Origin of the sequence: Yersinia pekkanenii, assembly GCF_001152565.1 — a bacterium.
GTDB lineage: Bacteria > Pseudomonadota > Gammaproteobacteria > Enterobacterales > Enterobacteriaceae > Yersinia > Yersinia pekkanenii.
Window position 1 is genome coordinate 1 of record NZ_CQAZ01000020.1, and the last position, 57,671, is coordinate 57,671.

Sequence of the window (57,671 nt, forward strand, 5' to 3'; positions counted from 1 at the left end):
CGATTGCGGCCATATTTTCAGTTTTCATATTTCCAGCCTTAGTTATGCTGTTTGAGTTTGACGAACGGAGGCAAGATAAGCGTCGAGGTCTGATTTGTGATAAATGACCTTCTTTTTTCCTACCTTGTAGAACGGGATCGACACACTTCCAGAGCATGCCCAATTAGCTAGGGTTTGGGGACTAACACCAAGCTCCGCAGCAGCCTCTTTGCGAGTTAGTTTGATTTCTTTTGTTTCAATTAATTGCATAAGTATCACCGTGTAGTTTTTGTTATCAACGGGGATAATTATAAATGCAGAGGTAACCACTGGATAGATTCACAGCACGTTATGATATAACCAAAACGCGCTATGACTGGTTCAAAGCGCGTTATGACCTGATGACGAGAGAAAAATCAATAGGTGAGCTAGCCTGTATTGATGGCCCTAAATTATTTGTTTTTATCCAGCGTTTAATTGATGAACTACTTACCTTATTCTTACCAGACACGTCCTTACCAAAATATTCTATTAATTTCTCTCCCATACGATTCTTACTGGCTGATGGAATTTTTTCCCACGTATTTTTCATTATTTCTATAGCAGTACTCTTGTGAGGATTTATATTCCCCTTACCTGCTCTTCTTCTATCCTCACTTATTATCTCTTTCTGTTTAATAGCTTGCAGTGGCTTATCTAAGAATAATTTAATAGTCATTTTATCAATAAGTCCATCTAATTCCGATGATATATAGTCACAACCTGCTGACTTAAGAATTATATTGGCTTTCATTATTAAATTTAACTCTTCATTGAAGATAGCGCTAATATATTGATTCGCTGATTCTTTATCATTTATACTTTCGTCTAATGCTCTTAATTCAGAAATTGAACCAACTTGATTAATATGCTTTTCCCTTGAAAATCCACCATTTTCCTTTATTTTTATAGCAGCATTAGAAAGAGAGTCCATAAATAAAGGTATAAACACGTCTTCTTTCCCTCCAAATAAATCACCCATCATTTCATCCGAGATGATATTTGAAATTGGAGTAACGTACATATAGCCATATTTTTTTGAAATTGAGTTAATTCCAATGACGTCCTGTTCATTAATATAAGTCATATATTTATTAGCATCTTCCTCATTCATTTGAGAAAGTAAATCATTAATGATTTCTATTTGTGTTGGTTTTTTATTACTCATGATAGATTCCTTTTTTCTTTTACCAATGAGAAAAGTAATTTACGTTTTTCGTCATCGCTCATATTGGAAAGAGCCACTAGTAAATTAGCGTTAATACCATCAGCTTTTTCCACCAGCCCTGCATGTTCCAAAATAGCTCGCTCTACCTTTCTGGCTGGCTCCTGCAATTCATCAGCCCCAAAATGTAAGTAGCCTTGGGTCACATCAGCACTTCGCAATGTGCGGTGGTTCATCAACCGTTTAAGAATATATGACCCAACACCCACCAGCTCCGCTACAGTGCCAAACGTACGCCGCGCATCATGCCACTTGAAAGGTATGGGCAATAATCCGTCAGGATTAGGAGAGGGGATTGTGGTTTCCGTTATTCTGGCTATTATTCGGCGCGGTTCAGTGATAATTCCTTTCTGGCCGGGAAATACATAATGTTGCTCGCCTAATTTGAGCTTGAGCCGCCTACGGAAAAGGTTTAGCAACGTGTCAGTAATTGGTAGTTCAAGCGGATCGCCATTTTTGGTCGTATCTATCCAGAAGAAGCGCCCACCAACATTTACCCGATCCCATGTCAGATTAAATACTTCTGATTTTCTTAGACCCGTAAAAAGCGCCATTTCAATAGCATCACAGACCGACAAAGCCACATCATCCCTCTCGTCTGCTGATATATTTCTTACTTGGTCAACAGCACTTAGCCAACGGCCAAGATCATAAGTTCTGATTCGCTCTGTTTTTCTTACTGTTCCATGCCACTGGCGTTTAGTGCTGAGAACCATCGTCGGCGGGTCTGGTAAGAGGGTTTTACCTTCCTCATCACGATAGTGGTCATGGGAGAAGCGATAAACAGCCCTTAGCGCCCTAGCCCATAGATCCGCTTGTGCCATACTCCCTGAACCCACTCCGGCCCGGAGAAGCGACTTATCTTTGCCGAACCACACTGAGCCTTGAGTAACCGCTTTGTGCCTAGCCTCAACCCGTTCACGGCTAATATTAGCCATAGGCTGCTTCATCCAATCACCAGAGAAGTTGCCAAGAATAGAACGGTATTGTTTTGCCGTGACAGGTTTCAGGCGGTGGCCGCGGTTATCAATGTAGGTTTGTATAGCATCTTCCAGTGTGACCTGGCTCATTGCATGGACACGACGCACATCATTAGGGTTCTTGCCAGTAGTCGCAACATCACCCAAAAGCTCAAGAGCTTTAGCTCTGGCATTATCTATTGTCAGATCGGGAAATCGCCCAAGAGTTGCCCGGATGAACTTCCCCCCTCTTTTGCGAGAGATACAGAAGCTTTTAACTCCAGAAGAACCAACACGTAACCTGAGTCCGTTAACCACGGTATCACCATACTCAATCTGGCTACCCTTTGGTGCTGGCGGGATACTTTCGATCTTGCTCTTGATGAATTTGAAAGTTTCCACATAAACCCCAATTAGCAAGCGATTATAGGTATCCTAGATATCGCTTGGTCAGTCTAGGATACCTATAGGATACCTCAGAGCGGTATTTTGAGGTATATGTGAGTATTTATACAGTGGAGTAAAACATATTAATATATTGATTTATATCTAAAAGTATTTTTAGGTAACATTCCAGCCTGACACTCATAATCGCTTGGTCACTGGTTCAAGTCCAGTAGGGGCCACCAAATTTTAGCTGTTAAATCAGCACATTAAGCCAACTTTCGAGTTGGCTTTTTTGTTGGCTAAAATGGCAATGGCGATAAAATGGCGATGCAGCTAACAGTAAAACTGCTTTTAAATGAAAAGCTGAAGAACCTGAAACAGGGGGATAGCGCTAAGAAGGAAGCATAATATTAGAGCATCGTTAACCTACCTGACGTAAATTATTGTCTATATTCAGGGTTCCCGGCATCATCCCCATAACCGCAGCACCGACAGGCGATGAACCGACCATCCAGCGTCCGGCCGTCATCAGGCTCCCGCCAACAAATCGCATCCCCTGAATACCCGCTTGCTCTAAAGCTGCCAGACCTGCTCCAGTGGATACCGGTACAGCTACAGCGGCGGGGGTGGCACTGGTACTTCTCAATAATCGTTTATACCAAGGCGTCTTAGCCTCTGGCTCGGCTTGAACCTGTTTAGCATTCAGTCCAGCAACAAAGCCATTATCAATAGATTAAATGAGTTGGGGTCAAGCCAGCGCGGGGAGGTATTTGGACCACCAACGCCGTTGATAGCATTAAACGCAGAATGAAACGTAGATAAGCAGGCCATTAAAAAATAAATAGCTTTATTTCTCACCTATCCAATAGGCAAAGAGCCACTGCTATCAACAGTGGCTTTTGTATGTAGGCAAAAACATTGCTCGCTACAGTCATCAGGACTTAAAGAAAGGCCTTTATTTCATCAACTACCAACGGAGTTCTGATGTCGGTAAAAAGGTGACATCTTTCACCATTTCTTTTATGTCGTATGCTATACGCATCGTGATTGGAATATGAAAGTCTTCAATGGTAAATCTTTCGACCCAACCAAATGTCAATTTGGCGATAACCTTAGGTGGGACAACGTTATCTGGTTGCCCAAACGTTTCATGTACCCATTCACGAGACATTATTTTTTGGAGCGGTGGTGGAAGATCATTAGGGAACTCCCAGTTTTTTACCTTATCATTCCCGATACTTAACGATATTTCCTTAAGAATCCTCCCATCACGTTTAAATGATAAGAAAATCCCCTCTTTAGCCATATCTAAACTGAGTTTTTGAGAGCCAGGTGCGCCCTTTGGCTCTGTTTTATAGGGGATTAGACCGGCATCAAAAATTTCCTGATAACTATTACCTAAGCTTCGAATTAACGCTTCTACATTCACGGTCATTTGTATAGTCCCATGCTATCATTCAGTTTATGCATTTTCGCTCTAGCAGCTTCAATTTGCCCTTCGGTTGCTCCGTATTCTTTTAACGCAGGCTTAATTGCATCTAGGTTACGATCAAGAGCTGCGCGCAAATTTCGTGCATCAACCCCTATCTGCTCAGATTTATTACGTCCACCATAAGTTTCGCTGACTTTTTGGTGTATTTCTTTAGGAATTACAATTGAAGCAACATTGTCCGAAAGAGCTTTAATGTCTTTTTCACTTAGCTCTGGGTATTCAGTTTCGTAATAAAGCTCTACAGAAGCCCTTGAAGGCATATGGTCTGCCTCATATTTCCCCTGCCGTGACCGACGTTTAAAGTCGCTGTATAACTCCACGTCCAAGAATTCCACTGGCGGCTTACTGAGATAAATATACAGCGGTGGCAAATCAGGCAACGGATGGATCAGAATATAATCACGGAAGTCCTTTTCCTCTGGCATCGGTAACGTAGTGGAACGTTCACCAGTTTCATCCGCCTCCGGCATAGGTAGTACGGTAATCGTAGTGTGAATGATTAGGCCATCGTTATTACCGGTATTCGGCGGGGCTTTAAATCCGGGGTCATTCGGTGTCCATAGAATGCTTGGCCCTTTCGCGCCATCTTCCCAGAATTCATAATTGCCAGTGGCAGTATTGAGCGTCATCTTACGCACTGGCACCTTGTCTAACCCACCCTCGGCACTGACATGATAGCCCTCGGCTTTTAACCGACCATTTCCGGCATCAACCCACCTAAAACGCACGCGTGTTGGTGCTGTTCCACCATTTCTGGCAATATTTTCTAGTTTGAGCTTATCGAGTAAGTCGGCTTCGCCTTCATTCAGGGTTCCCGGCATCATCCCCATGACAGCAGTACCAACAGGCGATGAACCGACCATCCAGCGTCCGGCCGTCATCAGGCTCCCGCCAACAAATCGCATCCCCTGAATACCCGCTTGCTCTAAAGCTGCCAGACCTGCTCCAGTGGATACCGGTACAGCTACAGCGGCGGGGGTGGCACTGGTACTTCCCAATAATCGTTTATACCAAGGCGTCTTAGTCTCTGGCTCGGCTTGAACCTGTTTACGCTTAGCAGACTGAGCACGTTGTTCCACGGCATTATTATTGGCAGGATTGTTATTGTCAGAGGATATTGCTGAGGGCGGAATAGCCTGATAAAAGCCCATCTGACCAAAATTATTATGCGGCTCACCACCTGTCCCGGCATCGGTACAACCGTCACCACGCAGGCAGGACTTTGCAAATACAGGAATTGGGGGTGCAGGAGTGGTCTTTACGATTGGAGCGGCAGGTATCGCAGACTGAGCAGCAGCAACCATTTGTGGCTGTCGCTCTACTATCGGGTCAACCACCTGCCTTGCCATACCGATAACGACATGATTTGGACACCGACACATCACACGATCACCCGTTGCTACAAACGGTTGGTTTTCCGACCAGTCTGACACCGTGCCTATAATTTGAAACGTACCCTTACACACCTCACACCACGCAAGATCTCCCGACTGCGCAACCGCTTTCAGACCTTCGAACCACGTTGACGACGCCGACCGAATTTCTCCGTGAGTCGTCTTATCACCCAAACAAGCTAGCGAACGAGCCATATCATCCCTTACATTCCATTTGCCAATATCAGTTTGGCAATGTGTCCAAAAATGTAAGGGAAAATGATGAATTCGGCAATTAAAAGCTGAAACCATGTTCTGTTATTAAGTAAGGGTATCCACCGGCCCGAGAAAAGCCTCAACATTAACGAGTTAACTTTCGAATAGCTATTTAACAGTTGATTATGGATTTGAGTGGGTAGTTTTTTTTGTATATATAAGCAAAAGTATGTTGGTGCAAAAGGTGATTATTAGCCAAGCAGTAAAGAGGCTTGAACGTTAACGTTAACATTTGCATACATTCTGTTGACCCGAAACCGGTGAACGTATTAGAAGCCCTGATTTCAATTCAGGGCGGTTACTCAATGTTCAACCAGAAACCGCAACCGTTGCGCCAATTCTCCGGCGGTCAATTCTCCTGTCGCAGCCCTAACAGTGAGTTCCTCCAGCTCATTACCCACATCACGGATAAAGACGCCGTTACGGTTCAAGAAGGCCATCGTGGTAAAGAACGCCGTGCGCTTGTTGCCGTCATTGAAGATATGTCCACGGGCAATGGCAACCCAATACGTGGCGGCTAACTCAAACAAATCCGTCACACCTTCGCAGTGGGTGAGAGGCTGAACACGGTGAATAATAGCTTCGGCTCTCCCCGCGTCCGGCATACCCAGCACTCCCGGATAAAGCTGCAATATCTTGTCGTGAAATATCAGTATTTCACTGGCGCTAATCCACCTCATCGGTCAGTCAGTGCCTCAACGGTTCGCCCGTGGCGCTGCATGATGAAATCAAATTCAGCATCCAGTTTTGATTTTTGATAAGCCTCAAAGTCAGCCTTGCTTATGACTACAGCGGCTGAACCGTCACGCCGGATGATTTCCATCGGTTCGCCACTTGTAGCAGCATCCAGCACAGCGGATATATTGGCGCGGGCCTGTGTTGACGTATAGGTAATCATAATACCCCCTTTTTAAATGTACATCTTAAACGTACATCTCAATTGATCATCATGCAAACATTGTCGCTGAGATTGATGATTTGCCGGGTAGCACCACGGGCGAAAGTTGACTTGACGTTATAATTTACTGATTTTCGTTGTTACATCTATTCTGAATGACTGCCAAACCTAAGTAATGCTTATATTCGGACGAACCTGAGTAACGTTATCCGCACTGGCTACGGCGTTTTGCGCATCCATGACTGGCATAGCGGCAAGCTCTTCCAGTGAAGGTAATCCGACATGGTGAAAGGTGACGACCTCTGGACGGCGGAAATAAGCATTCACCAGTTCTTCCTGAATCAGCCAGGAAAGGTCATCTTGAAAAGGCTTAACCAGTAGCAAATAGCCCATTTCAGTAATCACAATGGCTTTACTGGTTCGTGCTGGAAACAGGTCAATAAACAACCAGGTACGTAATACGTACTCCGTCAGTACAAAAAAGTGTCTCCCTTCAACAAACCGTGAGCGATGGCGACTAAATGCCGCTTTCGCTGTCCCTTTCGGGCGCTGATGAGCTTCGTCGATCATGGTAAACGTCACTACACGTTGGTCATGAAGTTCGACTGTCGGAAGCTGTTTAAGCTGGATAAGAATTTCTTTCTGGCGGGTTTTAGGCTGAGTTTGGGTACTGTCAGATAAGGCAGTTATTTTCTTAGATACCATTTTTATTGCTCCAATAAGTTCATTATTTAGAGCCGCCGCGACAGCACTTAAAATACTGCAATTGACTTTGTGCAAATGCTCGCAAGTTAATTTCTTTTCGCTGATCAGGCGATCTTGCGTGAATTTGCATTGACATTCTGTTAGGCCAATTTGCGACCACATGGAGTATTAACGTTATTTACAGCCGGGGGATTACGAACCCAGCAAAGTAAGTCGCTGAGTAACCATGCGCAGGAATTGCGGCCAAGAGGCTTACGGGCAGATAGCGCCCGGCGTAGGTTATGAAATGACCATGACTCGGAGTGACTAAACGTTCTGTGAAGTGTTCGCCCTATTTGGCTAACGGCGCTTTCAGACTTCAACTCACCCATGAATAAATCAGATATCTTCTGCTCATGTCGCGTTTGAATCCAATCACGCAACGGTTCAGGAATGGGACGCAATATCTTTTCGCGGGTTTTGCTATTCTCTTGAGGCACAGTCCAGACCCATGAATCCAGATCCCACTCTTTCCATATGGATAACCGGGCCTCTTTGGTTCTACCCCCAAAGACAAGAAGCACACGAGTCAGGACACGATAGTAAGGCATGATGTCTTTTCTATCGAGGCTACTCCATACATCCGCCACCTCTCTATCAGTAAGCACCCTATCCCGCCTGTCAGCGTTCTTTCCAACATCCTGTACCCTGAGCATACTTAAGGCATCACAAGCCCCGTAGCGGTGCACATAGCAATATTTGTGGGCTTGCATATCTGCAATAACCTACCAGCATTTTGCTTACAGCATCCAGTGCTTTTAGCCAGTGCCGTGTATCAGTATCGGCTAACGCTAGATTGCCTATGTGGGGATAAATATAAGTGGCGAACTGAGAACGGAGTGAATCAACGTCACTACGATTTGTTTGGGCGTAATTATCGACCCAGTACAGGAGGGCGTCTTTTACAGTGACCGGCTTCAATCTTCCAGCAATTGACGGCGGAGATCACAACCACCAGCTAACCATGTTCAACATTGGTCACGCCTGTCTCTTGCCGATTTCAGTGTCATATCTGGATAGCGCGCAAGAGCTAACCGCTCCAATTTAGACTCTCGCCCACCAAGCCGATAAGTGAACACCCAGCTAATGCTACCTTGCGCGGAAACCTTAGCGCTTAACCCAGCACCATCAGCGAATATTTTGACAGAATCACTATTGATACAATGGAGAGACTTTAATTTTTTATCGCTGAGTTTGTTAGTTCCCGCCATAAATGCCTTCAAAAAGTGATACACCGTTCATTGTATGAACCCGTAAACAGTAAGAAGCATCAGGCGACATTGTCATTCTTACTGATTGATAGTAAAGGAATTAAATAGAAACGCGAGGATGTACCCAACAGTTTGAAAAGCTTAATTAATTTACTTTCTCCGTAAATCATTCACCAGGCTGCTACTTTTGTGGAGCAACCCGACTTATTTCTGTCCGACGTGGCCACCAACGATGCCCAATTGCGGAAAACATGGCACCTGCCACCACCACGAATGCGCCTGCATATCCCACAAGGTTGAGGGATGGTGCGGTAAACATCTCTGGCCAAACCCGCGCCAATAAAATTGAAAAAAACAAGGTAAACAACGGCGTCAATGTGACGAGTGCGCTTACCTGCGCTGCCTGCCAGCGCGCCATGGCTTCTGCCAAAGCACCGTAACCTACCAGGGTATTAACCCCACAAAACAGTAAGCAGGCAAACTGCCACCCATTTAGCTGAAAAATAACAGCGGGCTTCGCCAGTGGGAACAATGCAACTGCACATAACGTGTACAACAATAATAAGATTTGTTGCGATGCCATACGCCTTAATAGCACCTTCTGGGCAACACCATAGCTGACCCAGACCACCGCCGCACAGACACCCAATGCTACGCCAAGCGTATAATCCGTCAGACGAGTAAAGATTTCATGCAGACTGGTATTAAAAAATAACAGCAGCCCACAAATCAGCATACCCGCACCAATAACTTGGGTGATGCGCATCCGCTCCTTTAAAATCAGTACGCTGGCAGCCATCATCCCTACAGGTGAAAGTTGCCCAATGACCTGAGATGCCGTCGGACTTAGATATTGTAATGATGAGCTGAAGAAGATGAAGTTCCCCAGCAGGCCACAGGTCGCAATGATCAGTAATACCAGCCAGCGACGTTGGCGAAAAAGTTTAAGAGAGGGTAACTGACGACGTGAAGCCAGAATAATCCCCAAGCCGATAGCCGCCATCGTGAAGCGATACCAGACAATGGTAAACGGCTCCATAACTTCGAGCACTTGCTTCATTGCAATTGGCAAGGCCCCCCAGAATACGGCAGTGGTCAATGCCAAAAAAATACCTAAACCAGCCTGCTGCTTCGTATCCATTTTTTACCAGATGGGGTTAACCCATAAATATAAAAAGCCCCGCAACAAAATTGCGGGGCTTACATCTATTTACAGGATGCGAAAAACTTATTCAGCTTCGATGCTGATAAACTTACGGTTTTTCGGGCCTTTAACTTCGAACTTGACTTTACCGTCAGCCAAAGCAAACAGAGTATGGTCTTTGCCGCAACCTACGTTGATGCCTGCATGGAACTTAGTGCCACGCTGACGAACGATGATGCTGCCTGCCAGAACTGCTTCGCCGCCAAAACGTTTTACGCCAAGACGTTTACTTTCGGAGTCACGACCGTTACGGGTCGAGCCACCAGCCTTTTTATGTGCCATTTATCCGCTCTCCTAAATCTTAAGCGCTGATGCCGGTGATTTTAACATCAGTGAACCACTGACGATGACCTTGCTGTTTACGGTAATGCTTACGACGACGGAATTTAACAATCTTAATCTTCTCGCCACGACCGTGAGCAACTACTTCAGCCTTGATCTTGCCACCATCGACTAAAGGAGCGCCGATATTGATTTCTTCACCGTTAGCAATCATCAGAACTTGGTCAAACTCAACAGTTTCACCAGTTGCGATGTCCAGCTTTTCCAAGCGAATGGTTTGACCTTCGCTTACTCGGTGTTGTTTACCACCACTTTGGAAAACCGCGTACATATAAAACTCCGCTTTCCGTGCACTCCACTTTTGTAGTCCAGAGGCACTATAAATATTCACAATAGGGCGCGAATTCTACGCAAAAATACAGTGAATGACAAGTATATAATCAGCACCAGAGAAGAAAAAAAGCACAGTTTCTTACATCGCGTTTATTTGATGGATTTTTCAAGTACAATCATAGTCTCAGGGAACGCCATGTAATAATGTAGGCGGTAATCTCATCGCAGTTAAAGAGAAAAACAGCTGAATATAATAATGAACCTAGAAAAGATTATCGAGTTAACCGCGCCGGATATGGCGGCAGTAAACACAACAATTCTTGAGCAATTGAACTCCGATGTTGTCCTTATCAATCAATTGGGCCATTACATTATCAGTGGCGGTGGAAAACGAATTCGCCCAATGATCGCCATTTTGGTGGCCCGTGCGCTGCGCTATCAGGGTACTAAACATATCACCGTCGCGGCATTGATTGAATTTATCCACACCGCTACCTTGCTCCATGATGATGTGGTAGATGAATCCGATATGCGCCGTGGTAAGGCTACCGCTAATGCGGCATTTGGCAATGCCGCCAGTGTATTGGTGGGCGATTATATTTATACGCGCTCATTCCAGATGATGACCGGCCTTGAATCACTGCGCGTTCTGACCTTAATGTCGGAAGCCACAAATGTTATCGCTGAAGGTGAAGTTTTGCAGTTAATGAACTGCAATAACCCTGATATCACCGAAGAAAACTATATGCAGGTCATTTACAGTAAAACAGCTCGCTTGTTCGAAGCCGCTTCACAATCGGCGGCAGTATTGGCGGATGCCAGTGAAGAGCAGGAACTCGCATTGCAGAGATATGGCCGTTATCTGGGAACGGCTTTTCAGCTTATTGATGATCTGCTGGATTACAGCTCTGATGGCACCACTTTGGGTAAAAATACCGGAGATGACCTGAATGAAGGCAAGCCGACACTGCCATTACTGCATGCCATGCGTAATGGTACGCCAGAGCAGGCGGTAATGATTCGGCAAGCAATTGAACAGGGTAATGGCCGCCATTTACTCGAACCAGTATTGGCTGCTATGCAACAGTGTGGCTCGCTAGACTATACCCGTCAACGCGCCGAGGAAGAGGCTGATAGAGCCATTGCGGCGTTACAGATTCTGCCTGAAAGCGAGTATCGCCAGGCTCTTGAAGGGTTGGCTCACATTGCAGTACAACGCGAATTTTAAGAAACCATTAGGAAACTCGGCGTATTCTTGTCCGGGTTCACCTTTTAGTATCAAATCAAGCGTTTCATCAATGCACCGACCCCTTCACGTAGCAAGAATGCAATGGCCTGAACGCGCTCAGCATCCGTGAGTTGGTGGTAGGCTTCGATCCATACGGTCAGTGGTTCCTGACGCTGCAAAACATATTCAGCGGGGCTTTCTCTCAAGCGTAGAACGTTCAAAACACCAAGCGGCAGGCTCTCAACAGCATATTCCACCGCCTTCCCCTGTACACCACGTTTACGCCTACGTTCCCACCCTTCGCGCCGGGCTTTTCCATGTATCCCCGCAGTACTTTTGGGTAATCCTGCAATACCAGCCAGTTCTGTGGCTGTAATCCATTGTTTTTCCATGCTTTAACTCTATTAATCAGTAGCGGCGGAGTTATCCTATTGTTAACCCGCCTCTATCAGGACTATTCCGTTGTCAGACGTTCTATAAGGCTTTTAGCACCCTCACGAAAAATAAAAGTGATGACTTGCTCCCGTTCAGCCTCGGTAAAACGATAATAAGCCTCTATCCATAGAGCCACCGGGTCCTGTCGCGCGGGCATATACAGCGCCGGTTCTTCCCTGAGCTGTAATGAGTTCAGTATTGTGGAGGGTAAGCTTTCAACATGATACTCCACCGCCTTCCCCTGCACACCGCGACGACGACGCTGTTCCCACCCCTCACGTTTGGCCATGAGGTTTATTCCTTGTGGTGATGACGGTAATCCCTCAAGACCTGCCAATTCCTTAGCGGCAAACCACTCTTTTTTCATGGCGTTGCTTCCTAATATGCGTTGAGACACAAAAAAGGAATATTTAGAAAACATTTAAAATCTTTTGGAAAATAAATGATATGATCTTTCTAAATGGTCACTTTCTGTTCACAGTACAATTAACAATGTACCGTTATTTATATCACTAACACGTCAGCTGCTTAGAAAAAAAAAGGATTAAAGATGATTTTAAGGAAATCTGATTGGCACCCAGCCGACATCATTGCCGCATTACGTAAAAAAGGCACAACTTTGGCTGCACTCTCTCGCAAGGCAGGGTTAAGCTCATCCACGCTTGCCAATGCATTAACTCGCCCCTGGCCAAAGGGAGAATGGTTGATTGCAGAGTGCCTGGACATCCATCCTTCCGAAATCTGGCCAACACGCTATTTTGATCCTAAAACAGGGACACTTCTCGATCGAAAAATAAGGATACGACAGGTCATTGATCCAACATAAAAAAACGCCGATGAATGACATCGGCGTTTAATTTATAATATCGCTCAGGGGCCGCTCTCTAGCCCCTGTTATTACGACTTATTTGACGAACTGCTCGCCCAGCGCAATATCTTTGTGCAACACATCAAGCATGCTTTCCAGCGCTTGTTGCTCAAAAGCACTCAATTTGCCGATATCTTTACGTTCAACAACCCCCTCTTTACCCAACAGGATTGGTTGGGCGAAGAAGCGGGCATATTTGCCATCACCTTCAACGTAAGAACATTCCACAATATTGCTTTCGCCTTGCAGAGCGCGAACTAAAGAAAGGCCAAAACGTGCCGCAGCCTGTCCCATAGACAGAGTCGCTGACCCGCCACCGGCTTTTGCTTCCACAACTTCAGTACCCGCATTCTGAATACGCTTAGTCAGAGAGGCTACTTCTTCATCTGTAAAGCTGATACCTGGAATTTGTGACAGCAATGGCAGGATGGTGACGCCAGAATGACCACCGATAACCGGCACTTCGATATCCTGAGGTTGCTTACCTTTGAGTTCAGCAACAAAAGTGTTAGAGCGAATGGTATCCAGTGTCGTAATACCAAATAATTTGTTTTTGTCGTAAACACCGGCATTTTTCAGTACTTCTGCGGCAATCGCCACAGTCGTGTTAACTGGGTTGGTAATGATGCCGATTAAAGCTTTTGGGCAAGTACGCGCAATTTGCTCAACCAGATTACGAACGATACCCGCATTAACATTGAACAGATCTGAACGATCCATGCCCGGCTTACGTGCCACACCAGCAGAAATCAGCACAATATCTGCCCCTTGCAGGGCTGGGGTAGCATCTTCGCCGCTGAAGCCTTTAATATTGACCGCAGTCGGGATGTGGCTCAAATCAACCGCCACACCAGGAGTCACTGGTGCGATGTCGTATAATGAAAGGTCTGAACCTGAAGGAAGCTGGGTCTTGAGTAGAAGAGCGAGGGCCTGGCCGATACCACCGGCAGCACCGAGAACTGCAACTTTCATCCTATACTCCTTATTATATTTAATTTAAATTTGCCATGAATTCATCCAGTTACGCACCTTAATTTAATGTGATTTTAAACACAATCTATTAACAGTCAGATTGAGATATCACGCATCAAAAAAGCACCTAAAGTTTAGGTATTTTAGAGTAAATCGCTTATTCATTAATGATATAGCGCACATTATTCTAATGATTTACCCGAGCACTCATGGCAGGTTAATCGGCGGTTACATTACACCCTTCCTTTACATCATAACAACATCATTTTAATAACATTCTGGTTACTCGCACCGAATGTTAATAAGAACTGATTTAGCATAATCGTAACAGTAAGATGATGTTAAAATTCCAGCACACCTTGATATCAGTGCTTTTATCGCCAAGACTTCATAGCAATGTTGAATAAAAATTCATTTATATGCATAATAATCCTATTCACTATTGACTGCTCAAGGCATACAAAATGCGTAACCCCGCCAAACAAGAAGATCTTATCAAGGCGTTTAAAGCGTTATTGAAAGAAGAGAAATTCAGTTCTCAAGGTGAGATCGTGTTGGCCTTGCAGGAAGAAGGCTTTGAAAATATTAACCAATCCAAAGTTTCACGCATGTTGACTAAATTCGGTGCGGTCAGAACGCGTAATGCAAAAATGGAGATGGTTTACTGCTTACCAGCAGAACTGGGCGTACCAACAACCAGCAGCCCGCTAAAGAATCTGGTATTGGACGTCGATTATAATGATTCGGTGGTGGTGATTAATACCAGCCCTGGCGCGGCCCAGTTGATTGCCCGCCTGCTAGATTCATTAGGTAAAGCTGAAGGTATTTTGGGTAGTATTGCCGGTGACGATACTATTTTCACCACACCCGCCAGAGGTTTTACTGTTGAACAACTGCACGAGGCTATTCTTAGGCTATTCGATCAAGAGCTTTAACTCAGCACTTTACTATTTGCTGCGGCCTTATGTGCCGCATTATTCCATTGAGCCCTTTTTTCGCCATTCCATTCCCTTTATCCTACTCCTTTAAGTCTTAGGCAGGCTATCCAACTGCTTATTTCTCTCTTAACCATAAAATAATCCTATTTATCTTCTGTTTTCGGTCAAACCCACCCACGCTTTCGCACTTTTAGTCAAAAACCGTTATTTAATTGAAAACATTATATTTTTACCAGAAAATATCGTTTTTTAGCCATTTTTTATTCCTTTTAGTTATTAAAAAGTAGTCACTCACAATAAAGCGACCTTAATAATTGTTAGCTTGCTATTAATATTCTGCGTTACTAGATGTATACTCATTTTCGTGACGTAAATCACACTTACAGTGAAGTGATAAAAGAATAAATAGAGGTAATAATATGAACATTAAAACTACCATTGCAACCATGAGCGTTCTATCTGCACTGTCATTTGGTGTTTTTGCAGCAGATTCCATCAACGAAAAACAAGCCGCAAACTTACAACCGATGGGTACTATTACCGTCAGTGGCCTTAATGGCGCACCCTCCGATATCCGTCAGGCACTGTCTGATAAAGCAGATGCAATGGGCGCTAAAGCTTACAAAGTCATTGAAGTACGAGAAGAAAATAACTGGCATGCCACTGCCAAGATTTACCAGTAACCGGTGATAAATAAACCAGGTATGGCGCGAAGCCAAAGTCGAAACAAATATTAAATAAACAGTAAAAACAACAGACTAAAAGTACCGATGATAAGCACTTTTAGATTGTTAAATCTCATTTAGGAAAAATCATGAAAATCAAAACAACTATTGCTGCTCTGAGTTTACTTTCTGTTATTGCTTTCGGCGCATCGGCGGCTGAATCAATCAATACAGCTCAAGCAAGTAAAATGACTGATCTCGGCTCTATCAGTGTAAGTGGTGTCACTGGCGCCCCTTCTGATATTGAGCAGGCAGTCGCAAATAAAGCAGAAAGCGAGGGCGCTACCGCTTACAAAATCATTGGTATGCGCGCAGACAATAACTGGCACGCCACTGCTAAGATTTATAAATAAGATCAAGTAGTAATCAAGTAGTAATAATGAAAGTAAATGCCCCGATCACCGAGGCATACTTTCTAAGTATGGGAGATGGTTTATTCAATATGCTGAAAATAAAGATAAATATTAACTTTCAACCTATTGGGTAGTGTATTGGTTGAGACAAGATATTGGCTGAATCGGTGAATTAAGCCGGTGCCACGCAAGAATAATCCCTCGTCGTCTATCCGACGACCCCTTTTCCCCCGCTATGCGGGGGCTTTTTTATCCGGCTTAATCCTGAGACTGAGCGCTCTACTCTGCTTTTTTACTCAGAGCACTCAATAGCTTGTCGTGAATACCACCAAAACCACCGTTGCTCATCACCAGAATGTGATCGCCCAGTTGGGCAGTTTTCATAATCATATCGACTAACGTATCAATATCAGCACTCCAATGCGCAGGCTGAATACAAGCCTCGGCCACTTCCACCACCTGCCAAGGGATATGCTGTGGCTGGAACAGAAACACTTCATCCGCCCTGCCTAGTGAAGGGGCCAACTCATTTTTGCATAACCCTAATTTCATCGTGTTAGAACGCGGCTCTAGAACGGCCAAAATCCGTGCGGTTCCACCCACTTTGCTACGCAGTGCCGCCAAAGTGGCGAGGATAGCAGTGGGATGATGAGCAAAATCATCATAAACCGTGACGCCATGAGCTTCACCACGCAATTCCAACCGGCGACGGGCATTAATAAAATCCCCCAGAACCCGGCAAGCATCCGCGGGCAAGACCCCCACATGGCGAGCTGCGGCGATAGCCATCAACCCGTTATGCATATTGTGTTCGCCCAACAGTGACCAACTGACTTCACCCACTAATTGATTATTGAGAAACACTTCATAGACACTGGCATCAGTCGACACTTTACGCGCATACCAACTGCCCGTTTCACCAACGAGTTCTTGTTCACTCCAGCATCCCATTGCCATCACTTGCTTCAAATGATTGTCATTATCCGGCACGATAATTTTGCCTTTCCCTGGGACTAAACGCACCAGATGATGGAATTGCTTCTGGATAGCTTTAAGATCGTCAAAGATATCAGCATGATCGAACTCAAGATTATTCATGACCAGCGTTCTTGGACTGTAGTGAACAAATTTAGAGCGCTTATCGAAGAAGGCACAATCATATTCATCCGCTTCAATCACAAAGAACGGACTATTGCCTAAACGGGCGGAGACATCAAAATTACCGGGCACCCCACCAATCACAAAACCAGGTTCATAACCACAGGCTTCCAGTATCCAGGCTACCATTCCCGCAGTGGTGGTTTTACCGTGGGTACCGGCCACGGCCAATACCCAACGCTCTGGCAACACATGGTCATGTAACCATTGCGGGCCGGAAACATAAGGAATGCCTTGTTCTAATACGGCTTCAACACAAGGGTTACCACGGGTCATGGCATTGCCAATAATGACCAAATCCGGTGCTGGATCCAGTTGAGCCGGATCATATCCCTGGATCAAGTCGATCCCTTGATTCTCCAACAACGTGCTCATCGGTGGATACACGTTAGCATCCGCTCCCGTCACTTCATGACCTAATGAACGAGCAAGCATTGCCAGGCCGCCCATAAAAGTGCCGCAGATACCTAATATGTGAATGCGCATAAATTTTCCGTATTAATAAGCTTCGAGTTTGACGCCATTCTACCGCTCAGAATCAAAGAGAAGAAATGGAATTGCCTATGAATCAATCTTACCTTTGGGCTACACTGCTACTATCAGATAAATTGTGTGTTATTAAATCGATATTTAACCGTAGATTCAGGGATTGTGTCATGAAAACGTTAGGCGAATTCATCGTCGAGAAACAGCAAGATTTCTCTCACGCCACCGGCGAATTAACTTCATTACTATCAGCAATCAAACTCGGCGCAAAGATCATTCATCGCGATATCAATAAAGCCGGCCTGGTTGATATTTTAGGTACCAGTGGTGTTTCCAATATTCAGGGCGAAGACCAGATGAAACTGGATCTGTTTGCTAATGAAAAATTGAAAGCGGCGCTAAAAGCACGCGGCGAAGTTGCCGGTATCGCGTCCGAAGAAGAAGATGACATTGTTATCTTTAAGGGTGAGCGAGCAAAGAATGCCAAATATGTGGTTCTGATGGATCCGCTGGATGGATCCTCCAATATTGACGTGAATGTCTCCGTCGGTACTATTTTCTCTATCTACCGCCGCATTACCCCATGTGGGACAGAGATTACTGAAGCAGACTTCCTGCAACCGGGCACCAAACAAGTTGCTGCGGGTTATGTGGTCTATGGTTCTTCAACCATGCTGGTGTATACCACCGGCTGTGGTGTTCATGCCTTCACTTATGATCCGTCGCTGGGTGTTTTCTGTTTATCCCACGAAGAAGTTAGTTACCCCGCAACCGGTTGCATGTATTCCATCAACGAAGGGAACTACATTAAATTCCCGCTGGGTGTGAAGAAATACATCAAGTACTGCCAGGAGCAAGATGAAGCCACCAAGCGCCCGTATACCTCGCGCTACATTGGTTCACTGGTTGCCGATTTCCACCGTAACCTGTTGAAAGGCGGGATTTATATTTACCCAAGCACCGCCAGCCACCCTCAAGGGAAACTCCGTTTACTGTACGAATGCAACCCTATGGCCTTCCTGGCAGAACAAGCCGGTGGTAAGGCGACGGATGGGGTGAACCGCATTCTGGATATCGTGCCAGAGAAACTGCATCAGCGCGCACCTTTCTTCGTCGGTACCACATCCATGGTAGAAAAAGCAGAATATTTTATTGCTAGTTTCCCGGATGAAGAAGCCCAGTAATTTGCACTGGTTCAGCAGTTATACTGAAATCGACAACAGCGGCCCATGAGCTGCTGTTTTTTTTAAATGGAATTCATGCAGAACTTGCTGGTTTATCTACGTAAATCATTGCGCGTTTGGCTAAAGCCAGTGTGCCGATAGCATATTGTTACTGGTAACAAGCCCGAAAAATGGGAGTACTTTGAGGGTGTTTTGGCTATAATAGCCAGCACTCCATTTCTGGTTTGATAAAAGGAAACCTACATGAGCTTGAACGACGTACCTGCAGGTAAAGACCTGCCAGAAGATATTTATGTTGTGATCGAAATCCCTGCTAACGCTTCCCCGATCAAATATGAAATCGATAAAGAGACTGGTTCTCTGTTTGTAGACCGCTTCATGTCTACTGCCATGTTCTATCCATGCAACTATGGTTACATCAACAACACCTTGTCATTAGATGGGGACCCGGTTGATGTGCTGGTACCAACGCCGTATCCATTGCAGCCAGGTTCAGTTATTCGTTGCCGCCCGGTTGGCGTGTTGAAAATGACTGACGAAGCAGGCGAAGATGCCAAGTTGGTCGCGGTTCCACATAGCAAACTGACTAAAGAATACGATCACATTAAAGACGTGCAAGATCTGCCAGAATTGATGAAAGCACAGATCAAACACTTCTTTGAGCATTACAAAGATTTGGAAGCCGGTAAGTGGGTGAAAGTTGACGGTTGGGAAGATGCTGCCGCTGCTAAAGCCGAGATAGTGTCCTCCTTCGAGCGTGCGAAGAAGTAATTCTCTGTGTCGCATCGCAAAAAACACCGCTCATTGAGCGGTGTTTTTTTGATTACAGTTTAACGTTACGGCTTATCATTTTCTTCATGTCGCTTGAGCCAGTCGCCACTGTAAATACGGGGTAACCCTTTGATCGGTAAACGATAAATGTAGATCCATGCACTGCCATAAGGCGTCTGGATCAGCTCACGCCGGTAATCCTTGGTATTACTTTTAAGTTCATCTAACTCATTCATAATCGATGAATTAATTCGGTAAACTTCACAATGCACGGTGCCGTCTCTAGGGACAACCGCTGGATAATGGCCTAAGTTATACATCTCAAAGCCTTCCAGATCATGTTCACCCAACCACTGGGCGTCCGTCATCCAATGACTATTACCTTGCTTGCGCCGTAAACTGCCGTAGACAATAATTCGCATTGTTAGAACTCAAACTGATAAAGCACATCTAATGCCTGATCAATACCAGACACCGCTTCCAGATACAACCTGGGCATCAACCGATAACGTAATGTTAACGTAGCTAGCGAGTCAAATATACCTACACCGTATTTTACTTGCAGATCTTTGGTGACATAACCACTGACAACCACTTGTGAGCTATCACCAACACCTTGTGTATCCAGAGCCAGGTTACTGACACCAAATGCCTCGCCGATTTTACCCACAAGTTTACCGCTTTGTGCCACCCCCATGCCAATCAGCATAGAGGTCATCAGGCCACTGTCTGCCCCTGAATTGCCCAGCCCCTGGCCGCGCAGCAGATAAGATAACGCTTCCTGCTGGGACATGGCCGGGTCTGAGAACACGTCCAACCGTGGTGCATCTGCCATACCGGTAACTCGCACACCGGCGGTCACACCATCAGCCGTAGCATCAGGATTTCGTATCGCTTCAATATTGAGTAATGGTTGGTCCGCTGGGCCGGAGAACAGCAATACCCCTTTATTAACAATCAAATCCTGACCATAAGCACGGAAGCTGCCGGACGGAATATTAATTTGCCCGTTCAGCCCCAAACCTCGCTGATCTTGTACCATTATCAAATCGCCCTGCAAGCGGGCTTTCAGGCCAAATGCATTTAGGCGGACGTCGTTACCCACCCTAATAACCAGATTACTGTTAATCGGTATACTGGCTGTTTGTGGCGAAATAGGCTTCAGATCGTTATTGAGCATCACCTCGTCCGGCGAAACACCCACTGCGCTTTCGGGCACGTCCTGCACGGTTATTCGTGCCCATGGGATATCCACTGACCCGTTGAGGGTAAACAACTGTGGTGTCGCCTCAAAGACAATGTCCGGTGACACATCAATCCGCACCATCGGCGGAACCGTGACCCGCAACTTATTGCCTTTGGCCGCGATGCGCGCACGCCAGGCATTGATGTCACGCCAATCGGCATCACCAGAGAGATTAAGCTGCCCTTGCGAGGTACGGATCAAGCCTTCCAGCGTCGAAGTCATACCGTCGAAATTCATCACCAAACGCCCTTCGGTAATATCAAATGGCATCCAGCTACCATCGACATCCACATTATCCAGCGCCAGTCGGCCAAAGACTAATGGGCTTTTCGCATTGCCGCCCAAACGTAAGTTTGCGTTTAATATGCCAGCGGCTTTTTCACCATCACCCAGTATCGGATTAATCATTGCCAACGAGATATTACTGATAGCAATGTTACCGGATAAGTTACGCCGCCCTTCTGGATCAGCGACCTGCACCTGACCAGTGAATTGACCATTATTCACCAGTTTAATCAGCCAGTCGGCTCGCACCTGCCCATTGGTTAGGCCGCCATTCAGATTCAGTGTTTCAAAAGCAATGGGCAGCGGGTTACCCTGCACCATTTGTTGTACTTTGACGCCGTTACCACTGAGCGATACTCGTACATCCGGCAAGCTGCCTCCGGCTTTCCAACTGACATCTGCCCGGCCAGTGAACACCCCACTCAGGGTGGTATCCGGGCCAAGAAACGGTTTTATCATGGCTAAATCAAAACGATTGAGTACCACACTCGCCTGCCCGTCAGGGCCAGCCTCAATCGCCCTTGGGACACAAAGCTCCGCGTTTGGATTAAGCCAACAATGCGGCCCAATGGTGACCCGCTGTAAGGTATTTTGGTAATCCAAGGTCATCGCACGGCTTAGTTGCCATTCACCTACCGGCGTATCGAAGCGCGTGTTATTCAGCGTACCGCGCCAGCGCTCTTGCTGACGGTCGAAACTGCCTTCCAACGCCAATTGGCCGGACACGGGTTCGCCCTGCATATTCAGGCGCAACTGATGCTGTTTTTCACTGCCCCGGGCATCTAACGTCAAGAGACTGACCACCAAATCAGCTTGCTTGAGTTGCTCGACTCTAATAGCCAACTGGCCCTGAATTTGATCCGTTGAACGAACGTCGCCATCAATCTTAACCAGGTTAATGGTCAGTTCCTGCCATTGCAGACGGCTGGCAGTCAGATCAGCCAGCAGTTGTGGCGCTTTCAGGTTCCCGCGTAATTTCAGCGTCCCTTTCACCACACCGCCCAACCCCGGCAACGCCCCATCGAGTTGCGGCGCATCGATATTGGCATCCAGCAGCCAGTTATCATTAAGGTCGCCTTTGACATCCAGCTTATTGCGCCCTAATGCCAGATTGATGCCCGGAATATGCCACTGACCCGCCGCATTGCCGGTCAATGAACCGCGCGCAGTGACGCGATTTTGTTTCACATTGCCGTCCAGCGTCAGCTCCGGCACCTGTAATTGCCAACTGCCACCATGGATACTGCCGCGAGTCACAATCTTGCCATCCAGTTTTGCTGGCCAATCCGGCCACTGCCGCGCGGTGTTAATGCCCGACAGGGTTAATACCGCGTTCCAACTGATAGCTTTACTCCAATCCACCACACCGGTCAGGTCAGTGTTACCTTGCAACGCCGCCAAACGTAGGCGTGTCAGATTGAATTGCTCGACATTGCCTTTGCCATCCAGCGTGAATGCCGCCGGTGGTAAGTCAGTGCCTTTGAAGTCTGAGCGGATTGAGAGCGCATAATCTGTCGCCTGCCCGTTAAGTCGCATACGAAGATTATTGATTTGATATTGAGCTTCACCGGCCAAAGGCCAACGCAATTGCTTGCTTTGCAGGGTCAAGGCCGATGGTAAGCCTGCCTGTGCCAGCGAAGTTTCTGCATCCAGTTGCGCACTCACCGGGCCAGATAGATTGAGTGCTAGCTTAAGTTGATCGCGTAATGCGCCACCCACCGTCAGCTTCATTTTCTCACCTTTCAGTGGCTCGATATTCAGCGCACCGTTGATCACCATACTCAGCGGCCAGTTATCAGCCAGCGTAGCCTCACCATGGGCTGACAGCCCACCCTGTGGCGATTTGATATCCAGCGTATCCAGCGTTATCCGGTTTTCTTGCGTACTGGCTTGCAATAAGAGGCTACTGATAAGCACATCGGTATCGCCAGTCAGCCGGAGTTGTTGCCCTGATATCTCTTTAATCTGCACATCCAGTGGCAAACGGAAATCGGGTAACGCTGGCAGCAATGGTTTGGCAAACAGCGCCTTTAAGGTTTCACCCAGTTGGGCTTCCTGCTTTGCGGATGCCGCCTGCTGCTCAGCAACTTCTTTTACGGCGATAGCGGTTTCAACCACCGGCTTGGCCGCATCGGGGGCGATCACTGGCACCGTTTTTGGCAATGCTATCAATAACCCACTGATTTTGGTTGGCATCAGTGTCAGTGCGCGCTGTTGCCAATGCGCACCTGTACGGAATTCATCCAGCGAAATCGCGGTGTCATCAATAGTCACTTTGACATTATTCAGCGACAGCAAACGTAAGGTAATGGGATACGGGGTACTCAGTTCGCCCATAGGCTCCGTGCTGGCCGGCGCTTCTGCCGCTGGCGGCATGGCTTTGGTATCCACCACCACATCCACATCTTGTGCTGTCAGTGCATTAACGCACAACTCGCTACGCTTGAGACAAGAGAGCTGTAATGACAGATTAAACTGCCCTGCTTTAACGGTGACACCCGGCATTTGATACTGAATGCCTTGAAGCCGGAGGTCACGCCAACCACCACTGACACTGGCAATATCCAGGCCAGGAACCCAACGAGCGGCGCTGTTGATAACAAAATGCAACCCACTGGTGGTACCCAGCAACCCCGCCAAAGCCCCTACCAGCAGCAGGATAATGAGCAGAAATGCGATACTGAGTCTCTTTATCCACCGCTGTCCCTTTACCAAAATCATAGTTCAGGCCCCAAACCGATATAAAATTGCACGCCATGTGCTTGGTTATCACCAATAGGTTTCGCGATATCCAACTTGATTGGACCGACCGGAGAAGCCCAACGCACCCCGACCCCAGCACCGGTTTTTAAATCACTCTTGCGAATATCATTAACCGCTTCACCCGAATCAACAAATACCGCCCCCCACCATCGGCCCGTGACGTTATATTGATATTCGAGCGTGCCGGTTGCCAGTTTAGAGGCACCGGTCAATTTACCGTCGCTATCCCGTGGCGAGATATCGCGGAATTTATAGCCACGAATACTGCGGTCCCCCCCAGCAAAGAAGCGCAATGAGGGCGGTACGCGGTTAAAGTCATTAGTTTCAATCCAGCCTAAATTCCCCCGTACCACGAAGCGGTTTTTCTCACCCAAAGTCCGAATCCAGACGTTTTGCGCCTGGAATATCCCGAAATCCACGTCAGATCCCCATGTGGTATCAGACCAATCAATGGAATAGTTCTGACTATCACCCCAGACCGGCATTGCCCCCCCCCGCTGACGAGTGCGGCTAACATTAACCCCTGGGTACAGCAGCATGGTGGTATCAGTGATACGACCTTGAGTAAAGTGATCCAAACTCCAACGCAGGTTGACGGATCGCTTCCAGCCACTGGAAAGATCCCAGAACCGGGCTACGTTCAGAGTGGTGGTATCAGAATTTGTGTCATTCAGATCGGTGCGTTTAAACCCGCCCTGTAACAGGTAATACTGTTCAAGCGGGTTCTTCAACAGCGGAATACGATAGCTGAAATCCAATGTCTGTTCGGGGACGGAAAGCGTAGTGCTGGTGGTCAGGCTGTGCCCGTAGGCGTTCATCCACGGTTTACGCCAACTGGCGGTCAGACGTGGGCCAACATCGGTAGCATAGCCGCCACCCAGCTCGACCGTATTTTCTGTTCGTGGGGTCACAACCGCATCAAGTGGCAGGATTTTGGTTTTTCTCGCCTCGCGGAAATCCGGTGAAACCACCACCGAGTTAAACCAGTTAGTTGCCGCCAGACGGCGGTTCAGCTCAGCCAGTTCATCAGAGGTATAAAACTCGCCTTCATGAAAGGGCACTAAATTTTGTAGAAAATCCTCACGGATCTGCGAACCTTGGAAGATAACTTTACCAAAACGGTAACGCTCCCCGCTGTCAAAATCGATATCCCAGAAAGCTTTACGCAGTTCAGCCGCCACACCCAACTGGCTTTTGATCATATTGGCATCGAAATAACCACGGCGTAACGCTAAGCCAGTCAGTGAGCTGGTGAAATTATCAAAATCGCCATGATTGAGAACCGAGCCAATTTTAGGGGTATCGCGGCGCACCAGTGCCAGATAGTCGGGATCGGTTTTCGCCCCGCCTTGTAGCACGATATCCACACCCGCAATCAAAACCGGCTCACCGGGAACCACATTGGCAATTAAAACTGAACGAGCAGGTGCCGGACGCTGTTGCAAATCGAAAGTGATGGTAGGGTCGTAATAGCCTAAAGCACGCAATCCCTGACGGATAGCGTCATCCACCCGCGCGCGAAAACGGCCATCGGATGTGATTTCGTCAGTACCTATTGTTGATAAACGCGCCCTGACGTTTCTCTCTAAATCCCCGCTAAGACCCTCAACCTGCAACCGCACATTGGCAGCATAGGCAGCATAGGCAATAGGTGTGGCGAGCAATATGCACAAAAAACACAGAATAGGGTATCGTGGCACGCGTACTCCTAATTAATTTTATACCCGTCATCTTTCAAGTTACAGCTGTGTTGGCTGCTCTCCCTAACCCAAATCACTTACTTGAGTAAGCTCATCGGGATTAATTCGCTTGCCGCCTGCCTGTATCTTGAAATCTATTAGGTATATTTTCCTGTAAAAACGATCTCACGAATGTTTGGCAATAGTGACCATTACTGACACCATGGTCTGGCAAACACTCATCCCGCATTTAAAGACCGATTTAAGCCTGTTACCCCTAAAACTCTACCTTAAGCCGCTACATTAACGCAGAATGGCTCTTATTGTGTGCAAACTCGCCATCAGATACAACTGTCTATAGCTATTCACGGTAAACATCTTGTTATGGATTTGCTGTAAACTGCAGATTCACGGTAAACATCGGAGACTATTTTGGTGCAAAAATTTGATAAAACCACCGTTATTGATGCGGCGAATGCTTTGCCGGGGCGACTGACACCAATGCCCGTCGCAACTCTCCATGTGGTGAATGAACACTCTATGACTCATATCCCTGAAGGGATGGACGTTGCTATCTTCGCCATGGGCTGCTTCTGGGGTGTTGAACGCCTGTTCTGGCAACTACCCGGAGTCTACAGCACTGCCGCAGGCTACTGTGGCGGCTATACGCCGAATCCAACCTATCATGAAGTTTGCAGTGGCCGCACCGCCCATACAGAAGTGGTTCGCGTTGTCTTTGATCCGGCCATCATCAACTACCGCCAACTATTGCAGATTTTCTGGGAAAATCACGATCCCGCTCAGGGAATGCGTCAGGGCGGTGATGTCGGAACACAATATCGTTCAGCCATTTATGTTTTGACCCCAGAACAGGAAATGCAGGCTCAAGAGAGTAAAGCCCTGTTCCAGCAAGCAATGGAAAAGGCCGGTGTTCACCGTACGATCACCAGTGAGATTGCGGTTGCATTGCCGTTTTACTATGCCGAGCATGACCATCAACAATATTTATACAAAAATCCGCATGGATATTGTGGTCTGGGTGGCATTGGCGTTTGTATGCCGCCTGATTTGTAGGGCTGGCGGCGCTCTCGCCGCTGCTGCTATACTATGCGGGCTGTTCGCTCAGCCCGATGGCGGCTTTCTGCCGTTATCTTGAAACTAATTGAATTAACCGAATTAACCGTATGGCCCTTCCTTACGATCGCCGACGCTATTGTCGGTACGACACGGACAGATTATGTTAAACAGTATTTTACTGATTCTTTTTTTAATCGCCGTGAGCGCCTTCTTCTCGTTGTCTGAGATTTCGCTGGCAGCTTCACGCAAAATTAAATTAAAACTTTTGGCGGATGAAGGCGATATCAACGCCTTTCGCGTCCTTAAATTACAAGAGACTCCGGGGATTTTCTTCACCGTAGTCCAAATTGGCCTGAACGCCGTTGCTATCCTGGGGGGTATTGTCGGTGATGCAGCGTTCTCTCCTTCTTTCAGAGTGGTGTTTGAACGCTTTATGTCACCTGAGCTGGCTGATCAAGTGAGCTTTATTTGCTCGTTCGTTCTGGTTACCAGCTTATTTATTCTATTTGCTGACTTAACCCCGAAACGCATCGGTATGATTTCACCTGAATCGGTTGCCGTTCGGATCGTCAACCCGATGCGCTTCTGCATAATGATTTGTCGTCCATTAGTTTGGTTTTTCAATGGAATGGCAAATCTCATCTTCCGCCTATTCAAGCTACCAATGGTTCGCAATGATGACATCACTTCAGATGATATCTATGCGGTAGTGGAAGCGGGGGCATTAGCCGGGGTGTTACGTAAACAAGAACACGAACTGATTGAAAACGTCTTTGAGCTGGAATCACGCACTGTCCCTTCGTCAATGACCTCACGTGAAAGTGTGATTTTTTTCGATCTGCGGGAAAGTGAAGACAGCATAAAAGAGAAAATTTCGACCCACCCCCATTCAAAATTCCTGGTATGTGATGGTCAGATTGATCAAGTGGTGGGCTATGTTGACTCCAAAGACTTGCTGAACCGGGTATTAGGCAACCAGAGCCTGATACTGAGTAGTGGGGTACAAATTCGCTCAGCCCTGATTGTGCCAGATACCCTGACACTTTCCGAGGCGCTGGAAAGCTTTAAAACGGCCGGTGAAGACTTTGCTGTCATTCTTAATGAATATGCTTTGGTAGTTGGGATCATAACCTTGAATGACGTAATGACGACGTTGATGGGGGATTTGGTCGGCCAGGGGCAGGAAGAGCAAATTGTTGCCCGTGATGAAAGCTCATGGCTGATTGAGGGCGGTACCCCAATCGAAGATGTCATGCGCGTGCTGCATATCGATGAATTCCCGCAGTCTGGAAATTACGAAACCATAGGGGGGTTTATGATGTATATGCTGCGCAAAATTCCAAAGCGCACCGATTTTGTCAAATATGCGGGTTACAAATTTGAAGTGGTGGATATCGATAGTTACAAAATCGATCAGCTACTGGTGACCAAAATCAGTGACCTGCCAGCGCCAATACTGCCAAAAGCGCCGCACGAAAGCAGTGATGCGTAGTAACAGTTTGAATTAATTATGATTTAAAACATTAACGGCCCCTAAATAGGGGCCGCGATTAATTCTGTTCGGGGGTAAATCTATACCCAAAGTCATTGTGTAAGAAGGGTATCTGCTTGCAAACGCATCACTTGCTGATTAACTTCTGACATCACTTCAAAGTGGCGCTTATCCTTAACTTTCGGGATCAAAATTTTGCCTTTGTCGAACTCAAAAGCCCCCATATCTTTGATATACAGCCTCCCACGGAAAAGTGTTTTGACATACATCGCCACTTTAGCCGGGTTGTAACGCTGGAAGATCCTCATTATTTTACTTTCCTCCCGTAACACCAATACATACTCTTTCGCGCCTTCGCGACCAAGATCACAGGTAACGTAAGATAATTGCAGAGTAATAGACCTAGAGTATCGGCTTAAGTTCCCACAAAATCAGTCATTGATGCTGGATTTACATAATATTACAGAATAAAAAAGGAAAGATGAGGCTTATTAGCAGAATAACCATCTAATAACTACCGGGAATAAATCTTTTCAGCGAACAGGACAGACCTCTGATCTGCACCTATTATTGGGGAACTTACCCGATTTCAGGGATAAGACCCTCCCTTCTTCATAAGGATATAACATGATAAAAAATAGCCTGCTGATACTGTCGCTACTGCTTACACCGTTATTAGCCGCTGCTCATACCCTTCAAATCGACCAAAGAGTGCCGCCAGTGGGTGTCAGCGATAAAGGCGAGTTAAATTATGATAAGGCTACTGATCAGTTTAGCTATAAAAACTGGAATAGCTCGCAACTGCCCGGCAAAGTGCGAGTGATCCAACACATCGCGGGCCGCACTTCGGCAAAAGAGCTGAATGCCCCCTTGGTGGAAGCCATAAAGCAGGCTAATCTGCCACACGAACATTACCAAACGACGACAATCGTCAATACCGATGACGCCATCATTGGTACTGCCATGTTTGTACGCAACAGTATTGAGAGTAATAAGCGCGAATTCCCCTGGTCACAATTTGTGGTCGACAGCAACGGTAATGTGAAGAAGGCTTGGGGCTTAGCAGAAAAAGGCTCCGCCATTGTGGTGCTGGATCCACAAGGAAAGGTTAAATTCGTCAAAGATGGCGCACTGACACCACAAGAGGTACAGCAGGTCATCGACCAACTACACCAACTTGTGAAGCCATAATAATACTAGAATAACGACACTCTGAAGCCGGGGTTCAGGAAAGATTCACGCGGGGTATAATCCAGTGGCTTACCCTGCCAATCATGCACCAGTGCCCCGGCGGCAACGGCAACGGCATGCCCAGCCGCAGTATCCCACACATTAGTTGGCCCGAAACGGGGGTATAACTGTGCCTTTCCTTCAGCTACCAGACAAAATTTGAGTGATGAGCCCACTGAGACAGTCTGATGTTCGCCCAACTGTGATAAATAATCTTCCAGTTCGGCATCGCTGTGGGAACGGCTTACCACCACCAGCGGCAGGAGTGCGTCACGGACTTGAATTTGCATACGCCGACCGCATTCCTCTTTCCATGCCTGACCATTTTCCGCGCTGTACATTACGTCGGTCACTGGGGCATACACCACACCCAGAACCGGCTCACCCTTATCGATCAACGCAATATTAACGGTAAATTCACCATTGCGGTTCAGAAACTCTTTGGTGCCATCCAGCGGATCCACCAACCAGTATCGTTGCCAGTGCTGACGCACCGTCCACAACGGCGGGTCTTCTTCAGATAACAACGGGATATCGGGAGTCAGTACCGCTAATCCAGCTTTGATAATCTGATGAGCCGCCAGATCCGCCTCAGTTACGGGTGAATCATCTTTTTTATGGGCCATATTAAGGGGTTTCTCACCCTGATAGACCGCCATAATCACCACGCCGGCCTCGCGAGCTAACTGGCAAACTTGCTCTAACATCATCCACCCCTTGGTATTATGAGTATGTCGAATATTGACAGTGATATTTGAAACCTCTCACTCACCCTCTATTCATTTTAGAACGCAAAACCAAATAAAAATTAATCATCTCATGATGTGTACTCATCTGGCAGACTAATAAGAACCCCGCCAAATAGCCATGATAGTCGAGTAACCTTCAATAAAATCAGTGGTATTAACCTACCGTAACTGTGAACTTCTGCGCGTTATCCTGCTGCATTTTCTGCCAAACTTCACACTTTGTTGTCGCAGTTAATTAAAATTACATATTTTTTTGCGATACATGTCGAATAGATCTTAATGGAGAAAGCCATGATCAAGCGTCCGCTGACGTTATCCCTCCTTGCCAGCCTGATTGCTGTCGCGACCTCAGTTTCTATAGCACATGCTGCCACCGTTGATTTACGGGTTTTGGAAACCACCGACCTGCATAGCAATATGATGGACTTTGATTACTACAAGGATAAACCTACCGAGAAATTCGGTCTGGTACGTACTGCCAGCCTAATAGAAGCCGCGCGTAAACAAGCGACCAACAGCGTGCTGGTGGATAACGGTGACCTGATTCAGGGCAGCCCGCTTGGCGACTATATGGCGGCCAAGGGGGTAAAAGCCGGAGAGATTCACCCCGTCTACAAGGCGATGAATACTCTGGATTATGCGGTAGGTAACATCGGTAACCATGAGTTTAACTACGGCCTGGATTATCTGAAAAAATCACTGGCTGGTGCAAAATTCCCGTATGTAAATGCTAATGTGATTGATGTTAAAACCGACAAACCACTGTTCCAGCCTTATTTGATTATCGACACACCAGTGAAAGATCGGGCAGGCAAAACCCATAACCTGCGCATCGGCTACATTGGTTTTGTCCCTCCACAAGTGATGATATGGGATAAAGCTAATTTGAGCGGCAAAGTGACCGTTAACGATATCACCGAAACCGCCAAAAAATGGGTCCCAGAAATGCGCAAGCAAGGAGCTGATCTGGTGGTCGCCATTCCACATTCCGGCCTTTCCAGCGATCCTTATAAGACCATGGCTGAAAACTCGGTTTATTACCTCAGCCAGGTAGCGGGTATCGATGCCATTATGTTCGGCCACGCTCATGCCGTCTTCCCAAGCAAAGATTTTGCCGCTATTAAAGGCGCGGATATCGCTCAAGGCACTTTAAACGGTATTCCGGCGGTGATGCCGGGCCAATGGGGTGACCATCTTGGGGTGGTGGATTTTGTGCTGAATAATGATAAAGGCCCATGGCAAGTGACCCAATCCAAGGCTGAAGCCCGCCCTATTTACGATAAAATAGCGCAAAAATCACTGGCAGCAGAAAATGCCAGTCTGGTGAAAGTACTGGTGGCTGATCATCAGGGTACCCGTGACTTTGTCAGTCAGCCGATCGGCAAGGCAGCAGATAATATGTACAGCTATCTCGCGCTGATCCAGGATGATCCAACGGTACAAATCGTTAATAACGCCCAGCGCGCCTATACCGAACACTTTATTCAGGGCGATCCTGATTTAGCCGATCTGCCCGTACTCTCTGCCGCTGCCCCTTTTAAAGCCGGCGGACGTAAAAATGACCCAGCTAGTTTTGTCGAAGTAGAAAAAGGTCAACTAACCTTCCGCAATGCCGCAGATCTGTACCTTTATCCGAATACTCTGGTGGTCGTAAAAGCCAGCGGCGCTGAGGTTAAGCAATGGCTAGAGTGCTCCGCCGCGCAATTTAATCAAATTGATGTTAACAGCAGCAAACCGCAGTCACTGATTAATTGGGATGGTTTCCGTACCTATAATTTCGATGTCATTGATGGCGTTAAATATGAAATTGATGTCAGCCAACCTGCCCGTTATGACGGCGAATGTGCGCTGATCAACGATAAAGCTGAGCGCATTAAAAACCTGACTTTTAACGGCAAACCTATCGATCCTAACGCTACATTCCTGGTTGCTACCAACAACTATCGTGCCTACAGCGGTAAGTTTGCCGGTACCGGTGACCGTCATATAGCCTTCGCTTCTCCGGATGAAAACCGGGCGGTACTATCTGCTTATATCAGTGCTGAAACCCAAAAACACGGACAGGTCACCCCGCAAGCCGATAACAACTGGCGTCTGGCGGCGATCGACAGTAAGCAACCACTGGATATCCGTTTTGAAACCTCGCCAAGTGCCAAAGCCGCTGAATTTATTAAGCAGAAAGCACAATATCCAATGAAAGCAATCGGCACTGACGAGATTGGTTTTGAGGTTTATCAAATCGATTTGCAGAAGAAATAACCTCTGGCAACAGCGTGTTACCGAGCGCTGTTGCTGCATCACCTACCTCTTAAGAGCTATATCGCGAACCATAACATGCATTTATTATACATCTTATAGATAGTTAATTACTCAATGAGGTGTCATCATGGATTACCGCACTCAGTCTCTCGGTGCTTTGGCTATCGCTATTCCACGGGCAACAAAACTATTTCGTCAACATCAGTTGGATTTCTGCTGTGGTGGCAAGCAAACACTGTTACGGGCAGCCACTAAGCTGAATCTGGACATTGATGAGCTAGAGGCGCAACTGAGTGCCTTGCAAGCCGAGCCGCAATCATCTGAGGATTGGCAACAACAACCGCTGGCGAACATCATTGATTTTATTATCAGCCGCTATCACAACCGCCATCGCGAACAACTGCCAGAATTGATTCTAATGGCTGAAAAGGTTGAACGTGTTCATGGTGAAAAACCAGCATGCCCTCGGGGATTGGCGGCCGAACTTACTGCGATTTTAGAAGAACTCACCCAGCATATGTACAAAGAGGAGCAAATTCTGTTCCCGATGATCAAACGCGGTATGGGGTCACAGGCTGGTGGGCCAATATTTGTGATGGAAGCTGAGCATGATGCAGTAGGGCAACAGCTGGAAGTCGTTAAACACCTGACACAAAATATGACGCCTCCAGAAGGTGCCTGTAATACCTGGCGGGCGCTTTATACCGGTATCAATGAATTCATAACTGACCTGATGGAACATATTCATCTGGAAAATAATTTGCTGTTTCCCCGCGCGCTGGGTGGCGAATAACCTCACTGCAGATTATTGTCCGGCTCAATAAACGCAAAAGGGCGACATAATGTCGCCCTTTCTCATGTCACTATCCGCCGAAATTACAGAATTTCCAGCAGTTCCACTTCAAACATCAATGCGCTGAATGGTGGGATGGTTGCACCAGCACCACGCTCGCCATAAGCCAGATTGTGTGGGATATACAGCTTCCATTTGGAGCCAACCGGCATCAGGGTCAACGCTTCAATCCAACCAGGGATAACACCGCTAACCGGGAAGTCTGCTGGCTGACCACGTTCAACTGAGCTATCAAATACCGTGCCATCAACCAAACGGCCGGTATAGTGCACACGCACACGGTCCTGACGGGATGGGATCGGGCCGTCGCCAGCCTGCAACACGGAGAACTGCAAACCAGATTCGGTGGTGGTGACATCATCACGCTTGGCATTCTCTTCCAGGAAAGTTTTCCCTTCTTCTACCAGAGCTTGCTGGCGCTCAACACGCACTTTATCCGCCTTTTCGTGCACTTCTTGTAGCGCGCGATGTATTACATCAACAGGGACAGTGGGGACATTCCCGCCCATCGCGTCACGCAAACCTGCCAACAGTGCTTCTGGCAATAAGCCTTCCAGCCCGGACTCTTGTAATTGCTGCCCGATTTGTAAACCAATGCCATAGCTCGCTTGCGCTTCAACGCTATCAAAAGAAGGGGTTGTCATGGATTTTCCTTTAGTCACTCATCATGTCGAAGCCGCCAGCATAACAGCAGCAGGGGAGCGCGGTAAAATCTTGCGTGGTGAATGATGACTTTTGTCGAAGAAAAAGAAACAATAGCAGCAGGCTAACGGGAAATACTCAGTTTAGGGATCATAATATTCTGTTTTTTGATCTCAGGCAGTGAGTTACTCAGCCCAACTTCAAGCCAGAAGGGTATATACTTAGAAGCCTATGGATGCATTCAGCGCCCATTTTATTATTTTATGTTGTTTTACGTCGTTGAAGAGAGGTCACCATGGGCAGAATCGCGCCCAGGAGAAGGAAGAATAATCGGGTTTATCAGCCACTGCTGCACACCTGGCTGACTATCAGGCAAAAGATCCTGCCGGCTCCTGCCGCAGTTGATGAACAAAACCTGATGTCTGAAATCAGTGCACCCGAACATATTGCTCCTGCCGAGAACGTTGTCTCTACTCAAGATATCGTCACTGCTGGAGATAATATTGCCCCTGAAAGGGTGGCAACGACCACACAGGAAAAGGGGATAAAAGGTCTGCTACTGAAAATCTGGCATTTGCCGGACAGTTTTCAGTGGATGGAACCCTTGCCTCTGTTTCATCGCCGCTGGGTTATTGTCGCCGCCGCCATATTGCTGCTGGCTCTGCTGTGGCCAGCGTCGCGCGATAACACCGACCTTTCCTTCCCGGTCAGTGCGCCGGCCACTAGCGTACCGCTACAGGCCCAATTACAAGGTAACCATGACGCTCCGCCACCGCCAACGGTAGCGTCTCCTGAAACATCCCCCGTTCAGGGAAACTGGCAGAGTTATCAGATTCAATCAGGGAAAACACTGGCGCAGTTGTTCCGTGATAACAATCTGCCCGTTAATGATGTCTTTGCAATGGCTCAGGTTGAAGGCAGTGATAAACCACTCAGTAATCTGAAAGCCGGGCAAGAAGTTAAAATCATGCTAGACGCCCAAGGGATCGTTGCTGCATTGGCGATTGAAACCACTGACAGTACAGAAGTGTTATTTACCCGACAGGGCGATGGCAGCTATCGTCGTGACCGCTAACCGTCACACTCCATAGCCACTTCTATCTCGCCCGTTATTTTCTTTGATATTGCCACTTATTCTCTCTCGAATTAGGTTGTTTTCTGGATGGTTAACGCCATCCAGCAGCAGATAGCCGTATTCATAAATAGAGGGAATGATTATGAAATGTAAATTACCTGCTTTGCTTCTATGCTTCACGCCATTTGGCGCATTGGCTCAGTTGCATTGCCCGGCCGTGGATACCATTAAACAGGTTGGCGGCGTTTATAGTGCGCCAGCGGCAGGCAATGAAGAGTGGATTGGCCTGTTATCAGGTAACGTCCCACCGAACAGTGCCATTAAAGATTTTAGTGAAGCGCTTATCATCATCGATAGTGATAAAAACAACGTCGTTGGACAGGGAGAGTTTCAGAAGTGTACCTATAACTTAAAGGGAGCTGGTGGGCAGATAGATATGTTCTACGGCAATAAGACCTGGCCGGTATCCATCAGCGAGCACCCCCTCTGGGTATACCAACAAAATCCCTTTCTTGAAATTTACCAGTGTTCAGGCGTGGCGGCCGAGGAATGCAAGTTTGATATTTTAGCGTCGGGCTAATTTTGTCATTCTGGACTAAACATGCGGATGATTACTTTCACAAATGCCAGAAAGCAAAACGCCAGCACGGGGCTGGCGTTTTAGCAGGTTAACAGCAGCGTAACTTACGCTTCTGCAACCACAATCACGTTCAGTTTAGCGAATACGTCGCTGTGTACCTGGAAGTGAACTTCATGCTCACCCGTAGTACGCAGAACGCCATTCGGCAAACGAACTTCGCTCTTGGCCACGTCAACACCCGCTGCAGTTACAGCATCAGCGATGTCACGAGTACCGATAGAGCCGAACAGTTTGCCTTCATCGCCAGATTTAGAAGCGATAGTCACGCTAACCAGTTCGTTAATTTTAGTTGCGCGAGCTTGTGCAGCAGTCAGAACAGCAACCAATTTGGCTTCCAGTTCTGCACGACGTGCTTCAAAGAACTCTACGTTTTTCTTGGTTGCCGGAACAGCTTTACCTTGTGGAACCAGGAAGTTACGAGCATAGCCCGCTTTAACATTCACTTGGTCACCTAGGCTGCCCAGGTTTGCTACTTTATCAAGCAGAATAACTTGCATTACCTTATCCTCTCAAAGTCGTTAATGGACAGTGGCCGATTACTGATGACGATCAGTGTACGGCAACAAAGACAGGTAGCGTGCGCGCTTGATACAACGGGCGAGCTGACGCTGGTATTTTGCGCGAGTACCGGTAATACGGCTCGGGACAATTTTGCCACTTTCAGTGACATAATTTTTCAGCGTAGCGATATCTTTATAATCAATCTCTACAACGCCTTCCGCGGTAAAACGGCAGAACTTGCGACGACGGAAATAACGTGCCATTTGGCTAGTCTCCAGAATCTATAAATTCAATCTGCTCGGCATGCAGAACCAATTTGTTCAGCCCATTGCGGCCTTGATGGCAGCTAATGAAGCCTTCAACGGTTAACTGACTGCCGACCGTTATGCTGTGAGTTAATGCTTGTGACTTTTGTCCACTGACAATGACTGGCATTCTGCACCATGTTTGTCGGCTAAATCCGGCTTCCTGCTGTGTCGATCGGTGCTCAAGCACAAATTGACAATGCGGGATACCAGAAGGACTTACTTTTCGAACCGGTGTCTTGCACACAGTGCCAGAGAGTACCAGACGATTAGTGGTCACCACGGCAATTACTCTTCAGAATCCCCAGCTTCGGAATCATCATTGGTTTCTGACGCGAAGTCGTGACGCTCACGGCGTTCGTCTTTCGCTTTAACCATTGGTGATGCTTCAGTTACCGCGTGTTTAACGCGCATAACCATGCTACGGATAACGGCGTCGTTGAAGCGGAAGTTTGTTTCCAGCTCATCGATCGCTTCCTGCGGAGCTTCAACGTTCAACAGAACGTAGTGGGCTTTGTGCAGTTTATTGATCGGGTAAGCCAGTTGACGGCGGCCCCAGTCTTCCAGACGGTGAATGGTACCAGCAGCATTAGTGATAGTTGCACTATAGCGCTCGATCATGCCCGGAACCTGTTCGCTTTGGTCAGGATGGACCATAAAAACGATTTCGTAATGACGCATCGATTATTGCTCCTTACGGATTATTCAGCCTCCTGATAGGGTCAACCGCGGCCCATGGAGGCAAGGAACGTGTTTGTGTGCGGCTGAAAAATGACGCGTAACTATACTTGCGGGCGGTTTGAAACTCAAGGACTGTGGGGGATTTATTCTTGTTCTCGTCATTACGTCGCTAAAACCGCACTTTTTGTTGGTGAGATAACCGATGGATGTAGATCCATTAGTCTGCTAAATCTTTCAACGAAATCATTGGCTCAGTATAAATGTCATTCATTTTTTTTGACCAAGTGAATCAACTATCACCTATTTTAAAATAAACAAAAGCGACTAGAATTACTTACATCCACCGAACGTCCCCAATAGATTTCAATATGTAGGAAGGCGGCAAGCAAGAGAATCCCGATAAGCTTACTCAAGGAAGTGATTCGGGTGACAAATCTGTCAGGAGCAGATTTGAACGCTGCTTGCAGCGGCCTCGCAGAGGCGAGGCCCATGGATGGGCTGAGTAGTGATGGCAGCCAACACACCTACAGGTTGAAAGATGAAGGGGATACAAGCGGCGCAGCTAATCGAAAGTCATTCAAAGTATATAAACATACCCTAAATAATTCGAGTGGTAGGAAGGCAGTCAACACCCCTGCGGCTTGAAGTATGACGGGTATAAGATAGTGGAGTCACCGATGAAACACACACTTGCCATCGCAGCCGTACTCGGTTTGGTATTATCAACCAGTACCTTCGCTGCCACAGAAATAACTGCCCAACAAGCTATGCAGCAACAGCGCGTCAGTATCGGTGCACTGTCACTGGGTCACAATGTAATTTCTCCTGATGATGCGACGGCACAAATCAGCAAATTAGCCGATGAACGCGGGGCAACCTTTTATCAGATCATTGCCATGCATGAACCCGGCGATAGCAGCTCCATGCACATTAATGCCGTTCTTTATCGCTAAGATTCAATAGGTAAATACATCACCAGAGAATACGACGACCGATAACCAAAAAAAGTCCGTTGATATACCCTTGCCCCCAGATAGCTGAGGGCTTTTTTATACCCGTAGCAATCTATAAGTGCTTAGTGAAGAATGTGACTCCAGCCGTTAATGCGCTTGGGGTAATTTTATGACCAATACCCGCTTCTGTAATATAGGTCAGGTGCTTATCTCGCCCACGGGTTCTCAGTTCCTGAACCAGCCGCGCACTCTCCGCAGCCGGAACCACCTCATCAGCCTCGCCGTGCCAAACCAATAATGGCCGCTCGGCAATTTTGTCCAACTGATGAGAAAGGTCATAATCGGCCAGTGGTGCCACACGGCGCTCAAACTCTGCCGGACCGACCTCGCGCCCCCCCTCCAGAGGTGGAAACAGTGCGCACGCCAGCGAAGTAAAATAGCCTGACCCCATAAAATCAGCGGCCGCACTCACCCAAGGATAGCGGGCAAACGCACCCAATGTTGTCATTCCGCCCATCGACGCGCCTGCTACACCGATCCGCTCGCCGTCAATCAATCCGGCCTGCTGATAATGTTGTTTTATGGCGGGTAGCTCATCAATATTCGATTTCAGGATCTCCCAGAAATAAGATAAGCGTTGTGCTTCGTTGCCATTAAAGCGTGCGCCATGCATATCCGCATCCGGCACTAGGGTACGAAAACCCGCCTGGGCGAAGGCATAGGCAAAATAGGAATAGACCTCTTTTGACGAGGTGTAACCATGATAGAAGAAAATGGTCGGTAACGGCTGCTGGCGCTGACCCGCAGGGGCAGCATGGATCACCTCAATACCATTAACGGTTTCCAGCGATATCTCAATCATGGTGAGAATCCTTTATTTATCAAGCACAGCATTAATACGAAAAACTGATTTATAGACTTATACCCGTCATCTTTCGATGATGCAGGATTGTTGGCTGCCATCACTACTCAGCCCATCCATGGGCCTCGCCTCTGCGAGGCTGCTGCAAGCAGCGTTCAAATATCCCCCTGACAGGATTGCCACCCAAATCATTGATTTATCTAAACTCTTTAGGTTCATTTCGTTGCCGCCTACCTGCAATTAGAAATCTATTGGGTATAGAAACTTGATGCAGTTTGAAGTATGGCCGGTATAAAGTCTTAAACTAATTTCTTCCAAGATATTCCCTCATCGTTGAGCTTGAACGTTACACTTGAGAAATAATGGGCTTGGCGGTGACTGCCCTGCTGAAAAAGAGGCAAAAATGAAGATAAAACGCGCAATGGTGTTCTTACTGATCACTCTGGGGCTCTCGGCCTGCAGTGCTTTTCACGTCACCCCAGTCCCGCCACCAGTGGCTCAGCCCTATGCGCAAGAGATCAACCGCGCCCAGAGTCTCAACTTGCAAAAAGTGGGCAGCGTCTCAGCTCAGGTATTCGGTAGCCCGATGGATGTCGAAGCTGAAATTCAGCGCAGAGCTAATGCCCGTGGTGCACCCTACTATTTGATTATCATGATGTCCGACAGCATTTACCCCGGCATCTGGTATGCCAATGCGCTGCTATATAAGTCACTGATTGATACTGCTACTTAATGCTGCTGCCGCGACTGAACAGCAGCGCACATACCTCCTCCGGCACCCTATATTGATCACGGTGGTCCAGAGTCATACGGCACCAGGCATCGGCCAGCGGCGGTGACGCAAAACGCAGTAATTGAGCCGCACAACACAGATCAAACAGTTGCTGAGTTAATGCCCGTCCTTGCTCTTCTTTGGGGTTTTTCAGTCGCTGCTGTAATTGCCGCCACCCACGATCAAATAGCCGGTTTTGGCCGCGAACCGGGTAGAACTCTTGCTGAAGCATCTCTACCGCTGCTGGCAGTTTGCGCAACGTCCGTAACACGTCAAGGCACATAATATTGCCAGAGCCTTCCCAGATACTGTTTACGGGCATTTCACGATAAAGCCGTGGCAGCTCACTCTGTTCGCAATAACCGATCCCACCCAGCACTTCCATCGCTTCGGCAACAAACGCACTACCCTGCCCGCATACCCGATATTTAGCCGCAGGAGTCAGCAGACGGCTAAATATCTGCTCATGAACCTCACCCGACTTTTCCCATGCACCGGCCAAACGCATCAGTAATGCGGTATGCCCCTCCAGACGCAATGCCATGCGACTCAGCACTTGTCGCATCAACGGTTGGTCCACCAATGTCTTGCCAAAAGCTTGCCGCTGGCAGGCGTGATGCAGCGCAACGGTGAAGGCACGCCTCATCAGGCCATGGCTGCCCAGCGCACAATCAAAACGGGTATATCCCCCCATTTTCAGAATTTGGCGAATACCGTCGCCCTCGTCCCCCAGTAGCCAAGCGGTCGCATTATCAAACTCGACTTCACTACTGGCATTGGAACGGTTGCCGAGTTTGTCTTTCAGCCGCTCTAATCGAATCGAGTTATAGCTTCCATCCGGTAATATTTTAGGCAAAAAGAAGCAGGATAATCCTCCTTCGGCCTGCGCCAGTACCAGATGTGCGTCACTTTGTGGTACCGAGAAAAACCATTTATGCCCGACCAGTCGATAAGCCTCGCCATTGCCACGTGCGCCCAACGGTTCTGCCTTGGTGGCATTACTGAGCACATCGGATCCGCCCTGTTTTTCCGTCATTCCCATGCCGATCAGTAAGCCCCGTTTCTCACTACCGACGCACTGATGGGTGTCATGGCTACAGGAAAGTAGTGGCGGTAGCCAGTTTTGAAATAGGGGAGGAAGAGTTTGTTGTAGCAGTGGGATGGCACCAAAGGTCATGGTTATCGGGCATAACGTTCCGGCCTCCACCTGTGCATGTAAGATAAAACGTGCGGCGCGTGCCACAAAAGACCCCATCAGGGCATCTTCCTGCCACGGCAGATTATGCACCCGGTGATTGACCAGTGATTGCATTAACACATACCACGCGGGGTGAAATCGTACCTGGTCCAACCGCTGTCCAGCGGCATCGTAACGTAATAATTCAGGAGGATTGGTATTTGCCAGCCGCCCCATTTCAAGAGATTCTTGCGAACCCAACTGTAACCCGATCAGAGAGAGGTTCTCTCCATCCCAGCCCGCGTGTTCCCTTATTATTGCTTCCCGCAAAGCCATATCAGACAGAAATAAATTGCTGTTTGACAATGGCTCAGGCTGATTGAAAACCAAGTGAGTCTGCCACTCCATACTTTCCTCCATTTCCATACTCATCATGAAACCGGCATTCATAAATCAGCGTTAAGTATGGTGCAGGTGGGAATTTTTGCTGACAGGCTCATCACAAACAGGGGCTAAACCTCTATATCTTACTGATAATTTGGGTTAACTCACCATAAAAAAGCCAACATCCGCAAATGTTGGCTTTTTGAAAAACAGTGATAAAAAAACGTATTAAGCTTTCAATGCCCGCTGACGCACCACTTCAAATAAACAAACACCGGTGGCCACCGACACGTTCAGTGAAGACACGGTACCCGCCATTGGGATGCTGATCAGCTCGTCACAGTGTTCACGGGTCAAACGGCGCATACCTTCACCTTCGGCCCCCATCACCAGCGCCATCGGGCCAGTCATTTTGCTCTGATACAGCGTGTGGTCGGCCTCACCGGCAGTACCCACAATCCATACATTGTGTTCTTGCAACACCCGCAACGTGCGCGCCAGATTAGTCACTTTAATCAATGGCACGTTTTCAGCAGCACCACTGGCCACTTTTTTGGCAATAGCATTGAGTTGTGCTGAGCGATCCCGTGGCACAATAACCGCGTGGACACCGGCGGCATCTGCGCTACGCAAACAGGCGCCCAAATTATGGGGATCAGTAACGCCATCCAGCACCAGCAGGAAAGGCATTTCCACACTTTTCAGCAAGGCCGGTAAATCGCTCTCTTGATACTGACGCCCTTCACGAACCCGCGCCACGATCCCCTGATGGACACCACCTTCAACCTGTGTGTCCAACCACTGACGGTTGGCAACCTGAATCACTAAACCGGCAGCTTCCAGTTCCGCGACCAATGGCTGTAAGCGACGATCTTCACGGCCTTTCAGAATAAAAACTTCCAGAAAACGTTGCGGATCATTGTCTAACAGGGCTTTGACGGCGTGAATACCGTAAATAATTTCGCTCATGATGCTCTTTTATAATAAATGATTAAACATATACCCTAAATAATTCAAGTTGCAGGAAGGCGGCTAGTGAGAGAATCCCGATGAGCTTACGGTGTTGTAAGTGATCCGGGTGATTAAACGTAGCCAACGCACATGCAGTTTGAAGTATGACGGGTATAAATGATTAAATTAATGCGGGTGACCAAAGCCACCCGACAATCAGTAGACCATTACTGGTCGCTACTGGTTTTCTTCTTCGCACGCTTGGCCTTAGTGGCGGCGGCAATTTTTTTGGTTTTAGCCGATGCTCTTTTCGCTTTAGCTTTGGCTTTTTTCTCAGCTAACGCTTTATCATCCACCTTCACGGTGGCATCTGCCGGGCGGAAAGCACTGTCTGGCTCGAAGTTCACCGGCTTTTTAGCCCGACCTGGGCGTTTTTGCCCTCCCCCTGCGGGCGCACCATCACGTTGTGGTGCTCTAGATGAAGTTCCTCGGCCGCCACGAGCGGTAGAGGTACCACGCATGGTGCGCTGGCCATCAGCTTTCTTCGCCTTATCACGGGCGGTTTTACCTTCACCACGCGGCTTACGGGTACTGGAAACCAGTGCAAAGTCGATTTTGCGCTCATCCATATGTACCGCTTCAACCCGGATTTCCACCGTATCACCCAACCGATAAACAGTCCCGGAGGATTCACCGATCAGACGCTGGCCGATGTTGTCGTAACGGTAGTAATCATTATCCAGGCTGGAAACATGCACCAGACCATCAATAAACAGATCATCCAGACGCACGAAGAAACCAAAGCCAGTGACACTGGCAATAATACCGGTGAAGACCTTGCCAACCTGATCCTGCATAAAATCACACTTCAGCCAATCAGCTACGTTACGGGTAGCTTCATCAGCGCGGCGCTCAGTCATTGAGCAGTGTTCACCCAATTGCAGCATCTCGTCGTATTCACTGTGCCAGCCACCGGTTGGGGTCCAGCGCTCTTTCTGATTACCCTGTTCTTTGGCAAGCTGATACTTGATGGCACGGTGCATAGCCAGGTCTGGGTAACGGCGGATTGGCGAGGTGAAATGACCATAAGAGGCCAGCGCCAAACCAAAGTGGCCGCGGTTTTCCGGATCGTAAACCGCTTGTTTCATCGAGCGCAGCAACATGGTTTGCAGCATTTCATGGTCCGGGCGATCGGCAACTTCATCCATCAGTACAGCATAGTCTTTCGGCTCTGGCTTCAGGCCACCGCCTAACGTCAGGCCAAGCTCATTCAGCACACTACGCAGCGCCGAGATATGGTCATCACTTGGCCGGTCATGCACACGGAACAGTGCGGGTTCGTTGTGTTTTTCTACAAAACGCGCGGCGGCAATATTCGCCAGAATCATGCACTCTTCAATCAGCTTATGCGCGTCGTTACGTACGGTCGATTCAACGCGCTCAATACGCCGTTCGGCGTTGAAAATAAACTTGGCTTCTTCGGTTTCGAACGCAATACCGCCACGCTCAGCACGAGCCTGATCCAGCGCCTTATACAGGGAGTGCAGTTCCAGTAGATGCGGCACCAGCGGCTGATATTGCTCACGCAGCGTCTCTTCACCATCAATAATCCGCCACACTTTGGTGTAGGTCAGACGCGCGTGGGAGCTCATGACCGCTTCGTAGAATTTGTAAGACGATAGCTTGCCCTGTGAGGAGATGGTCATCTCACACACCATACACAGGCGGTCTACCTGCGGATTCAGCGAACAAAGGCCGTTTGACAGCACTTCCGGCAGCATAGGGACGACTTGCAACGGGAAGTAAATCGAGTTACCACGGCTACGAGCTTCGTCATCCAGCGCTGTCTGTGGACGCACATAATAGCTGACATCAGCAATGGCCACCCACAAACGCCAGCCGCCACCGCGTTTCTTCTCGCAGTAAACAGCATCATCGAAGTCACGGGCATCTTCACCATCAATGGTGACCAGCGGCAGGTTGCGTAAATCTACCCGCCCTTTTTTCGCCTCTTCCGGTACCTGCTCTTTCAGATCCGCAACTTGCTTTTCAACTTGCGGCGGCCAGGTGTGGGGGATTTCATGGGTGCGCAGCGCGATATCTACCGCCATGCTGGTTCCCATGTTCTCACCGAGCACTTCAACAATTTTACCCACCGCTTTCGTACGGCGAGTCGGGCGCTGGGTCAACTCGACCACTACCATATAACCCATCCGCGCGCCGTTGATAGCCTCTGGCGGGATCAAAATATCAAAACTCAATCGACCATCATCCGGCACCACAAAACCGGTACCGGCATCGGTAAAGTAGCGACCCACGATCTGACTGGTTTTCGGGACTAATACGCGCACGATACGTGCTTCACGGCGACCTTTGCGGTCAGCACCAACCGGTTGGGCCAATACCACATCACCATGAATGGCGGTTTTCATCTGTTCTGCGGAGAGATACAGGTCGTCTTTACTGCCTTCTACACGTAAAAAGCCGAAACCATCACGGTGACCAATAACAGTACCGCGTAATAGGTCCAAACGCTCCGGCAAGGCGTAGCACTGACGACGGGTGAAGACTAGCTGCCCATCACGCTCCATGGCGCGCAGGCGGCGGCGCAGCGCCTCTAAAGGCTCTTCACCGGTTAAGTTAAGTTCATTGGCCAGCTCTTCACGGCTGGCAGGTGTTTCGCGTTTCGCGAGATGAGCCAAAATGAATTCCCGGCTAGGGATCGGTGACTCATATTTCTCTGCTTCTCGTTCCAGGAATGGATCTTGTGACATTGCGGTTCCTCCGTTGTCAGCAGCTATACGCGTTTTATTATAAAAGCTACTCAACAAGTAATAGCTTGTAGAGCGGGGAATTATCTTTGACCATATCAGCCAAAGTATAGTTATCCAGCTCATTAAGGAAACTCTGTACCGCCTGATTAAGCACTTGTTTCAGGCGGCAGGCTGGTGTTATGTGACAAAAATCACTACTGCAATTCACCAGAGACAGCGGCTCCAGTTGGCGCACAACATCACCAATTAGAATTTGGTCAGCCGGTTTACCCAAACGTATGCCACCGTTTTTGCCTCGTACGGCGGTCACTAGCCCAACACGGCTCAATTGATTGATTATTTTAACCATATGATTTCGGGACACGCCGTAGACCTCAGTTACCTGAGAAATGTTGGTCATTTGGCCTTCCGGTAGCGAGGCCATATAAGTAAGCGCTCGCAAACCATAATCAGTAAAACTTGTTAACTGCACGTATACCCCTGAGTATCAGTTTACCCGGCTTAAGCCCATCTTAAGATGACACTGTTTGGATAGGCTATAAGTGCGATTCTAAGTGCTATTTAGAAACATATAGTTTGAATGATAAACCAGCCATAAAGCTTGCGGCTAATCATTTAGATGAAGGGGAGGTAATTTGATGTAAAACGGCTTATCCGAGGTCACTTCTGCATCTAATCATACTCAAAGCTATAAACAATAAACCGGACCTAAGCCCGGTTTATTGGAATCTGAATGTTGACTATTTAGCCATTGGCCGCTTAATCATAAATCAAATGGATCATGCATCAAATGGGTCACGCAGGATCATGGTCTCTTCACGATCAGGGCCGGTAGAGATGATATCAACCGGAACACCTGTCAACTCTTCTACACGTTTGATGTAGTTCAGCGCTGCCTGTGGCAACTTACTGTGTTCTTTCACACCAAAAGTAACGTCTGACCAACCTGGCATAACTTCGTAGATTGGCTCGATACCTTCCCAGCCTTCAGCGGCCAGTGGCGTCGTCGTCACTTCACGGCCATCGGGCATGCGGTAGCCAACACAGAGCTTCACTTCTTTCAGGCCATCCAACACGTCCAGCTTGGTCATGCAGAAACCTGACAGGGAGTTGATCTGCACTGCACGACGCACAGCAACAATATCCAACCAACCAGTACGACGGCTACGGCCTGTTGTTGCGCCAAACTCATTACCTTGCTTACGCAGGAACTCGCCGGTTTCGTCATTCAACTCGGTAGGGAATGGACCTGCACCTACACGGGTGGAATAAGCTTTAACGATACCCAATACGTAATCAACATAACGTGGACCCAGGCCAGAACCTGTCGCTACGCCACCCGCAGTGGTGTTAGATGAAGTGACATACGGATAAGTACCGTGGTCGATGTCCAACAAGGTGCCTTGTGCGCCTTCGAACATCATCAGATCACCACGTTTACGGGCACTGTCCAGCAATTGTGAAACATCAACTACCATCGCGGTCAGAATATCAGCAACCGCTAATACACCGTCCAGCACGGTTTGATAGTCAACGGCATCTTCTTTGTAGTAATGCACCAACTGGAAGTTGTGGTAATCCACAATTTCTTTCAGCTTGATAGCGAAGGTTTCTTTGTTGAACAGATCACCGACACGCAGACCACGGCGAGCAACTTTATCTTCATAGGCAGGACCGATACCACGACCCGTAGTACCAATTGCTTTTGCGCCACGTGCTTTTTCACGCGCATTATCCAGAGCCACATGATAAGGCAGGATTAATGGGCATGCTTCAGAGAGTAACAGTCGCTCACGAACAGGTATGCCGCGTGCTTCAAGTTCTGTCATCTCTTTCATTAAAGCGTCAGGTGCCAGTACCACACCGTTGCCGATGATGCTGGTTACGTTTTCACGCAGAATACCCGAGGGAATTAAATGAAGAACGGTTTTCTCACCGTTGATAACCAAAGTATGGCCAGCGTTGTGACCACCTTGATAGCGCACAACATATTTAGCCCGTTCAGTCAGCAGGTCAACGACCTTGCCCTTACCTTCGTCACCCCATTGGGTGCCCAGTACGACGACGTTCTTACCCATCTCAAAAATCACCAGGTTGCATTAAAAAAGGATTCTAACATCTCATTAGGCTGCTTTCAGTACTTTTTAATACATAACTGCACAATTTTTGTGCTTACATTCAGCCACCCATGCGGTTACGCAACATGTAGTAGATAACGATGCCTGAAACCACTAATCCTCCGCCAAAACGGCGCAAAGTAGCATCAGGTAATTGGGTCATCGCCAGAATCATTTTGCGCCAGGCTTTGGGATACAGCATCGGACCCAGCCCTTCCAACACTAAAACTAAACCCAATGCTAACAAGATGGTTGAATTCATTGTCTGTCTCAATCAAATGGAAAAGGCGGCCTCAAATAGAAAAGGCCCGCATAAACACGGGCCTTGCTGTTACGATCAAAACGAACTGTAACGACAGTTGTTATGGACGCTTACTCGAGTTATCGGGTGATTTCATGTAGCGGAAGAAATCACTATCCGGGCTCAAGACCATCACATCGTTGCCACTGCTGAAGCTGTTTTCATAAGCACGCAGGCTACGGATGAAGGCATAGAAGTCAGGATCTTTACTGAATGCATCAGCAAACAGACGAGCCGCTTCTGCATCGCCGCCGCCGCGAGTAATACGCGCCTGACGTTCTGCTTCAGCCAGAGTACGCGTCACTTCATAGTCAGCCGTGGCACGCAACTTCTCGGCTTCTTCCTGACCTTGTGAACGGTGACGACGTGCTACCGCTTCACGTTCAGCACGCATACGCTGGAAGATAGCATCAGAGACTTCAGCCGGTAAGTTGATTTGCTTGATTCGCACGTCAACCACTTCAATCCCCAGCGCTGCCATACTGTTCGGGTTGACCGCAGGCTGTTTGCCACGGGTTTCCTGTTCAACACGGGCTGCCGCAGAGGCAATGGCATCATCAGCTTCAGTGGTAACAGCTTCATCACCCACACTACCGGTATTCAGTGCATCACGAACATCTGAAGTCAGACGACCACGTGAATCTGTGACGATATCCCGAACATTCAAACGACCAATTTCAGAACGCAAACGGTCACTGAACTTACGTTTCAACAGCACTTCAGCCTGAGAGACATCACCACCACCGGTGGCCAGATAGTAACGGCTGAAATCGCTGATACGCCATTTCAGGTATGAGTCAACAATCAGGTCTTTCTTCTCGTTGGTCACGAAACGGTCAGCTTGGTTGTCCATGGTTTGAATACGGGCATCCAAGGTCTTCACTGTTTCGATAAACGGTATCTTGAAGTGCAAGCCCGGTGCATACACCCGCGGCTTGTTATCACTATCACGTAATACCTTACCAAAGCGCATCACAATGCCGCGCTGACCTTCTTGTACCACAAACAGCGAAGCGTAGAGTGCGACCAACACCACAACGACGATAAGTAAAATAGACTTACGCATTGGTTATTCTCTCCCTACGCGAGTGGAAGTATCACGCTGAGCATTCGCCCGGCGCTGATCCATGATAGAGCCACCGGTTGAGCTGGTATTTGAGTTACTGACACCAGACTCTTGGCTGCTATTGGCAGAGGAAGGCGGATTCAAACGAATCAGACTGGTGTCTTTGTTGCCATCCGCTTTATCTGTAGCACCTTGTCCGCGCATCAGTTGATCCAGCGGCAACACCATCAGACTGTTGCCTTTGTCATTAGCCAACACTTTGCGAGTATGACCGAGGACCTTCTCCATGGTTTCGATATACAGACGCTCACGGGTAATTTCTGGTGCAGCCTTATACTCAGGCAACAACTTGGCAAAACCAGCCACCTCACCTTGCGCTTCCAACACTTTACGTGCGGCATAAGCACGGGCATCTTCTAACAGACGCTGCGCCTGACCATTTGCACGTGGCTGGACTTCGTTGGTATAGGCTTCCGCTTCACGAATATACTGTTGTTCGTTTTCACGGGCAGCAATCGCATCATCAAATGCCGCTTTAACTTCTTCCGGCGGACGCGCTGCCTGGAAGTTAACGTCCAGCAGAGTGATCCCCATTTTGTACGGACGAATAGTTTCTTCCAGTACACGCTGGGTATCGCTACGGACGATGGTACGGCCTTCGGTGAGGATTTTGTCCATGGTGTATTTACCGATAACACCACGCACTGCACTGTCAGTGGCCTGACGCAGGCTGTCATCCGGATTAGTCACGCTAAACAGATAAGCGGCCGGGTCAGTCACACGGTACTGCACGTTCATTTCGATGCGAACCACGTTCTCATCGGAAGTCAGCATTACACCGGACGCAGCCAATTCACGTACCGATTCGACGTTAACAGGGGTCACTTCATCGATAAAGGTCGGTTTCCAGTTCAAACCAGGCTGTACGATGTGGCTTAATTTACCCAAACGAGTAACAACACCACGCTCGGCTTCTTTAATTGTATAGAAACCACTTGCCGCCCAGATAACCACAACCGCAACCACAGCGATAGCCACAATACGCCCACTGAAAGCAGGGCCTTGTGTCGCGCCATTATTGCCATTACCGGTACCGTTGCCGCCACCTTTACCTGTGAGGCTACTCAGTTTTTTACTCAGTTTCCGGAAGATATCATCCAGATCAGGCGGCCCTTGGTCACGGCCACCTTTATTATTATTGTTATTTCCGCCAGAGTTGCCGCCATTATTATTGCTGCTCCCCCACGGATCGCGGTCCTGTCCGTTATTACCGGGCTGATTCCACGCCATGTTTTAGCTCCATTCTTCTATGATTGGTTTTCTTCAGGCCAAGAGCACACGCCAAACAAGCTGGCTCTTAATCTCACAAAAAAAGGCATTTAATCAGTCAATTAGCCGTACCAGGCTCATTGACAATATAACTGACCAATTCTTGCTCTTGCTTACAGAGACGACGCCAATCAACGATAGGCATTCTTACCACCATACCGACGTTCCCGTCCTCGTCTATCCACTCTTTTTCAATTGCCTGAAGCTGGTAAAAACGGCTACGTAGACGGCCTGCCTGAGGCGGTAAACGCAATTCAATGTGTGCGATCTCACCTGAAAGGCGTTCCGTCAACGCTTGAAAGAGCAACGGGATCCCTGCGCCGGTTTGGGCCGAAAGCCAAACTCTGACTGGCAGATTGTCTTCGTTGCGATCAATTCGCGGGACAAAGTCATCCAACAAATCAATTTTATTCATTACTAATAATGTAGGTATTTCATCCGCCTCGATTTCTGCCAATACAGAATCAACTGCGGCCATATTCTCATCTACCCGAGGATCGGCTGCATCAACAATGTGTAACAATAATGAGGCTTCCCGCGTTTCTTGTAATGTCGCTTTAAAAGCAGCAACCAGATCATGCGGTAAATGCCGGATAAAACCTACCGTATCCGCCAATACTGTATCACCCACATCAGCCACAGTAATACGACGTAATGTAGGGTCCAGTGTGGCAAATAATTGGTCAGCCGTATAAACATCAGCTGCCGTAATTTTGTTAAACAGGCTGGATTTACCGGCGTTGGTATATCCCACCAAAGATACTGTCGGAATATCTGCACGGGTACGCGCACGCCGCCCTTGCTCACGCTGCTTTGCTACACGCTCCAAACGGCTCAAAATCAAGCTGATACGGTCGCGCAACAAACGGCGATCAGTCTCCAACTGGGTTTCACCAGGCCCTCTTAGGCCGATGCCCCCCTTTTGACGCTCAAGATGCGTCCAGCCACGTACCAAACGAGTCGCAATATGGCGCAATTGCGCTAATTCGACCTGTAATTTACCTTCATGGGTACGGGCCCGTTGGGCAAAAATATCGAGAATCAGCCCGGTACGATCAATGACTCGACACTCGCACAAACGCTCAAGGTTGCGCTCTTGCGCTGCGGAAAGAGCATGATCAAACAAGACAACAGACGCGCCACTGGCTTTCACCGCGTCAGCGATTTCTACGGCCTTTCCTTCGCCAACAAAGTACTTAGGGTGTGGTGCTTTGCGACTACCCGTTACAATTTGCAAAGCCTCTACGCCCGCAGAAGATACCAGCGCTTCAAATTCACGCAGATCCTCTGTGTCTTTATCTCGCGTGAAATAGATATGAACGAGTACGGCCTGTTCACCGGCTTCATAGCGGTCAAACAAACGGGCAACCTCTCAAACGAATCAAAACCGCGAGTGCGGAGAACATAAGCCCAAATCTGTTGCTTATGTTCCCCGTCATGGTCGACCAGCAATGCGCTTTATTCAGCGTCATCGCTATCCTGCTGCGGCTGTTGTGGCGCAGACGGATTACTACCATGATAATTATTAGTGCTACCACTCGGCGTATTGCTGTGATGCGAAACCGGGCGAGAAGGCACTACCGTAGAAATAGCATGCTTATAAACCATCTGGCTGACTGTGTTCTTTAACAGAATGACAAACTGATCAAAAGACTCAACTTGGCCCTGCAGTTTAATGCCATTCACTAAATAAATAGAAACCGGAACCCGTTCACGACGCAATGCGTTCAGGAACGGATCTTGCAAAGATTGCCCCTTAGCCATTCTATATTTTCCTTATTTGCTTGTTGTTTTTAACTAAGAACCTATCGGCTCGAAAATAAACTGCGTAAAAAAATCTGCGCGTTGAGTACTAATCAATTGTACACAATCATTCAACCTATGCACTAACAACCTGTATTACAGAGTCTAAAGCCTCTCCCGGCTTATCACTGTCGAGCCATTGAACTGAACTCCAGCCCCGCAACCAGGTCATTTGGCGCTTTGCCAGTTGACGTGTCGCACAAACTCCGCGGTAAACCATTTCGTTGTAATCAATCTCACCGGACAGATAAGACCACATCTGCCGGTATCCCACACAACGAATGGCAGGCATATCCGTATGCAAATCACCACGGTCAAAAAGCGCCCTAGCCTCTGTTTCAAACCCTGCATCCAGCATCTGATGAAAACGTAATTCAATCCGCTGATGCAACAGTTCCCGGCTAGCAGGCGCAATCGCAAATTGGTGAACCCGATAAGGTAAGGCTTCACCCGAAATTTTAGTCAGTTCCGTTAAAGTTTTACCTGAAATAAAAAAAACTTCCAGTGCTCTGGAGAGCCGTTGGGGATCATTAGGATGAATTCGCGCCGCAGCGACCGGATCTATCTCGGCCAATTGCTGATGTAATACCTCCCAACCCAGCTCTGCTGCCTGCTGTTCAATACGCTGACGTACTTGAGAGTCTGCGCACGGCAACGGAGATAGCCCCTCCAACAGTGCTTTAAAGTACAACATGGTCCCCCCCACCAGCAGCGGAATTCGCCCGGCGGCGGTAATGTCGGCCATTGCTTGCAATGCATCTTTGCGGAAATCGGCGGCTGAGTAGGCTTCAGCCGGGTCGCGGATATCAATCAGTCGGTGTGGTGCTAACGCCAATTCTTCAGCGCTGGGCTTAGCCGTGCCGATATCCATACCACGATAGATCAACGCAGAATCGACGCTGATTAACTCCACAGGTAGCCGCTGCCTCAGCGCAATAGAGAGCGCTGTTTTACCGGAGGCGGTTGGCCCCATAATAAAGATTGCCGGTGGCCGGCCTAGGTTTTCAATATCATTCATGTGTCAGGGTTGCCAATGCAGCCTTTATATCAATAGGTTGTAATAACCCGGCAGGAGGTGATTGTACCAACTGCGGACAAAGACGTTCAACGTCCGTCAATAACTGTATCGCTTGAGACACATTCCATACCTCATGTTCACTGCCAAGATGGCGAGCAATCCATGTGGCCAGAGCATCTGGCGATATCTCTTCATGCTGCGACAGATAGCCTAACAGTTCCGGTATCAGTTTTTGTAAATTTTGTTGGCGTAATGGTAAAGATACTGCACGTAAGGTCCCTCTTCCGTGTTCCACTGCCAACTCTATCCCCATAGTAACTAACAATTTCTGATGGCGCAGGCACGCAGCGGCCTCATTTTTATCTAATGTCAGTTTTAACGGGATTAATAATGGTTGAGGGCGCAACCCTTCCGCTGGCGGATTTAACTGCGCTTGTTTCAACCAGCGTTCAGCAACGGTTAGTGCCAGTAATGCTACTCCTTGTTTATATTCAATCAGAGCATAACAAGGCGGAAGGACCGTTAACACCCGGCCAAAACTGTAATAATCGCCATGACGAGGTTCGTCGGCGGATGCCGAGTGCGGCGTGGGCGTCGATGCCGCCGCTGCCCGTAATTCGGTTTGATGGCTCGCGCTGGCAGGCTGCACCAGTTGGCGATATAACTCACCTTGCTGCTTTTGATATGGCTGACCCGCATTAAAGACCGGGGCCGCCTGCTCGCGGGCGGATGAGCGCTCGGACGCTGCCACTCGTTCCGCAGCTAAGGTTCTTTCTGAAGCAGTGGCGCGTTCTGAAGTCGCTGTTCGTTCTGCCGCTGCGGCTTTCGTCGGCTCTGGTTGAGCATATTTATTAACGCCAGCCGCCACACGATTTTCGGGCTGCCAGCGTGGTGGGGCTATCTCTTCACCGTCTTCGTTGATATTCAGTACCGGAGTCGCGGTTTGTTGTAAAACCGCGGTGACCGCCTGATAAATAAAGTCATGCACTAAACGTGCCTGATGAAAACGTACCTCATGTTTAGCTGGATGCACATTAACATCGACCTGACGTGGGTCAATATCCAGATACAAAACATAGGCGGGTTGTTGGTCGTCTTTGAGTAAATCCTGATAGGCCTGACGGATCGCGTGGTTAATCAACCGGTCGCGCATCATGCGGTTATTAACGTAGCAATATTGCATTTCACTGAGCGTACGGCTCGCCGCCGGATCGGCCACCCAGCCACGGATAGTTAAATCACCATGTTGCCAGGAGATCGCCAGCGCATGCTGCAAAAACGCCGGGCCACAGATACTGGCCAGACGGCGCTCGTGTTGTGAGGTTGCCGTCGCTGCACGGTACTGACGCATTAATTTACCGTTATGGCTCAGGTTGATGGCTACATCAAAACGCGCCAGCGCAATACGTCGCACCACTTCATCAATATGCCCAAACTCGGTTTTTTCAGTACGCATAAATTTGCGGCGGGCGGGCGTGTTATAAAATAGGTCCAACACTTCGAGGGTACTGCCCACCGGATGGGCGGCAGGCTTGATGGTCACCGCCATATCGCGCCCTTCGGCATACGCTTGCCAGGCTTCATTTTGCTCAGCCGTACGTGAAGTGAGAATCAAACGGGAGACGGAACTGATACTGGCCAGTGCTTCACCGCGAAACCCCATACTGAGGATGGCTTCCAGATCCTCCAGCGAGCTTATCTTACTGGTGGCATGGCGGGCCAGCGCCAGTGCCAAATCATCTTTGCTAATGCCACAACCATTATCACGGATACGAATCAGCTTCGCCCCACCACGTTCAATATCGATATCAATCCGTGTGGCACCGGCATCCAGACTGTTCTCAACCAACTCTTTCACTACCGACGCAGGCCGCTCAACCACTTCACCGGCGGCAATCTGGTTGGCAAGCTGTGGTGGCAGAATCTGAATCGGCATAGCAGTTCCTTTCGCTTACGATTGTGGAATAGTGAGTGTTTGCCCGAGTTGCACATTACCTGACTTAATCTTATTCGCTCGCTCAATCTCGCTCATCGACACACCATATCGAGCGGCAATGGCCGACAGGGTATCGCCGCGTTTTACTTGATGTTTGATCGGTTTATTTTTAGCCACCACTTGAGCTTTCGGCGCAGCTACCGATACCGTGCGGCCCGATACCGGCACTTTCAAACGCTGACCAACCCAGACCACATCATTTTTTAGCGTATTGTTTTGCCGCAACACCGCCATGCTGACACCATATTGACTGGCAATGCCGGATAAGGTTTCGCCACGTTGTACTTTATGGATTTGGCTTTTACCCGTGGCAACCGGTTTAGCGGCAGAGACTCTGCCACTTTGCGCATTACTGACAATCGCATCGGGCTGATTAACACTTGAACCTGGTACTGAAGAATCAACCGCCGCTGTTTCAATTCGCGGGCGGTTTTCGACCTTTGGGTCGGCTTGTAGCGGATGCGCCAGGAAATAACCGCGCAGACCTTTATAAATGGCCTGCGCAATCTTCTCCTGATACGCGCTACTGCCAAGCAGCCGCTCCTCCGTACTATTACTGATAAAGCCGGTTTCCACTAATAACGACGGAATATCCGGTGAACGTAACACCCCAAGGCTGGCGTGTTCAGGCCGACGTTTGTGAATATCGCCAACGCGTTGCAACTCATTCAATACCTTGGTGGCAACGTCATAACCTACGCGTTGTGAGTGACCAAATTGCAGATCCAGCACCGCCTGACTCAAATAGGGGTCGGATGCGGTATTAGCCAGTACATCACCCGCACCACCGAGCAGTTCAGATTGTTTCTCATGCTGCTCCAGCCAGTTACCCATTTCACTGTTGGCACGGCGGTTAGACAGAACCCAAACCGAAGCCCCGGTGGCGCTGCGGTTTGGTGCCGCATCGGCATGAATCGAAACTAGCACGTTAGCGCCCTGCTTACGTGCCACGTCAGAGCGGCCCATCACCGAAATAAAGTAATCGCCATTACGGGTCAAAACCGGTTTGAACATCACGTCGTTGTTAAGCAATGTTTCAAGCCGGCGAGCAATAGCAATAGTGACATTCTTCTCTTGAAGACCATTTTGGCCGATAGCACCTGGGTCCTGACCACCGTGACCGGCATCAATCGCTACCACTACACGGGAGCTATTGGCGACACTGGCTGTTTTAATCGGGCGTGAGGTATTAGTCGTGGTGTTTTGACTACTCACCACGACGGTCGGCTTATTATTAAACGGGTTTTTAGCCGCCGGAGCCGTGTCTGAGCGGGTCACTGCTGAGGCAGTATTTGCCTGCGACGTCAAACGTCCAGCATTAGGGCTAGGTGTATTGGTCTGGTTTAGCGGCGTATTATTTTGGCTTAACGTGGCCGGTGCACCGCCAGTGGAAGTCATGGTAATGACGACGGTGTAATTACTGCCCGACTGCTGAGTCACGGCACGGGTTTTAACTTTTTGTGTCAGTTCGAGTACCAGACGGGTGCTTTGCTCATCTTTCGGGGTGCTGGAGCGAATTCTTTTCAGCAGATTTTGCCCACTGAATTCCAACGGTAAGCCGGAGAGATTGCCACTTTGACGAACATCCAACACCACCCGCTCTGGTGAGTTTAACGAGAAAAAAGCGTAAATCGGCTTGCCATCAAAACTGAGTGTCACCTTGCTTTCAGTCGGGCCATTGTTCACCTTAATATCAGTTAACTTCATGGCAAATGCGGAAGGCAGAGCAAATAAACTCACCATCACCAACATCACGGCAGTCAATGATCGTTTCCAGAGAACGTTTTTCGTTAAACCACTTATTCTTGTTAAACAACCGAGTCTTTTTAAACAGCCAGGTCTTTTTAAACAACCATCTGGTCGCGTCATGCTATGCATCATTATCACATTATCCTTGCACAGCAGCTAAGCGGCGCAATACATCAGCACCGGCATCGGAAAGGGCGATCAGGCGGGCTTCGCGCCCTGCGGCCTGATAAGCCAAATGCAGTTCTACATCTGCCTGAGGCAGGAAGCCAGCCCCTTGTTGTGGCCATTCCACCAGACAGATTGCCTGTTGGTCGAAGTAATCACGAATACCCATAAACTCCAGCTCCTCAGGGTCAGCCAGACGATACAGGTCAAAATGGTAAACCGGCCTTGGGGACAAGGCATAAGGTTCAACCAAGGTATAAGTCGGGCTTTTAACATGCCCAAGGTGGCCAAGGGCCTGAAGGAAACCACGGCTAAAAGTCGTTTTTCCGGCACCTAAGTCGCCGAACAGATAAATTACGCTAGCCCCATTGAAGGCATGGGCCAAAGTAGCCCCTAATGCAACGGTCGCTGCCTCATCAGGCAGAGGTAAAACGAGTTCTTTCATTCGGTTATATCTATCTTGCTAACTCAGGATTAACGTACTTCGGAATAACCGGCAGCAAATCTGTCGCCAGTAAACCTCGGGTGCCTTGAACTTCAGCCAGTCTGTCTGCGGCAACGCCATGCACAACACAACCCACACAGGCAGCATCATACAGCACCAGCTTTTGTGCTATCAAACTACCAATAATACCGGACAGAATATCCCCCATACCACCGGAGGCCATACCCGCATTACCGACATCAGCAATCGCCATCTCGCCTTGCTCACTGGCAATCAGAGTACCAGCCCCTTTCAATACCACCACACCACCATATTGTTTAACGATGTTTCGGGCTGAAAGTAAGCGGTCACTTTCAATATCAGCGACGCTGCAGCCAAGCAGACGGGCAGCTTCCCCAGGATGCGGGGTCAATACCCAATTCTGACGCTTCAGCGGATTTATTGCCAGTAAGTTGAGTGCATCTGCGTCCCATAATGCTGGTTTATCACTTTGTTGCAATAAATTCAGAGCATTCCGGCCCCAGTCGGACTGCCCCAACCCCGGCCCGACCACCAATGCATCAGCCCAGTGGATACCTTGCTCTAGCGTTTCATCGGTTAATTCCTGTACCATCAGCTCCGGGCGAGCCGCCAGAATCGGTGCCACATGCTCAATGTGAGTGAGTACTCGCACTAGCCCGGCTCCGCTACGCAGCGCAGCTTCTCCGGCCATTCGAATCGCCCCTCCCAGCCCTTTATCTCCCCCCACCAGCAATAGCCGTCCGTGTTCTCCTTTATGGGCACAAGGGCGGCGGGGCTTTAGCCATTTTGGT

General features: G+C 48.2%; 58 protein-coding genes and 2 pseudogenes (1 of these 60 running past the window's edge). 16 read left to right on the forward strand and 44 right to left on the reverse strand.

Translation table 11 applies throughout. The features are described from left to right. Positions 1 to 42 precede the first annotated feature (42 nt). The 14 genes and pseudogenes from AEP37_RS11520 to rplU form a co-directional block, all read right to left on the reverse strand. Entirely contained in the window at positions 43 to 249 is a 207-nt protein-coding gene (locus AEP37_RS11520) for a helix-turn-helix domain-containing protein (RefSeq protein ID WP_049613440.1), read from the reverse strand. A gap of 121 nt (positions 250 to 370) precedes the next feature. Then, positions 371 to 1,186, reverse strand: coding sequence for a hypothetical protein (locus AEP37_RS11525; protein WP_049613441.1), 816 nt, complete (start codon positions 1,184 to 1,186; stop codon positions 371 to 373). Beyond that, on the reverse strand, positions 1,183 to 2,604 hold the full coding sequence (locus tag AEP37_RS11530) for an integrase family protein (RefSeq protein WP_049613442.1): 1,422 nt from the start codon (positions 2,602 to 2,604) through the stop codon (positions 1,183 to 1,185). Before AEP37_RS11530 ends, AEP37_RS11525 begins: the two co-directional genes overlap by 4 nt. Before the next feature lie 436 nt (positions 2,605 to 3,040). Then, positions 3,041 to 3,286, reverse strand: a pseudogene (locus tag AEP37_RS11535) (S-type pyocin domain-containing protein); the annotation flags it as partial. Between the two features lie 270 nt (positions 3,287 to 3,556). Continuing rightward, positions 3,557 to 4,024 (reverse strand): DUF6392 family protein, encoded by a 468-nt coding sequence (locus AEP37_RS11540; protein WP_049613444.1) that lies wholly within the window; start codon positions 4,022 to 4,024, stop codon positions 3,557 to 3,559. Positions 4,025 to 4,374: 350 nt separating this feature from the next. Continuing rightward, positions 4,375 to 5,670, reverse strand: a pseudogene (locus AEP37_RS26115) (S-type pyocin domain-containing protein); the annotation flags it as partial. 362 nt (positions 5,671 to 6,032) lie between these two features. Further along, positions 6,033 to 6,410 carry a type II toxin-antitoxin system death-on-curing family toxin gene (locus AEP37_RS11550; protein WP_049613445.1) on the reverse strand — a complete coding sequence of 126 codons (378 nt, stop codon included), beginning with the start codon at positions 6,408 to 6,410 and terminating at the stop codon, positions 6,033 to 6,035. Then, positions 6,407 to 6,628, reverse strand: coding sequence for a type II toxin-antitoxin system Phd/YefM family antitoxin (locus tag AEP37_RS11555; protein ID WP_049613446.1), 222 nt, complete (start codon positions 6,626 to 6,628; stop codon positions 6,407 to 6,409). The genes AEP37_RS11550 and AEP37_RS11555 overlap by 4 nt, the downstream gene beginning before the upstream one ends. Positions 6,629 to 6,796: 168 nt before the next feature. Next, positions 6,797 to 7,333 (reverse strand): ORF6N domain-containing protein, encoded by a 537-nt coding sequence (locus AEP37_RS11560; RefSeq protein WP_082170782.1) that lies wholly within the window; start codon positions 7,331 to 7,333, stop codon positions 6,797 to 6,799. Positions 7,334 to 7,473: 140 nt separating this feature from the next. After that, positions 7,474 to 7,980: a tyrosine-type recombinase/integrase gene (locus AEP37_RS24280; RefSeq protein ID WP_162208239.1), complete on the reverse strand. Its 507-nt coding sequence runs from the start codon at positions 7,978 to 7,980 to the stop codon at positions 7,474 to 7,476. A gap of 360 nt (positions 7,981 to 8,340) precedes the next feature. Continuing rightward, on the reverse strand, positions 8,341 to 8,583 hold the full coding sequence (locus AEP37_RS27885) for an Arm DNA-binding domain-containing protein (RefSeq protein ID WP_050691909.1): 243 nt from the start codon (positions 8,581 to 8,583) through the stop codon (positions 8,341 to 8,343). Positions 8,584 to 8,764: 181 nt separating this feature from the next. Beyond that, positions 8,765 to 9,724 carry a DMT family transporter gene (locus AEP37_RS11570; RefSeq protein ID WP_049613447.1) on the reverse strand — a complete coding sequence of 320 codons (960 nt, stop codon included), beginning with the start codon at positions 9,722 to 9,724 and terminating at the stop codon, positions 8,765 to 8,767. An 87-nt stretch (positions 9,725 to 9,811) separates the two neighbouring features. Then, a complete protein-coding gene (rpmA, locus tag AEP37_RS11575; RefSeq protein WP_002210179.1) occupies positions 9,812 to 10,069 on the reverse strand; it encodes a 50S ribosomal protein L27 in 258 nt (85 codons plus the stop codon). Positions 10,070 to 10,088: 19 nt separating this feature from the next. Further along, a complete protein-coding gene (rplU, locus tag AEP37_RS11580) occupies positions 10,089 to 10,400 on the reverse strand; it encodes a 50S ribosomal protein L21 (RefSeq protein WP_004707048.1) in 312 nt (103 codons plus the stop codon). A gap of 258 nt (positions 10,401 to 10,658) precedes the next feature. Here rplU and ispB point away from each other — a divergent pair, with 258 nt between their 5' ends. Further along, the gene (gene ispB / locus AEP37_RS11585; protein WP_049613448.1) at positions 10,659 to 11,630 is read left to right on the forward strand and encodes an octaprenyl diphosphate synthase; all 972 of its coding nucleotides are present in this window, start codon (positions 10,659 to 10,661) and stop codon (positions 11,628 to 11,630) included. 50 nt (positions 11,631 to 11,680) lie between these two features. On the opposite strand, the gene AEP37_RS11590 is transcribed toward ispB, so the two are convergent. After that, positions 11,681 to 12,022, reverse strand: coding sequence for a DNA-binding protein (locus tag AEP37_RS11590; protein ID WP_049613449.1), 342 nt, complete (start codon positions 12,020 to 12,022; stop codon positions 11,681 to 11,683). 62 nt (positions 12,023 to 12,084) lie between these two features. After that, a complete protein-coding gene (locus tag AEP37_RS11595) occupies positions 12,085 to 12,432 on the reverse strand; it encodes a DNA-binding protein (RefSeq protein ID WP_049613450.1) in 348 nt (115 codons plus the stop codon). Positions 12,433 to 12,615: 183 nt separating this feature from the next. Here AEP37_RS11595 and AEP37_RS11600 point away from each other — a divergent pair, with 183 nt between their 5' ends. Beyond that, positions 12,616 to 12,891 (forward strand): helix-turn-helix domain-containing protein, encoded by a 276-nt coding sequence (locus tag AEP37_RS11600; protein ID WP_049613451.1) that lies wholly within the window; start codon positions 12,616 to 12,618, stop codon positions 12,889 to 12,891. Positions 12,892 to 12,969: 78 nt separating this feature from the next. On the opposite strand, the gene mdh is transcribed toward AEP37_RS11600, so the two are convergent. After that, the gene (gene mdh, locus AEP37_RS11605; RefSeq protein WP_049613452.1) at positions 12,970 to 13,905 is read right to left on the reverse strand and encodes a malate dehydrogenase; all 936 of its coding nucleotides are present in this window, start codon (positions 13,903 to 13,905) and stop codon (positions 12,970 to 12,972) included. Between the two features lie 464 nt (positions 13,906 to 14,369). Here mdh and argR point away from each other — a divergent pair, with 464 nt between their 5' ends. The 3 genes from argR (at position 14,370) to yhcN (AEP37_RS11620) (ending at position 15,921) form a co-directional block, all read left to right on the forward strand. Continuing rightward, the gene (argR, locus tag AEP37_RS11610; protein WP_049613453.1) at positions 14,370 to 14,840 is read left to right on the forward strand and encodes a transcriptional regulator ArgR; all 471 of its coding nucleotides are present in this window, start codon (positions 14,370 to 14,372) and stop codon (positions 14,838 to 14,840) included. A gap of 422 nt (positions 14,841 to 15,262) precedes the next feature. Continuing rightward, positions 15,263 to 15,526, forward strand: a complete 264-nt coding sequence (gene yhcN, locus AEP37_RS11615) for a peroxide/acid stress response protein YhcN (RefSeq protein WP_049613454.1) — start codon at positions 15,263 to 15,265, stop codon at positions 15,524 to 15,526. A 131-nt stretch (positions 15,527 to 15,657) separates the two neighbouring features. Beyond that, positions 15,658 to 15,921, forward strand: a complete 264-nt coding sequence (yhcN, locus tag AEP37_RS11620; protein ID WP_049613455.1) for a peroxide/acid stress response protein YhcN — start codon at positions 15,658 to 15,660, stop codon at positions 15,919 to 15,921. Between the two features lie 279 nt (positions 15,922 to 16,200). Here yhcN (AEP37_RS11620) and mpl read toward each other — a convergent pair whose 3' ends face one another. After that, positions 16,201 to 17,565 carry a UDP-N-acetylmuramate:L-alanyl-gamma-D-glutamyl-meso-diaminopimelate ligase gene (mpl, locus tag AEP37_RS11625; RefSeq protein ID WP_049613456.1) on the reverse strand — a complete coding sequence of 455 codons (1,365 nt, stop codon included), beginning with the start codon at positions 17,563 to 17,565 and terminating at the stop codon, positions 16,201 to 16,203. A 170-nt stretch (positions 17,566 to 17,735) separates the two neighbouring features. Here mpl and fbp point away from each other — a divergent pair, with 170 nt between their 5' ends. Continuing rightward, a complete protein-coding gene (gene fbp / locus AEP37_RS11630; RefSeq protein WP_049613457.1) occupies positions 17,736 to 18,749 on the forward strand; it encodes a class 1 fructose-bisphosphatase in 1,014 nt (337 codons plus the stop codon). A 243-nt stretch (positions 18,750 to 18,992) separates the two neighbouring features. Further along, on the forward strand, positions 18,993 to 19,520 hold the full coding sequence (gene ppa, locus AEP37_RS11635) for an inorganic diphosphatase (RefSeq protein ID WP_049613458.1): 528 nt from the start codon (positions 18,993 to 18,995) through the stop codon (positions 19,518 to 19,520). A gap of 65 nt (positions 19,521 to 19,585) precedes the next feature. Here ppa and AEP37_RS11640 read toward each other — a convergent pair whose 3' ends face one another. The 3 genes from AEP37_RS11640 to tamA are packed head-to-tail and all read right to left on the reverse strand — an operon-like array spanning position 19,586 to position 25,514. Beyond that, positions 19,586 to 19,942, reverse strand: a complete 357-nt coding sequence (locus AEP37_RS11640) for a gamma-glutamylcyclotransferase family protein (protein ID WP_049613459.1) — start codon at positions 19,940 to 19,942, stop codon at positions 19,586 to 19,588. 2 nt (positions 19,943 to 19,944) lie between these two features. Next, the gene (gene tamB / locus AEP37_RS11645) at positions 19,945 to 23,772 is read right to left on the reverse strand and encodes an autotransporter assembly complex protein TamB (RefSeq protein ID WP_049613460.1); all 3,828 of its coding nucleotides are present in this window, start codon (positions 23,770 to 23,772) and stop codon (positions 19,945 to 19,947) included. Next, on the reverse strand, positions 23,769 to 25,514 hold the full coding sequence (gene tamA / locus AEP37_RS11650) for an autotransporter assembly complex protein TamA (RefSeq protein WP_049613461.1): 1,746 nt from the start codon (positions 25,512 to 25,514) through the stop codon (positions 23,769 to 23,771). Before tamA ends, tamB begins: the two co-directional genes overlap by 4 nt. Before the next feature lie 414 nt (positions 25,515 to 25,928). Here tamA and msrA point away from each other — a divergent pair, with 414 nt between their 5' ends. Then, the gene (gene msrA, locus AEP37_RS11655) at positions 25,929 to 26,567 is read left to right on the forward strand and encodes a peptide-methionine (S)-S-oxide reductase MsrA (RefSeq protein ID WP_049613462.1); all 639 of its coding nucleotides are present in this window, start codon (positions 25,929 to 25,931) and stop codon (positions 26,565 to 26,567) included. 163 nt (positions 26,568 to 26,730) lie between these two features. Beyond that, entirely contained in the window at positions 26,731 to 28,062 is a 1,332-nt protein-coding gene (locus AEP37_RS11660; protein ID WP_049613463.1) for a hemolysin family protein, read from the forward strand. A gap of 92 nt (positions 28,063 to 28,154) precedes the next feature. On the opposite strand, the gene AEP37_RS11665 is transcribed toward AEP37_RS11660, so the two are convergent. Further along, entirely contained in the window at positions 28,155 to 28,370 is a 216-nt protein-coding gene (locus tag AEP37_RS11665) for a DUF1107 domain-containing protein (protein ID WP_049613464.1), read from the reverse strand. A 319-nt stretch (positions 28,371 to 28,689) separates the two neighbouring features. Here AEP37_RS11665 and AEP37_RS11670 point away from each other — a divergent pair, with 319 nt between their 5' ends. Further along, positions 28,690 to 29,253, forward strand: coding sequence for a YtfJ family protein (locus tag AEP37_RS11670; protein ID WP_049613465.1), 564 nt, complete (start codon positions 28,690 to 28,692; stop codon positions 29,251 to 29,253). 5 nt (positions 29,254 to 29,258) lie between these two features. On the opposite strand, the gene cysQ is transcribed toward AEP37_RS11670, so the two are convergent. Next, the gene (gene cysQ, locus AEP37_RS11675; RefSeq protein ID WP_049613466.1) at positions 29,259 to 29,999 is read right to left on the reverse strand and encodes a 3'(2'),5'-bisphosphate nucleotidase CysQ; all 741 of its coding nucleotides are present in this window, start codon (positions 29,997 to 29,999) and stop codon (positions 29,259 to 29,261) included. Between the two features lie 321 nt (positions 30,000 to 30,320). Here cysQ and AEP37_RS11680 point away from each other — a divergent pair, with 321 nt between their 5' ends. Continuing rightward, positions 30,321 to 32,300, forward strand: coding sequence for a bifunctional 2',3'-cyclic-nucleotide 2'-phosphodiesterase/3'-nucleotidase (locus AEP37_RS11680; RefSeq protein WP_049613467.1), 1,980 nt, complete (start codon positions 30,321 to 30,323; stop codon positions 32,298 to 32,300). Positions 32,301 to 32,427: 127 nt separating this feature from the next. Beyond that, the gene (ytfE, locus tag AEP37_RS11685) at positions 32,428 to 33,093 is read left to right on the forward strand and encodes an iron-sulfur cluster repair protein YtfE (RefSeq protein WP_049613468.1); all 666 of its coding nucleotides are present in this window, start codon (positions 32,428 to 32,430) and stop codon (positions 33,091 to 33,093) included. 83 nt (positions 33,094 to 33,176) lie between these two features. On the opposite strand, the gene AEP37_RS11690 is transcribed toward ytfE, so the two are convergent. Continuing rightward, entirely contained in the window at positions 33,177 to 33,797 is a 621-nt protein-coding gene (locus AEP37_RS11690) for a peptidylprolyl isomerase (RefSeq protein WP_049613469.1), read from the reverse strand. 293 nt (positions 33,798 to 34,090) lie between these two features. On the opposite strand from AEP37_RS11690, the gene AEP37_RS11695 reads away from it, so the two are divergent. Together AEP37_RS11695 and AEP37_RS11700 are read left to right on the forward strand one after the other, a co-directional pair. Next, a complete protein-coding gene (locus AEP37_RS11695) occupies positions 34,091 to 34,870 on the forward strand; it encodes a LysM-like peptidoglycan-binding domain-containing protein (protein ID WP_049613470.1) in 780 nt (259 codons plus the stop codon). Positions 34,871 to 35,012: 142 nt separating this feature from the next. After that, positions 35,013 to 35,450: a DUF3757 domain-containing protein gene (locus AEP37_RS11700; RefSeq protein WP_049613471.1), complete on the forward strand. Its 438-nt coding sequence runs from the start codon at positions 35,013 to 35,015 to the stop codon at positions 35,448 to 35,450. A 104-nt stretch (positions 35,451 to 35,554) separates the two neighbouring features. On the opposite strand, the gene rplI is transcribed toward AEP37_RS11700, so the two are convergent. From rplI to rpsF, 4 genes are read right to left on the reverse strand one after another with little or no spacing between them, the layout of a single operon-like run. Beyond that, positions 35,555 to 36,007 (reverse strand): 50S ribosomal protein L9, encoded by a 453-nt coding sequence (gene rplI / locus AEP37_RS11705; protein WP_049613472.1) that lies wholly within the window; start codon positions 36,005 to 36,007, stop codon positions 35,555 to 35,557. 39 nt (positions 36,008 to 36,046) lie between these two features. Then, entirely contained in the window at positions 36,047 to 36,274 is a 228-nt protein-coding gene (gene rpsR / locus AEP37_RS11710; protein WP_004392491.1) for a 30S ribosomal protein S18, read from the reverse strand. Between the two features lie 4 nt (positions 36,275 to 36,278). Next, the gene (priB, locus tag AEP37_RS11715; protein WP_049613473.1) at positions 36,279 to 36,599 is read right to left on the reverse strand and encodes a primosomal replication protein N; all 321 of its coding nucleotides are present in this window, start codon (positions 36,597 to 36,599) and stop codon (positions 36,279 to 36,281) included. Between the two features lie 5 nt (positions 36,600 to 36,604). Beyond that, positions 36,605 to 36,997: a 30S ribosomal protein S6 gene (gene rpsF, locus AEP37_RS11720; RefSeq protein WP_049613474.1), complete on the reverse strand. Its 393-nt coding sequence runs from the start codon at positions 36,995 to 36,997 to the stop codon at positions 36,605 to 36,607. A 677-nt stretch (positions 36,998 to 37,674) separates the two neighbouring features. On the opposite strand from rpsF, the gene AEP37_RS11730 reads away from it, so the two are divergent. Continuing rightward, positions 37,675 to 37,950, forward strand: a complete 276-nt coding sequence (locus AEP37_RS11730) for a YdgH/BhsA/McbA family protein (protein WP_049613476.1) — start codon at positions 37,675 to 37,677, stop codon at positions 37,948 to 37,950. Positions 37,951 to 38,062: 112 nt separating this feature from the next. On the opposite strand, the gene yjfP is transcribed toward AEP37_RS11730, so the two are convergent. After that, on the reverse strand, positions 38,063 to 38,812 hold the full coding sequence (yjfP, locus tag AEP37_RS11735; RefSeq protein ID WP_049613477.1) for an esterase: 750 nt from the start codon (positions 38,810 to 38,812) through the stop codon (positions 38,063 to 38,065). Between the two features lie 403 nt (positions 38,813 to 39,215). Between yjfP and bsmA the strand changes: the two genes are divergently transcribed. Continuing rightward, positions 39,216 to 39,545 carry a biofilm peroxide resistance protein BsmA gene (bsmA, locus tag AEP37_RS11740; protein ID WP_049613478.1) on the forward strand — a complete coding sequence of 110 codons (330 nt, stop codon included), beginning with the start codon at positions 39,216 to 39,218 and terminating at the stop codon, positions 39,543 to 39,545. Here the strand turns inward: bsmA and AEP37_RS11745 are convergent. The 15 genes from AEP37_RS11745 to nnr all read right to left on the reverse strand — a co-directional run. Then, positions 39,538 to 41,181 (reverse strand): isovaleryl-CoA dehydrogenase, encoded by a 1,644-nt coding sequence (locus tag AEP37_RS11745; RefSeq protein ID WP_049613521.1) that lies wholly within the window; start codon positions 41,179 to 41,181, stop codon positions 39,538 to 39,540. The two genes, bsmA and AEP37_RS11745, sit on opposite strands and share 8 nt — an antisense overlap. 192 nt (positions 41,182 to 41,373) lie before the next feature. Next, positions 41,374 to 42,114 (reverse strand): 23S rRNA (guanosine(2251)-2'-O)-methyltransferase RlmB, encoded by a 741-nt coding sequence (gene rlmB, locus AEP37_RS11750; protein ID WP_049613479.1) that lies wholly within the window; start codon positions 42,112 to 42,114, stop codon positions 41,374 to 41,376. A 209-nt stretch (positions 42,115 to 42,323) separates the two neighbouring features. Further along, entirely contained in the window at positions 42,324 to 44,870 is a 2,547-nt protein-coding gene (rnr, locus tag AEP37_RS11755) for a ribonuclease R (protein ID WP_049613480.1), read from the reverse strand. A 46-nt stretch (positions 44,871 to 44,916) separates the two neighbouring features. Then, the gene (nsrR, locus tag AEP37_RS11760) at positions 44,917 to 45,342 is read right to left on the reverse strand and encodes a nitric oxide-sensing transcriptional repressor NsrR (RefSeq protein ID WP_049613481.1); all 426 of its coding nucleotides are present in this window, start codon (positions 45,340 to 45,342) and stop codon (positions 44,917 to 44,919) included. Positions 45,343 to 45,649: 307 nt separating this feature from the next. Beyond that, entirely contained in the window at positions 45,650 to 46,948 is a 1,299-nt protein-coding gene (locus AEP37_RS11765) for an adenylosuccinate synthase (RefSeq protein ID WP_049613482.1), read from the reverse strand. Positions 46,949 to 47,048: 100 nt separating this feature from the next. Continuing rightward, entirely contained in the window at positions 47,049 to 47,249 is a 201-nt protein-coding gene (locus tag AEP37_RS11770; protein ID WP_049613483.1) for a DUF2065 domain-containing protein, read from the reverse strand. A 100-nt stretch (positions 47,250 to 47,349) separates the two neighbouring features. Then, entirely contained in the window at positions 47,350 to 48,354 is a 1,005-nt protein-coding gene (hflC, locus tag AEP37_RS11775; protein WP_049613484.1) for a protease modulator HflC, read from the reverse strand. A 3-nt stretch (positions 48,355 to 48,357) separates the two neighbouring features. Beyond that, positions 48,358 to 49,644: an FtsH protease activity modulator HflK gene (hflK, locus tag AEP37_RS11780; protein ID WP_049613485.1), complete on the reverse strand. Its 1,287-nt coding sequence runs from the start codon at positions 49,642 to 49,644 to the stop codon at positions 48,358 to 48,360. Between the two features lie 97 nt (positions 49,645 to 49,741). Next, positions 49,742 to 51,043, reverse strand: coding sequence for a ribosome rescue GTPase HflX (gene hflX, locus AEP37_RS11785; RefSeq protein WP_049613486.1), 1,302 nt, complete (start codon positions 51,041 to 51,043; stop codon positions 49,742 to 49,744). Between the two features lie 98 nt (positions 51,044 to 51,141). Next, the gene (gene hfq, locus AEP37_RS11790) at positions 51,142 to 51,447 is read right to left on the reverse strand and encodes an RNA chaperone Hfq (protein ID WP_002209151.1); all 306 of its coding nucleotides are present in this window, start codon (positions 51,445 to 51,447) and stop codon (positions 51,142 to 51,144) included. A 115-nt stretch (positions 51,448 to 51,562) separates the two neighbouring features. After that, entirely contained in the window at positions 51,563 to 52,504 is a 942-nt protein-coding gene (gene miaA, locus AEP37_RS11795) for a tRNA (adenosine(37)-N6)-dimethylallyltransferase MiaA (RefSeq protein ID WP_049613487.1), read from the reverse strand. Beyond that, positions 52,497 to 54,440, reverse strand: coding sequence for a DNA mismatch repair endonuclease MutL (mutL, locus tag AEP37_RS11800; RefSeq protein ID WP_049613488.1), 1,944 nt, complete (start codon positions 54,438 to 54,440; stop codon positions 52,497 to 52,499). Before mutL ends, miaA begins: the two co-directional genes overlap by 8 nt. A gap of 15 nt (positions 54,441 to 54,455) precedes the next feature. Then, positions 54,456 to 56,252, reverse strand: a complete 1,797-nt coding sequence (amiB, locus tag AEP37_RS11805) for an N-acetylmuramoyl-L-alanine amidase AmiB (RefSeq protein WP_049613522.1) — start codon at positions 56,250 to 56,252, stop codon at positions 54,456 to 54,458. 136 nt (positions 56,253 to 56,388) lie between these two features. Continuing rightward, on the reverse strand, positions 56,389 to 56,859 hold the full coding sequence (gene tsaE, locus AEP37_RS11810) for a tRNA (adenosine(37)-N6)-threonylcarbamoyltransferase complex ATPase subunit type 1 TsaE (protein ID WP_049613489.1): 471 nt from the start codon (positions 56,857 to 56,859) through the stop codon (positions 56,389 to 56,391). A 10-nt stretch (positions 56,860 to 56,869) separates the two neighbouring features. Further along, on the reverse strand, positions 56,870 to 57,671 hold the 3' portion of the coding sequence (gene nnr / locus AEP37_RS11815; protein WP_049613490.1) for a bifunctional ADP-dependent NAD(P)H-hydrate dehydratase/NAD(P)H-hydrate epimerase. It continues 713 nt past the right edge of the window; only the last 802 of its 1,515 coding nucleotides appear in the window; its start codon lies beyond the right edge, outside the window; it ends in the stop codon at positions 56,870 to 56,872.

Coding starts and splice junctions, on each gene's coding strand:
- AEP37_RS11555 (WP_049613446.1), bottom strand. CDS start 6,628: ATGATTACCTATACGTCAACACAGGCCCGCGCCAATATATCCGCTGTG.
- yhcN (WP_049613454.1), top strand. CDS start 15,263: ATGAACATTAAAACTACCATTGCAACCATGAGCGTTCTATCTGCACTG.
- AEP37_RS11770 (WP_049613483.1), bottom strand. CDS start 47,249: ATGAATTCAACCATCTTGTTAGCATTGGGTTTAGTTTTAGTGTTGGAA.
- AEP37_RS11570 (WP_049613447.1), bottom strand. CDS start 9,724: ATGGATACGAAGCAGCAGGCTGGTTTAGGTATTTTTTTGGCATTGACC.
- AEP37_RS11730 (WP_049613476.1), top strand. CDS start 37,675: ATGAAACACACACTTGCCATCGCAGCCGTACTCGGTTTGGTATTATCA.
- AEP37_RS27885 (WP_050691909.1), bottom strand. CDS start 8,583: ATGGCGGGAACTAACAAACTCAGCGATAAAAAATTAAAGTCTCTCCAT.
- miaA (WP_049613487.1), bottom strand. CDS start 52,504: ATGAATGATATTGAAAACCTAGGCCGGCCACCGGCAATCTTTATTATG.
- AEP37_RS11665 (WP_049613464.1), bottom strand. CDS start 28,370: ATGAGGATCTTCCAGCGTTACAACCCGGCTAAAGTGGCGATGTATGTC.
- AEP37_RS11670 (WP_049613465.1), top strand. CDS start 28,690: ATGATAAAAAATAGCCTGCTGATACTGTCGCTACTGCTTACACCGTTA.
- AEP37_RS11550 (WP_049613445.1), bottom strand. CDS start 6,410: ATGAGGTGGATTAGCGCCAGTGAAATACTGATATTTCACGACAAGATA.
- AEP37_RS11600 (WP_049613451.1), top strand. CDS start 12,616: ATGATTTTAAGGAAATCTGATTGGCACCCAGCCGACATCATTGCCGCA.
- AEP37_RS11590 (WP_049613449.1), bottom strand. CDS start 12,022: ATGGAAAAACAATGGATTACAGCCACAGAACTGGCTGGTATTGCAGGA.
- AEP37_RS11690 (WP_049613469.1), bottom strand. CDS start 33,797: ATGACAACCCCTTCTTTTGATAGCGTTGAAGCGCAAGCGAGCTATGGC.
- hflK (WP_049613485.1), bottom strand. CDS start 49,644: ATGGCGTGGAATCAGCCCGGTAATAACGGACAGGACCGCGATCCGTGG.
- rpmA (WP_002210179.1), bottom strand. CDS start 10,069: ATGGCACATAAAAAGGCTGGTGGCTCGACCCGTAACGGTCGTGACTCC.
- AEP37_RS11700 (WP_049613471.1), top strand. CDS start 35,013: ATGAAATGTAAATTACCTGCTTTGCTTCTATGCTTCACGCCATTTGGC.
- cysQ (WP_049613466.1), bottom strand. CDS start 29,999: ATGTTAGAGCAAGTTTGCCAGTTAGCTCGCGAGGCCGGCGTGGTGATT.
- ppa (WP_049613458.1), top strand. CDS start 18,993: ATGAGCTTGAACGACGTACCTGCAGGTAAAGACCTGCCAGAAGATATT.
- tsaE (WP_049613489.1), bottom strand. CDS start 56,859: ATGAAAGAACTCGTTTTACCTCTGCCTGATGAGGCAGCGACCGTTGCA.
- AEP37_RS11520 (WP_049613440.1), bottom strand. CDS start 249: ATGCAATTAATTGAAACAAAAGAAATCAAACTAACTCGCAAAGAGGCT.
- rlmB (WP_049613479.1), bottom strand. CDS start 42,114: ATGAGCGAAATTATTTACGGTATTCACGCCGTCAAAGCCCTGTTAGAC.
- mpl (WP_049613456.1), bottom strand. CDS start 17,565: ATGCGCATTCACATATTAGGTATCTGCGGCACTTTTATGGGCGGCCTG.
- mdh (WP_049613452.1), bottom strand. CDS start 13,905: ATGAAAGTTGCAGTTCTCGGTGCTGCCGGTGGTATCGGCCAGGCCCTC.
- AEP37_RS11660 (WP_049613463.1), top strand. CDS start 26,731: ATGTTAAACAGTATTTTACTGATTCTTTTTTTAATCGCCGTGAGCGCC.
- AEP37_RS11595 (WP_049613450.1), bottom strand. CDS start 12,432: ATGAAAAAAGAGTGGTTTGCCGCTAAGGAATTGGCAGGTCTTGAGGGA.
- rnr (WP_049613480.1), bottom strand. CDS start 44,870: ATGTCACAAGATCCATTCCTGGAACGAGAAGCAGAGAAATATGAGTCA.
- amiB (WP_049613522.1), bottom strand. CDS start 56,252: ATGTTGGTGATGGTGAGTTTATTTGCTCTGCCTTCCGCATTTGCCATG.
- rplI (WP_049613472.1), bottom strand. CDS start 36,007: ATGCAAGTTATTCTGCTTGATAAAGTAGCAAACCTGGGCAGCCTAGGT.
- fbp (WP_049613457.1), top strand. CDS start 17,736: ATGAAAACGTTAGGCGAATTCATCGTCGAGAAACAGCAAGATTTCTCT.
- argR (WP_049613453.1), top strand. CDS start 14,370: ATGCGTAACCCCGCCAAACAAGAAGATCTTATCAAGGCGTTTAAAGCG.
- tamB (WP_049613460.1), bottom strand. CDS start 23,772: ATGATTTTGGTAAAGGGACAGCGGTGGATAAAGAGACTCAGTATCGCA.
- AEP37_RS11745 (WP_049613521.1), bottom strand. CDS start 41,181: ATGGAGGAAAGTATGGAGTGGCAGACTCACTTGGTTTTCAATCAGCCT.
- rpsF (WP_049613474.1), bottom strand. CDS start 36,997: ATGCGTCATTACGAAATCGTTTTTATGGTCCATCCTGACCAAAGCGAA.
- ispB (WP_049613448.1), top strand. CDS start 10,659: ATGAACCTAGAAAAGATTATCGAGTTAACCGCGCCGGATATGGCGGCA.
- ytfE (WP_049613468.1), top strand. CDS start 32,428: ATGGATTACCGCACTCAGTCTCTCGGTGCTTTGGCTATCGCTATTCCA.
- AEP37_RS11560 (WP_082170782.1), bottom strand. CDS start 7,333: ATGGTATCTAAGAAAATAACTGCCTTATCTGACAGTACCCAAACTCAG.
- hflC (WP_049613484.1), bottom strand. CDS start 48,354: ATGCGTAAGTCTATTTTACTTATCGTCGTTGTGGTGTTGGTCGCACTC.
- rplU (WP_004707048.1), bottom strand. CDS start 10,400: ATGTACGCGGTTTTCCAAAGTGGTGGTAAACAACACCGAGTAAGCGAA.
- rpsR (WP_004392491.1), bottom strand. CDS start 36,274: ATGGCACGTTATTTCCGTCGTCGCAAGTTCTGCCGTTTTACCGCGGAA.
- hfq (WP_002209151.1), bottom strand. CDS start 51,447: ATGGCTAAGGGGCAATCTTTGCAAGATCCGTTCCTGAACGCATTGCGT.
- AEP37_RS11540 (WP_049613444.1), bottom strand. CDS start 4,024: ATGACCGTGAATGTAGAAGCGTTAATTCGAAGCTTAGGTAATAGTTAT.
- yhcN (WP_049613455.1), top strand. CDS start 15,658: ATGAAAATCAAAACAACTATTGCTGCTCTGAGTTTACTTTCTGTTATT.
- bsmA (WP_049613478.1), top strand. CDS start 39,216: ATGAAGATAAAACGCGCAATGGTGTTCTTACTGATCACTCTGGGGCTC.
- AEP37_RS11765 (WP_049613482.1), bottom strand. CDS start 46,948: ATGGGTAAGAACGTCGTCGTACTGGGCACCCAATGGGGTGACGAAGGT.
- yjfP (WP_049613477.1), bottom strand. CDS start 38,812: ATGATTGAGATATCGCTGGAAACCGTTAATGGTATTGAGGTGATCCAT.
- AEP37_RS11640 (WP_049613459.1), bottom strand. CDS start 19,942: ATGCGAATTATTGTCTACGGCAGTTTACGGCGCAAGCAAGGTAATAGT.
- AEP37_RS11695 (WP_049613470.1), top strand. CDS start 34,091: ATGGGCAGAATCGCGCCCAGGAGAAGGAAGAATAATCGGGTTTATCAG.
- mutL (WP_049613488.1), bottom strand. CDS start 54,440: ATGCCGATTCAGATTCTGCCACCACAGCTTGCCAACCAGATTGCCGCC.
- AEP37_RS11680 (WP_049613467.1), top strand. CDS start 30,321: ATGGAGAAAGCCATGATCAAGCGTCCGCTGACGTTATCCCTCCTTGCC.
- AEP37_RS11525 (WP_049613441.1), bottom strand. CDS start 1,186: ATGAGTAATAAAAAACCAACACAAATAGAAATCATTAATGATTTACTT.